General features: G+C 73.2%; 50 protein-coding genes, 3 pseudogenes and 1 riboswitch. Of the genes and pseudogenes, 22 read left to right on the plus strand and 31 right to left on the minus strand.

Annotated elements, in window-relative coordinates; translation table 11 throughout:
- Window positions 1–161 precede the first annotated feature (161 nt).
- Window positions 162–1,007 carry a spermidine synthase gene (locus R2S09_RS20435; RefSeq protein ID WP_306185631.1) on the plus strand — a complete coding sequence of 282 codons (846 nt, stop codon included), beginning with the start codon at window positions 162–164 and terminating at the stop codon, window positions 1,005–1,007.
- Window positions 1,008–1,044: 37 nt separating this feature from the next.
- Here R2S09_RS20435 and R2S09_RS20440 read toward each other — a convergent pair whose 3' ends face one another.
- Window positions 1,045–2,088, minus strand: a complete 1,044-nt coding sequence (locus R2S09_RS20440) for a hypothetical protein (protein ID WP_306185629.1) — start codon at window positions 2,086–2,088, stop codon at window positions 1,045–1,047.
- Between the two features lie 141 nt (window positions 2,089–2,229).
- Here R2S09_RS20440 and R2S09_RS20445 point away from each other — a divergent pair, with 141 nt between their 5' ends.
- From R2S09_RS20445 to R2S09_RS20455, 3 genes are all read left to right on the plus strand, one after another.
- Entirely contained in the window at window positions 2,230–2,667 is a 438-nt protein-coding gene (locus R2S09_RS20445) for a DUF4442 domain-containing protein (RefSeq protein ID WP_306185719.1), read from the plus strand.
- A gap of 353 nt (window positions 2,668–3,020) precedes the next feature.
- Window positions 3,021–4,262 (plus strand): hypothetical protein, encoded by a 1,242-nt coding sequence (locus tag R2S09_RS20450; RefSeq protein ID WP_399144260.1) that lies wholly within the window; start codon window positions 3,021–3,023, stop codon window positions 4,260–4,262.
- A 67-nt stretch (window positions 4,263–4,329) separates the two neighbouring features.
- The gene (locus R2S09_RS20455; protein WP_306185627.1) at window positions 4,330–4,980 is read left to right on the plus strand and encodes a DedA family protein; all 651 of its coding nucleotides are present in this window, start codon (window positions 4,330–4,332) and stop codon (window positions 4,978–4,980) included.
- A 47-nt stretch (window positions 4,981–5,027) separates the two neighbouring features.
- Here R2S09_RS20455 and R2S09_RS20460 read toward each other — a convergent pair whose 3' ends face one another.
- Window positions 5,028–5,555, minus strand: a complete 528-nt coding sequence (locus tag R2S09_RS20460; protein WP_316742499.1) for a gamma carbonic anhydrase family protein — start codon at window positions 5,553–5,555, stop codon at window positions 5,028–5,030.
- Window positions 5,556–5,661: 106 nt separating this feature from the next.
- Between R2S09_RS20460 and R2S09_RS20465 the strand changes: the two genes are divergently transcribed.
- Window positions 5,662–6,453 (plus strand): acyltransferase, encoded by a 792-nt coding sequence (locus tag R2S09_RS20465; RefSeq protein ID WP_316742500.1) that lies wholly within the window; start codon window positions 5,662–5,664, stop codon window positions 6,451–6,453.
- A 29-nt stretch (window positions 6,454–6,482) separates the two neighbouring features.
- Here the strand turns inward: R2S09_RS20465 and R2S09_RS20470 are convergent, their stop codons facing one another.
- On the minus strand, window positions 6,483–7,340 hold the full coding sequence (locus R2S09_RS20470) for a DMT family transporter (RefSeq protein ID WP_316742501.1): 858 nt from the start codon (window positions 7,338–7,340) through the stop codon (window positions 6,483–6,485).
- Between the two features lie 93 nt (window positions 7,341–7,433).
- On the opposite strand from R2S09_RS20470, the gene R2S09_RS20475 reads away from it, so the two are divergent.
- On the plus strand, window positions 7,434–8,006 hold the full coding sequence (locus R2S09_RS20475) for an XRE family transcriptional regulator (RefSeq protein WP_316742502.1): 573 nt from the start codon (window positions 7,434–7,436) through the stop codon (window positions 8,004–8,006).
- A 43-nt stretch (window positions 8,007–8,049) separates the two neighbouring features.
- Window positions 8,050–8,604: a YbaK/EbsC family protein gene (locus R2S09_RS20480; protein ID WP_306185617.1), complete on the plus strand. Its 555-nt coding sequence runs from the start codon at window positions 8,050–8,052 to the stop codon at window positions 8,602–8,604.
- A 31-nt stretch (window positions 8,605–8,635) separates the two neighbouring features.
- Here R2S09_RS20480 and R2S09_RS20485 read toward each other — a convergent pair whose 3' ends face one another.
- The gene (locus R2S09_RS20485; RefSeq protein WP_316742503.1) at window positions 8,636–9,718 is read right to left on the minus strand and encodes a cation diffusion facilitator family transporter; all 1,083 of its coding nucleotides are present in this window, start codon (window positions 9,716–9,718) and stop codon (window positions 8,636–8,638) included.
- Window positions 9,719–9,780: 62 nt separating this feature from the next.
- Between R2S09_RS20485 and R2S09_RS20490 the strand changes: the two genes are divergently transcribed.
- The gene (locus R2S09_RS20490) at window positions 9,781–10,140 is read left to right on the plus strand and encodes a metalloregulator ArsR/SmtB family transcription factor (RefSeq protein ID WP_306185613.1); all 360 of its coding nucleotides are present in this window, start codon (window positions 9,781–9,783) and stop codon (window positions 10,138–10,140) included.
- A 71-nt stretch (window positions 10,141–10,211) separates the two neighbouring features.
- On the opposite strand, the gene R2S09_RS20495 is transcribed toward R2S09_RS20490, so the two are convergent.
- The 3 genes from R2S09_RS20495 to R2S09_RS20505 form a co-directional block, all read right to left on the minus strand.
- The gene (locus R2S09_RS20495; RefSeq protein WP_306185611.1) at window positions 10,212–11,435 is read right to left on the minus strand and encodes a 4-hydroxybenzoate 3-monooxygenase; all 1,224 of its coding nucleotides are present in this window, start codon (window positions 11,433–11,435) and stop codon (window positions 10,212–10,214) included.
- A gap of 96 nt (window positions 11,436–11,531) precedes the next feature.
- Window positions 11,532–13,169 (minus strand): APC family permease, encoded by a 1,638-nt coding sequence (locus R2S09_RS20500; RefSeq protein ID WP_306185609.1) that lies wholly within the window; start codon window positions 13,167–13,169, stop codon window positions 11,532–11,534.
- Window positions 13,170–13,372: 203 nt separating this feature from the next.
- Window positions 13,373–13,780, minus strand: a complete 408-nt coding sequence (locus R2S09_RS20505) for a CoA-binding protein (RefSeq protein WP_306185607.1) — start codon at window positions 13,778–13,780, stop codon at window positions 13,373–13,375.
- Between the two features lie 144 nt (window positions 13,781–13,924).
- On the opposite strand from R2S09_RS20505, the gene R2S09_RS20510 reads away from it, so the two are divergent.
- The 5 genes from R2S09_RS20510 to R2S09_RS20530 all read left to right on the plus strand — a co-directional run bounded on the left by R2S09_RS20510 (window position 13,925) and on the right by R2S09_RS20530 (window position 20,401).
- Entirely contained in the window at window positions 13,925–14,656 is a 732-nt protein-coding gene (locus R2S09_RS20510) for a hypothetical protein (RefSeq protein ID WP_316742505.1), read from the plus strand.
- Window positions 14,653–15,201 carry a histidine phosphatase family protein gene (locus tag R2S09_RS20515; RefSeq protein ID WP_306185604.1) on the plus strand — a complete coding sequence of 183 codons (549 nt, stop codon included), beginning with the start codon at window positions 14,653–14,655 and terminating at the stop codon, window positions 15,199–15,201. Before R2S09_RS20510 ends, R2S09_RS20515 begins: the two co-directional genes overlap by 4 nt.
- Window positions 15,202–15,511: 310 nt before the next feature.
- Window positions 15,512–16,138 (plus strand): YigZ family protein, encoded by a 627-nt coding sequence (locus R2S09_RS20520; protein WP_306185602.1) that lies wholly within the window; start codon window positions 15,512–15,514, stop codon window positions 16,136–16,138.
- A gap of 106 nt (window positions 16,139–16,244) precedes the next feature.
- Window positions 16,245–17,408, plus strand: a complete 1,164-nt coding sequence (locus R2S09_RS20525) for an exonuclease SbcCD subunit D (RefSeq protein ID WP_306185600.1) — start codon at window positions 16,245–16,247, stop codon at window positions 17,406–17,408.
- On the plus strand, window positions 17,405–20,401 hold the full coding sequence (locus R2S09_RS20530; protein WP_316742506.1) for an SMC family ATPase: 2,997 nt from the start codon (window positions 17,405–17,407) through the stop codon (window positions 20,399–20,401). Before R2S09_RS20525 ends, R2S09_RS20530 begins: the two co-directional genes overlap by 4 nt.
- A gap of 36 nt (window positions 20,402–20,437) precedes the next feature.
- On the opposite strand, the gene R2S09_RS20535 is transcribed toward R2S09_RS20530, so the two are convergent.
- A complete protein-coding gene (locus tag R2S09_RS20535) occupies window positions 20,438–20,884 on the minus strand; it encodes an Lrp/AsnC family transcriptional regulator (RefSeq protein ID WP_306185597.1) in 447 nt (148 codons plus the stop codon).
- A gap of 123 nt (window positions 20,885–21,007) precedes the next feature.
- Here R2S09_RS20535 and R2S09_RS20540 point away from each other — a divergent pair, with 123 nt between their 5' ends.
- On the plus strand, window positions 21,008–21,508 hold the full coding sequence (locus tag R2S09_RS20540) for a rhodanese-like domain-containing protein (protein ID WP_316742507.1): 501 nt from the start codon (window positions 21,008–21,010) through the stop codon (window positions 21,506–21,508).
- Window positions 21,509–21,630: 122 nt separating this feature from the next.
- Here R2S09_RS20540 and R2S09_RS20545 read toward each other — a convergent pair whose 3' ends face one another.
- Both R2S09_RS20545 and R2S09_RS20550 read right to left on the minus strand, forming a co-directional pair.
- The gene (locus R2S09_RS20545; protein WP_316742509.1) at window positions 21,631–23,322 is read right to left on the minus strand and encodes a DUF885 domain-containing protein; all 1,692 of its coding nucleotides are present in this window, start codon (window positions 23,320–23,322) and stop codon (window positions 21,631–21,633) included.
- Window positions 23,323–23,355: 33 nt separating this feature from the next.
- Window positions 23,356–23,862 carry an Lrp/AsnC family transcriptional regulator gene (locus R2S09_RS20550; RefSeq protein WP_316742511.1) on the minus strand — a complete coding sequence of 169 codons (507 nt, stop codon included), beginning with the start codon at window positions 23,860–23,862 and terminating at the stop codon, window positions 23,356–23,358.
- Between the two features lie 59 nt (window positions 23,863–23,921).
- Here R2S09_RS20550 and R2S09_RS20555 point away from each other — a divergent pair, with 59 nt between their 5' ends.
- Complete coding sequence (locus tag R2S09_RS20555; RefSeq protein ID WP_316742512.1) at window positions 23,922–25,145, plus strand: PLP-dependent transferase; 1,224 nt, start codon at window positions 23,922–23,924, stop codon at window positions 25,143–25,145.
- A 175-nt stretch (window positions 25,146–25,320) separates the two neighbouring features.
- On the opposite strand, the gene R2S09_RS20560 is transcribed toward R2S09_RS20555, so the two are convergent.
- The 3 genes from R2S09_RS20560 to R2S09_RS20570 form a co-directional block, all read right to left on the minus strand.
- A complete protein-coding gene (locus R2S09_RS20560) occupies window positions 25,321–26,760 on the minus strand; it encodes a GNAT family N-acetyltransferase (RefSeq protein ID WP_316742514.1) in 1,440 nt (479 codons plus the stop codon).
- A 589-nt stretch (window positions 26,761–27,349) separates the two neighbouring features.
- Window positions 27,350–28,933 carry an alkaline phosphatase D family protein gene (locus R2S09_RS20565; protein WP_316742516.1) on the minus strand — a complete coding sequence of 528 codons (1,584 nt, stop codon included), beginning with the start codon at window positions 28,931–28,933 and terminating at the stop codon, window positions 27,350–27,352.
- Between the two features lie 145 nt (window positions 28,934–29,078).
- Window positions 29,079–30,542 carry a PLP-dependent aminotransferase family protein gene (locus R2S09_RS20570; RefSeq protein WP_316742517.1) on the minus strand — a complete coding sequence of 488 codons (1,464 nt, stop codon included), beginning with the start codon at window positions 30,540–30,542 and terminating at the stop codon, window positions 29,079–29,081.
- Between the two features lie 47 nt (window positions 30,543–30,589).
- Between R2S09_RS20570 and R2S09_RS20575 the strand changes: the two are divergent.
- Window positions 30,590–31,426, plus strand: a pseudogene (locus R2S09_RS20575) (EamA family transporter); the annotation flags it as partial.
- Window positions 31,427–31,471: 45 nt separating this feature from the next.
- Here R2S09_RS20575 and R2S09_RS20580 read toward each other — a convergent pair.
- Complete coding sequence (locus tag R2S09_RS20580; RefSeq protein ID WP_316742519.1) at window positions 31,472–32,302, minus strand: alpha/beta fold hydrolase; 831 nt, start codon at window positions 32,300–32,302, stop codon at window positions 31,472–31,474.
- Between the two features lie 183 nt (window positions 32,303–32,485).
- On the opposite strand from R2S09_RS20580, the pseudogene R2S09_RS20585 reads away from it, so the two are divergent.
- Window positions 32,486–32,674 (plus strand): annotated as a pseudogene (locus R2S09_RS20585) (sigma factor); the annotation flags it as partial.
- A gap of 360 nt (window positions 32,675–33,034) precedes the next feature.
- Window positions 33,035–33,796, plus strand: a complete 762-nt coding sequence (locus R2S09_RS20590) for a GntR family transcriptional regulator (protein ID WP_306185581.1) — start codon at window positions 33,035–33,037, stop codon at window positions 33,794–33,796.
- 61 nt (window positions 33,797–33,857) lie between these two features.
- Here the strand turns inward: R2S09_RS20590 and R2S09_RS20595 are convergent, their stop codons facing one another.
- Complete coding sequence (locus R2S09_RS20595) at window positions 33,858–35,057, minus strand: ROK family transcriptional regulator (RefSeq protein WP_316742521.1); 1,200 nt, start codon at window positions 35,055–35,057, stop codon at window positions 33,858–33,860.
- Window positions 35,058–35,429: 372 nt separating this feature from the next.
- Here R2S09_RS20595 and R2S09_RS20600 point away from each other — a divergent pair, with 372 nt between their 5' ends.
- Window positions 35,430–35,873 (plus strand): hypothetical protein, encoded by a 444-nt coding sequence (locus R2S09_RS20600; RefSeq protein WP_306185577.1) that lies wholly within the window; start codon window positions 35,430–35,432, stop codon window positions 35,871–35,873.
- A 41-nt stretch (window positions 35,874–35,914) separates the two neighbouring features.
- Here R2S09_RS20600 and mug read toward each other — a convergent pair whose 3' ends face one another.
- The 9 genes from mug to R2S09_RS20645 all read right to left on the minus strand — a co-directional run bounded on the left by mug (window position 35,915) and on the right by R2S09_RS20645 (window position 46,592).
- Window positions 35,915–36,463, minus strand: coding sequence for a G/U mismatch-specific DNA glycosylase (gene mug / locus R2S09_RS20605; RefSeq protein ID WP_316742616.1), 549 nt, complete (start codon window positions 36,461–36,463; stop codon window positions 35,915–35,917).
- Window positions 36,460–37,902, minus strand: a complete 1,443-nt coding sequence (purB, locus tag R2S09_RS20610; protein WP_316742523.1) for an adenylosuccinate lyase — start codon at window positions 37,900–37,902, stop codon at window positions 36,460–36,462. The genes mug and purB overlap by 4 nt, the downstream gene beginning before the upstream one ends.
- A gap of 59 nt (window positions 37,903–37,961) precedes the next feature.
- Entirely contained in the window at window positions 37,962–38,771 is an 810-nt protein-coding gene (locus tag R2S09_RS20615) for an SGNH/GDSL hydrolase family protein (protein ID WP_306185573.1), read from the minus strand.
- 124 nt (window positions 38,772–38,895) lie between these two features.
- Window positions 38,896–39,909 carry a hemolysin family protein gene (locus tag R2S09_RS20620; protein WP_316742525.1) on the minus strand — a complete coding sequence of 338 codons (1,014 nt, stop codon included), beginning with the start codon at window positions 39,907–39,909 and terminating at the stop codon, window positions 38,896–38,898.
- Window positions 39,906–41,276, minus strand: a complete 1,371-nt coding sequence (locus R2S09_RS20625) for a hemolysin family protein (protein ID WP_306185570.1) — start codon at window positions 41,274–41,276, stop codon at window positions 39,906–39,908. Before R2S09_RS20625 ends, R2S09_RS20620 begins: the two co-directional genes overlap by 4 nt.
- Before the next feature lie 159 nt (window positions 41,277–41,435).
- Window positions 41,436–41,861: a GNAT family N-acetyltransferase gene (locus R2S09_RS20630; protein WP_306185568.1), complete on the minus strand. Its 426-nt coding sequence runs from the start codon at window positions 41,859–41,861 to the stop codon at window positions 41,436–41,438.
- Window positions 41,862–42,197: 336 nt separating this feature from the next.
- The gene (locus R2S09_RS20635; RefSeq protein WP_316742527.1) at window positions 42,198–43,088 is read right to left on the minus strand and encodes an LLM class F420-dependent oxidoreductase; all 891 of its coding nucleotides are present in this window, start codon (window positions 43,086–43,088) and stop codon (window positions 42,198–42,200) included.
- Window positions 43,089–43,134: 46 nt separating this feature from the next.
- On the minus strand, window positions 43,135–45,702 hold the full coding sequence (locus R2S09_RS20640; RefSeq protein ID WP_316742528.1) for an ABC transporter permease: 2,568 nt from the start codon (window positions 45,700–45,702) through the stop codon (window positions 43,135–43,137).
- A gap of 5 nt (window positions 45,703–45,707) precedes the next feature.
- Complete coding sequence (locus R2S09_RS20645) at window positions 45,708–46,592, minus strand: ABC transporter ATP-binding protein (protein WP_372337652.1); 885 nt, start codon at window positions 46,590–46,592, stop codon at window positions 45,708–45,710.
- A 679-nt stretch (window positions 46,593–47,271) separates the two neighbouring features.
- Between R2S09_RS20645 and R2S09_RS20650 the strand changes: the two are divergent.
- Window positions 47,272–47,373, plus strand: a pseudogene (locus R2S09_RS20650) (fic family toxin-antitoxin system, toxin component); the annotation flags it as partial.
- Window positions 47,374–47,398: 25 nt separating this feature from the next.
- On the opposite strand, the gene R2S09_RS20655 reads toward R2S09_RS20650, so the two are convergent.
- The 4 genes from R2S09_RS20655 to bioB all read right to left on the minus strand — a co-directional run bounded on the left by R2S09_RS20655 (window position 47,399) and on the right by bioB (window position 51,422).
- Window positions 47,399–48,100 (minus strand): class I SAM-dependent methyltransferase, encoded by a 702-nt coding sequence (locus R2S09_RS20655; protein ID WP_316742529.1) that lies wholly within the window; start codon window positions 48,098–48,100, stop codon window positions 47,399–47,401.
- Window positions 48,101–48,240: 140 nt separating this feature from the next.
- Window positions 48,241–48,969, minus strand: a complete 729-nt coding sequence (gene bioD / locus R2S09_RS20660; RefSeq protein WP_316742531.1) for a dethiobiotin synthase — start codon at window positions 48,967–48,969, stop codon at window positions 48,241–48,243.
- 1 nt (window position 48,970) lies between these two features.
- Window positions 48,971–50,269, minus strand: a complete 1,299-nt coding sequence (locus R2S09_RS20665) for an adenosylmethionine--8-amino-7-oxononanoate transaminase (protein ID WP_306185560.1) — start codon at window positions 50,267–50,269, stop codon at window positions 48,971–48,973.
- On the minus strand, window positions 50,262–51,422 hold the full coding sequence (gene bioB, locus R2S09_RS20670) for a biotin synthase BioB (RefSeq protein WP_316742532.1): 1,161 nt from the start codon (window positions 51,420–51,422) through the stop codon (window positions 50,262–50,264). The genes R2S09_RS20665 and bioB overlap by 8 nt, the downstream gene beginning before the upstream one ends.
- 147 nt (window positions 51,423–51,569) lie before the next feature.
- On the opposite strand from bioB, the gene R2S09_RS20675 reads away from it, so the two are divergent.
- Window positions 51,570–52,697, plus strand: a complete 1,128-nt coding sequence (locus tag R2S09_RS20675) for an 8-amino-7-oxononanoate synthase (RefSeq protein WP_316742534.1) — start codon at window positions 51,570–51,572, stop codon at window positions 52,695–52,697.
- Window positions 52,698–52,735: 38 nt separating this feature from the next.
- Here the strand turns inward: R2S09_RS20675 and R2S09_RS20680 are convergent, their stop codons facing one another.
- Window positions 52,736–52,966, minus strand: a complete 231-nt coding sequence (locus tag R2S09_RS20680; RefSeq protein WP_316742535.1) for a DUF397 domain-containing protein — start codon at window positions 52,964–52,966, stop codon at window positions 52,736–52,738.
- Between the two features lie 32 nt (window positions 52,967–52,998).
- A complete protein-coding gene (locus tag R2S09_RS20685) occupies window positions 52,999–53,859 on the minus strand; it encodes a helix-turn-helix transcriptional regulator (protein ID WP_306185553.1) in 861 nt (286 codons plus the stop codon).
- 239 nt (window positions 53,860–54,098) lie between these two features.
- Here R2S09_RS20685 and R2S09_RS20690 point away from each other — a divergent pair, with 239 nt between their 5' ends.
- Window positions 54,099–54,557, plus strand: a complete 459-nt coding sequence (locus tag R2S09_RS20690; RefSeq protein WP_316742536.1) for an ATP-binding protein — start codon at window positions 54,099–54,101, stop codon at window positions 54,555–54,557.
- 108 nt (window positions 54,558–54,665) lie between these two features.
- Here R2S09_RS20690 and R2S09_RS20695 read toward each other — a convergent pair whose 3' ends face one another.
- Complete coding sequence (locus R2S09_RS20695; protein WP_306185549.1) at window positions 54,666–55,139, minus strand: C40 family peptidase; 474 nt, start codon at window positions 55,137–55,139, stop codon at window positions 54,666–54,668.
- A 3-nt stretch (window positions 55,140–55,142) separates the two neighbouring features.
- Window positions 55,143–55,357: riboswitch (cyclic di-AMP (ydaO/yuaA leader) on the minus strand.
- Window positions 55,358–55,532: the final 175 nt, after the last annotated feature.

Here is a 55,532-nt window from a genome sequence, read left to right on the forward strand (position 1 = left end):
GGGGGCCGGGGGCCCGGCGGGGGGGTGACGGGGGGGGTGCCCCCCCCGCTGGGGGGGGGGGCGGGGCGCGCCCGCCCCCCCCCCGGCGAGGTCACCTGCCGGTCCGTACGTCCGGTGCCGCGGCGGCGCGCACCGGACGTACGGACCGGCACAATGGACCCGTGACCGAGTCCATACCCGTGACCCGCGCCGTCGATCACGGGACCGCCAAGCTGATGCCCGACATCGACCGCGAACGGGCCTGGCTGCTCACCGTGGACGGGGCGCCGCAGTCGTACGTCGACCTGGACGAGCCCACGCACCTGGAGTTCGAGTACGCGCGCCGGCTCGGGCACGTCCTGGACACCGTCGCGGAACCGGGCCGCCCGCTGGACGTCCTGCACCTGGGCGGCGGTGCGCTCACCCTGCCCCGCTACGTGGCCGCGACCCGCCCCGGATCCCGCCAGGAGGTCGTCGAGGCCGACCGGGCCCTGCTGGAGCTGGTCGTCAGCCACCTCCCGCTGCCGGACGACGCGGGGACGGGGCTGCACACCGCCGACGCCCGCGCCTGGCTGGAAGCAGCCCGGGCCGATTCCGCGGACGTGCTGATCGCCGACGTCTTCGGCGGCTCCCGGGTCCCGGCCCACCTCACGACCCTCGCCTACGCCCGTGAGGCCGAGCGGGTGCTGCGCGCCGACGGCATCTACCTCGCGAACCTCGCCGACGCGGCGCCCTTCGCCTTCCTGCGCTCCCAACTCGCCACGTTCGCCACGCTGTTCGAGGAGCTGGTGGTGATCGCGGAGCCCGGCGTGCTGCGCGGCCGGCGTTTCGGCAACGCGGTGCTGATCGCCGCGCACCGCCCCGTCGACACGGCCGCCCTGGCCCGGCTCACCGCCGCCGACGTCTTCCCCGCCCGCGTCGAACACGGCGCCGCCCTGCGGGAGTTCATCGGCACGGCCGCCGCCGTCGGGGACGAGGACGCCGTACCCTCACCCGAGCCTCCGGGCGGGACGTTCAGCGTCGGCTGACCCGTTCGTCCCGCCCGCCTACCGCGCCCGTGCCCGGTCAGCCGGTCGGGTCCCCGTGCAGCCGGACCGTGCTGAGGATCTTCAGGATGGTGGCGTTGGAGAGCTCGTCCTTGACGCCCTTGGCGGCGTAGAGGGTCCAGGAGGTGAAGTCGCCCTGCGAGTTCTTGAAGGCGAAGCTGGTCGCCTTGCCGTCGCTGTCGCACTTGTGCGTCTTCGGCACGCCCACGGTGAACGAGATGGCGACGCTGCCCTTCAGGCCGGACTTGGTGGTGTAGGGCTTGGCCTTGCCGATCCGCAGGTACTTCTTGGCGGCGTCGCTCTGGTCGGTGTAGCCGCCGAAGGCGAACGCGGCGGCGTCCCCGCGGGCGATGCTGGCGGTGTCCTTGCCGCCGTTCTCACCCTTGGTGCCACTGGACGCCAGGGAACTGGTCTCCTTGTTGCCGTCCTTGTCGTCGTCGGACGTGCACCAGTTCTCCTTCAGGAAGGCGGGCGCGGAGAACACGATGTAGGGAGAGCCGTCGCCCTTCTTCTTGTCCTCGAAGCCGCTGACCACACCGGGGGAGTCGACCTTCCAGTCGGGCGGGACGTCGAAGGCCGTGCCGTGCTTGGGGTTGAGGACGACCTTCCAGCCGGGGATCACCGGCTTCTCGGTCTGAGTGCCGCGCGGGTTGTCGCCCGTCGTGGTGTCGGACGGGCTCGCGCCGCCCGATGCCGAGGCCGACGCGGACCGGCTCGCCTTGCCGTCGGTCTTGCCGCCGTCCGCCTTGTCGTCCTTGTCGCGGCCGAGGACCAGGAACCCGGTCACACCGGCCGCCACCACCACGGCCGTCGCGGCGATGATCGCGACGAGCTTGGTCCGGTTGGCGCCGCCGCCACCGCCGCCCGTGCCGGTCGGCGGCTGCGGCCCGCCCACGGGGGCGGGGGCGCCCCACTGCGGCTGCTGCTGCGGCGGCTGGGGGTAGGGGTTGGGCTGTTGGTACCCGGGCTGCTGATAGGGATTCGGCTGCTGGTAACCCGGCTGCTGGTACGGGTTGTTCTGCGGGTTCTGCTCGCCCCCGGGCGGCTGCTGTCCTGGCCACATGAGCAGCAACCCTATGGTGCCGGGGACACGATTCGGTCACCGGGCCTTGTCAGGGACGTACCAGATCGGCGGACGCGCACCGGGATCACTCTGGTCAGGTCTGCTACTCGTAAGTAACATGATGCCATGAGCGCAGATCAGATGTCGATCGGCGAGTTGCTCGCCGCCACGGTGCCGATGGTTCGGACCCTGAACCTCGAGTACCTGGAGACCACTCCGGAGCGGGCCGTGCTGTCCCTGCCGGACCAGGGCGAGTACCGCAACCACGTCGGCGGACCGCACGCCGGGGCGATGTTCACGCTCGGCGAGTCGGCCAGCGGGGCGGTCGTCCTCGCCGCCTTCGGCGACCAGCTCTCGCGGGCGGTGCCGCTGCCGGTCAACGCTCAGATCGCGTTCAAGAAGATCGCCCTCGGTCCGGTCAAGGCCACCGCGACCCTCGGCCGCCCCGCCGCCGAGGTCGTCGCCGAACTCGACGAGGGCCGGCGCCCCGAGTTCCCGGTGGCCGTGCGGATCCAGCGTGAGGACGGCGCCGTCACCAGCGAGATGACGGTCGTCTGGACCCTCCGGCCGAACGGCTGAGCGGGGCTGCACCGCCGCCGGCGTCCGCTCCGGTCCCTCATCCGGCGGGGTGAGGGCCGGAGTTGGCGGTTTCGTGTGTCATCGGGCCCCGGCCGTCCACAGGTCGGGGTGCCTGGGGAATTTTCGAATGCGGGTGCGGATACTCGCGGTAACTCCCCTGGCATTTCCGGGCATTGCCACTTCGGCCTTTCGAACTCCTTGTTTCCCGTGAGTAGCGTGTGCGAAAGTGAGCCTCCCCTGCGGGAAAGGCGATGACCGGCCTCCCTTTCCCGGTCAGGTGCGCACCCCTCCGGCACCCGCGTCCCCTGGACGCGTTCCGTGTGCCGTCCTGCGGCCTGAAAGGAAAAGGTCCAGTGCAAGCCCCCCACCCCCCACGCCCTCCCTATCCGCCCCACCCCGGTGTGACCGCGGCCGAGTCCGACCGCCGTCTCGTCGCCCGGCTGCGGGACCCCGACGGTGGCCACCACGCCGTCGCGCTGCTGCTCGCCCGGCACTGGCGGGCGACCTACGACTACGCCGCCATCTGCCTTGCGGCGCCGGGTGATTCGGCGGCCATGGTGGCCACCGCCGCCTTCCGGCAGGTGCTGCGCCGGCTGACCGGAGGCGCGGTCGGCGGCGCCCTGCGCCCGCAACTCCTCGTCGCCGCCCGGGAAACCGTCCGGGAATGGGCCGCCGACGAGGCGGCGCGCGCCGTACTGCCGGAACTGAGCAGACCTTCAGGAGGTCGCGGTCTTCGTGCGGTGAAGTCCATGACGTCCGAAAAGCGGCTGCTGGCGGAAAGGGCTTTCCAGGCCCTTCCCGGCGCTTTCCAGTGCCTGTTGTGGCACACCGAGGTCGAGGCCGAACCCATAACCATACCGTCGGGTCTGCTGGCGATGGACGCCGACTGCGCGGCGGGCACGCTGGAACAGGCACGGGAGCAATTCCGGGCGGGCTGCGTGCGCGCACACCGGGAACTCGCGCCGAGCGGTGAATGCCGCTACTACAACCGGCTTCTCGACGTTCCCCTGCGCCGTGGCGGGACGCTGCTGCCCGATGTCCGGCAGCACCTCCGCGCCTGCCGGCACTGCCGGCACGCGGCCGAACAACTCGGTCACTTCGACGGCGGCCTGCACGTCCTGATCGCCGAGGCCGTGCTCGGCTGGGGCGCCCGCCGCTATCTGGACTCCCGGCCGGCCCGCGCCGCGGCCGCCGCGGCCGGCCCGGCCGCGGCGGCCCCGGGGGCCCACCGCGCGTCCGGGCCGGCCGGCCTCGCGCGCGCCGGACGTCGAGGCATCGCCGGTGTGGCGGGCGCCGGCGGCGGCCCGTTCTCCGGACGCACGCCCCCATGGCGCGGGCACGGACATGGACACGGGAACCGGCACCGCACGGCCCTGGCCGTGGCCGTCGGACTCGCCTCGCTCGTCCTGCTCGCCACCGTCCTGGCGGCCAAGGGCTGGACGGCCGACCGGGCCGTCCCCGTCCCCCGGGTCACCTGGGGAGCGCCCGGCGATCCCGCCCGCACGGTCACGGTCGCCCCCGGCACCCCGTCCGCGTCCGCTTCGGAGAACTCCGGGCGAACCATGGCACACCACCCTTGCGGGCCGGACCGGTAGGCTTCCCGGGGGCGCTCTTCGCGGCGCGCCCGGGAACACGCGGACGCGAAACGGGGAGGAACCGGCGGTGCACGTCCAGGAGTGGCTCGACTCGGTGCCCGCAGGTGCCGTCTACGCCGTGGTGGCCCTGGTCATCGGGCTGGAGAGCCTGGGCATCCCCCTGCCCGGCGAGATCGTCCTGGTCTCGGCGGCCCTGATGTCCTCGCAGCACACCGGTGTCAACCCCGTCGTGCTGGGCGCTTGTGCCACCGCCGGCGCGGTCGTCGGCGACTCCATCGGCTACGCCATCGGCCGCAAGGGCGGCAGACCGCTGCTCGCCTGGCTGGGGAGGAGGTTCCCCAAGCACTTCAGCGACGGACATGTCGCCACGGCCGAACGCTCCTTCGAGAAGTGGGGCATGTGGGCCGTGTTCTTCGGCCGTTTCGTCGCCCTGCTGCGCATCTTCGCCGGCCCGCTCGCGGGCGTGCTGCGGATGCCGTACTGGAAGTTCCTCACCGCCAACGTGCTCGGCGGCATCTGCTGGGCGGGCGGCACGACGGCCGTCATCTACTACGTCGGTGTCGTCGCCGAGTCCTGGCTGAAGAAGTTCTCCTGGCTCGGCCTGGTGGTGGCCGTGCTCATCGGGCTGGGGTCGATGCTGGTGCTCAGGCGCAAGGCGCAGAAGGCGCGGGGTGCCGCGCAGGAGGCCGAGGCCGAGACCGTGGGCGCCGCCGAATAGGCCTCGAGCAGGCCGGTTGTGCACCACCGCGCAGAGCTGTCCGTCCGCTACCGGTGCACGTCCCGGTGGGCCTTCGCCAGTTCCGCGTACATCGTGCCGTTGAGCGTGAGGCCCTGGCGCTCCTCCTCCGTCAGCTCCCGCCGCACCTTCGCCGGCACCCCTGCCACCAGCGAACCCGGCGGCACCACCATGCCCTGCGGCACCAGGGCCTGAGCGGCGACGAGTGATCCCGCTCCGACGACCGCGCCGTTCAGCACGGTCGCCCCCATGCCGATCAGGCAGTCGTCCTCCACCGTCGCCCCGTGGACGACCGCGTTGTGGCCGACGGACACCCGCTCGCCGATGGTCACCGGGAAACCGGGGTCCGCGTGCAGGGTGCAGTTGTCCTGGATGTTGCTCCGCGCGCCGACGAAGATCCGCTCGACGTCGCCCCGGACCACCGCGCCGTACCAGATGCTCGCCCCGGCCTCCACCGTCACGTCTCCGATCAGCGAGGACGTGGGCGCGACGAACGCCTCCCCGTCGATCTTCGGCTCCTTGCCACCGATGCCCGTGATCAGCGCCCTGTGCGTCATCGCCCTCTCCTTGTCGTCGACACCCCGCACCGTACGTCATCCGGTGGGGTGAAGATCACAGGCGTCCGGTCTCATGGGGGCGGCACGGCCTGAGTACGGTGAGCGGGTGCCCAAGCGCAAGAACACGTTCTCATCATGGCGGCGCCGCCTCGCGCAGCGCGCCGTCCACGCGGGCTGGGCCTGGGTGCAGCGCACGGGCTCCGTCACGGCGGAACACCCCGGGCGCTTCCGCTTCGGCGCGATGGGAACAGGTACCAGGCTGGCCTTCCCGCTCGGCACGGTCTTCGGTGAACCGTGGATCCATCTCGGTGCGCACTGCATCGTCGGCGAGCAGGTCACGCTGACGGCCGGTCTGATGCCCGACCTCGACCTCGGGCCGGACCCGATCCTGCGCATCGGCGACGGAGTCGTCCTCGGCCGCGGCAGCCATGTCATCGCCGACACGACGGTCACCATCGGCAGCGACTGCTACTTCGGGCCGTACGTCTACGTCACCTCCACCAACCACTCCTACGACGACCCGCACCAGCCCATCGGCAAGCAGTGGCCGCGGATGGAGCCGGTGGAGATCGGGCCCGGGTGCTGGATCGGCACCGGGGCGGTGGTCCTGCCCGGGGCGCGGATCGGGCGGAACGTGGTGGTCGCGGCCGGTGCGGTGGTGCGCGGCGAGGTGCCCGACCACGCCGTGGTCGCGGGGGCGCCCGCCCGGGTCGTACGCCGGTGGACGCCCGCCGGCGGCTGGCAGCCCCCGCTGCGGACACCGGCACCGGTGCCGATACCGGACGGTGTCACCCCGGAGCAGCTGGTGGCGCTGGCGGACCTGGACCCGGAGAGCGTGGCCGGGCTCGCGCAACTGGGCGGTGCGGAGGACTCCGGTTCCTCGGCGGCGCGCTCCTAGGGGACTCCCAGGGGCTCCTAGAGGGCGTCTCACCCCGTCGCCAGCAGCAGCGTCCCCACCAGCGCCAGACCCGCTCCCGCCGCCTGGACGGCCCGCAGCCTTTCACTGAGGAAGCCGCGGGCGGCCAGCGCGGTCACCACCGGGTACAGGGAGGCGAGCACGGCGGCCACGGTGACCGGGCCGTGCTGGGCGGCGACCGAGTACGTGCCGTTGGCGGCCACGTCCGCGAGTCCGACGAAGGCGAGGGCCGGCAGGGCACCCCAGGGGAATCCGGCCTCCGGCAGCACGGCCCCGCCCCGGCGGGCGGAGAGGTACAGCGCGGCCCCGCCCGCGGCCACGTTGGTCACCCGCTGCACGAACAGCGCGAGGAAGAGCCCGGTGACCGTGGTCGACGCCTCGGCGATCAGCGCGAACACCGTGCCGAAGCCGAGGGCGGCGACGAGCGTCAGCCAGATCGTCCGCCGCTGCACGGCCGCGCCCCCCATCTGCGGCCCGCCCGCGAGGATCACACCGGTGACGGCGACCGCGATGCCCGCGGCCTGGAGCAGTCCCGGCCGCTCGCCGAGCACCAGGCCGACCCCGATGGGGACGGCCACGCTCAGGGTGGCGAGCGGCGAGACCACGCCCATCGGGCCGAGCGCCAGCGCCTTGTAGAAGGAGAGCATCGCCACCGGCCCGACCAGGCCCGCGGCGAAGGCGAACCACAGCCGCGGCCCGGCCTCGCTCCAGCCGCCGGTGGCGACCACGATCGCGCCCAGCACCGCCGCCGCGATCGTCTGGGAGACCACGACCACCGTCAGCGCCGGGTTGCGCCGCGTGAGCAGTCCGCCGCCGAAGTCGGCCAGGCCCCACAGGAGGCTGGTGGCCAGGGCGAAGAATGCTGTCACGGGACGCCTCGCAGTACAGTTCGGTGAACGATCGGGTGCACCCCACCGTAGTTCAGTGAAGTGAACTCTGTCATCAAGAATATTGGACGGAATGTGTCGGACCTCGAACTACTGACCCAGTCCCTGGCGCGCAACGTCAAGCGCTGGCGCACCGAGCGCGGCTTCACGCTGGACACGCTCGCCGCCCGAGCGGGAGTCAGCCGCGGCATGCTCATCCAGATCGAGCAGGCCCGCACCAATCCCAGCCTCGGCACCGTCGTCAAGATCGGTGACGCGCTCGGCGTCAGCATCACCACCCTGCTCGACTACGAGCAGGGTCCGAAGGTCCGCGTCGTCCCCGCCGAGCAGGCCGTCCGGCTCTGGCACACCGACGCCGGCAGCTACAACCGGCTGCTGGCGGGCGTCGAGGCGCCGGGCCCGCTGGAGATGTGGGAGTGGCGCCTGATGCCGGGGGAGCGCAGCGCCTCCGACCCGCACCCGGGCGGAACGGTCGAACTGGTCCACGTCACGGCGGGGGAACTGACGCTCACCGTGGACGGGGTGGAGTACCGCGTGCCCGAGGGCGCGAGCGCGTCCTTCGAGGCCAACACGCCGCACACATATGCCAACGAGGGTGCCGTGCCCATGGAGATGGTGATGGCGGTGTCGGTGCCGCCCGTGCGCTGAGACGCTCCGGCGGCGCGCGCCGGGCGGCTGTTACCGTGCGGTCATGCGCGCACCCATCGGAGACTTCGACCGGGCCGTCCCCGCGCCCGACTGCCTCGGCGAACTCGTCCGCCCCGTCGCCGACGCCCTGCGCCACTGGCGCGGCAGCGTCCCCGCCGACCAGATCGTCTACGTCGAGACCGACCCGCGGTGGGCCGACACCGCGGTCTTCGTCGAGCACTACGGCCAGGACCTGCTGGAGCGGTCCGCGAACTGCGTGGTGGTGGCGGGCAAGCGCGGCGGTGAGAGCCGGCTGGCCGCGTGTGTGGCCCTGTCGACGACGCGCGTCGACGTCAACGGCGTCGTACGCCGCCAACTCGACGCCCGCAAGGCCTCGTTCGCGCCGATGGACGTGGCCACGGGGGAGACCGGCATGGAGTACGGCGGCATCACCCCGATCGGGCTGCCCGAGAGCTGGCCGGTACTGGTCGACTCCGCCGTCGTCGACCTCCCGTACGTCCTGGTCGGCAGCGGCCGCCGCCGCGGCAAGCTCCTCGTCCCGGGCAAGGCCTTCGCGGAACTCCCGGGCGCGGTGGTGCTGGACGGTCTGGGCACCTGACGTCTGAACAGGGGGCCCGAGCCACGCCTGCTCAGGGCGACGCGTGGTGGGCGAGGGTGAGGTGGGGGTCGGATTCGCCCGGGGAGGGGGCGGGGTCGGCGTGGACCAGGGCCGCGGTGAGCCCCGGGACGGTGTGCAGCAGGGCGTGTTCGGCGTCGACGGCGACCGCGTGGGCCTGGCGCAGGGTCGCCTCGCCGTCCACCACCACCGCGACCTCCGCCCGCAGCCGGTGACCGATCCAGCGCAGCCGCAGCTCGCCCACGGCGTGCACCCCGGGCACCTGGCGCAGGGCCCCCTCGGCCCGGTCCACGAGGGCCGGGTCGACGGCGTCCATCATCCGCCGGAACACTTCGCGCGCCGCGTCGCGCAGCACCAGCGCGATCGCCGCCGTGATCGCCAGCCCCACGATCGGGTCGGCCGACTGCCACCCCAGGGCCGCGCCGCCCGCGCCCAGCAGCACGGCGAGCGAGGTGAAGCCGTCCGTACGGGCGTGCAGTCCGTCGGCGACGAGTGCGGCCGAACCGATCGCCCGGCCCACCCGGATCCGGTACCGGGCCACCCACTCGTTGCCCGCGAACCCGACCAGGGCCGCCACGGCCACCGCCGGGAGATGCTGCACGGGACGCGGATCGACGAGCCGTTCGACCGCCGCCCACGCCGCGAACACCGCAGACGCCGCGATCGTCAGCACGATCACCAGACCGGCCAGGTCCTCGGCGCGCCCGTAACCGTAGGTGAAGCGGCGGGTCGCGGCCCTGCGGCCCAGCACGAAGGCGATGCCCAGCGGCACGGCGGTCAGGGCGTCCGCCGCGTTGTGCACCGTGTCGCCGAGCAGGGCGACCGAGCCGGACCCCACCACCACCAGCGCCTGGACGAGCGCGGTCGCCCCCAGTACGGCCAGCGAGACCCACAGGGCCCGCATGCCGCGCGCCGAGGACTCCAGCGCGGAGTCGAGCTTGTCCGCGGTCTCGTGGGAGTGGGGCGTCAGGACGTGCCGCACGCGGTGCCGGAGGGACGCCGGCGCGTGGGAGTGGGGGTGCGGGTGCGCATGATCACGGCTGTGGTCGTGGCCGTGGCTGTGACCGTGGTCGTGGGGGTGGTGCCGGTCGCTCACGTCGTTCCCCTTCCGGTGCGCGGGAGGTGGACGCCGGGCGCCCACGACGCCATTATGTGCGTATGAGCGCACGCATGCACCTATCACCTGCGCACCATGTGCACCCGCGCACCCCGGGCGAGGAGCAGATCGCGCTCGCCGCCGAACTGCTCGCCCTGCTCGGCGACCGCACCCGGCTCACCCTGCTGCACGCACTGACCTCGGGCGAGGCCGACGTCACCACGCTCACCGAGGCGTGCGGCGCCGCCCGCCCCGCCGTCAGCCAGCACCTGGCCCGGCTGCGGCTGGCCGGGCTCGTGGCCACCCGCAAGGAGGGCCGCCGGGTGATCTACTCCCTGCACGACGGCCATCTGCGCCGTCTGGTCGCCGAGGCGCTGAACGTGGCCGACCACCGGCTCGGCGACCGGCCGCTCCACGACTGACCCGCGTGCCTCGCGGCCCGCGTGCCTCGCGACCGGTGACGGTGACCGGCGCTCGGCCCCGGGGTCCGTCCTCAGAAGTGGCCGGCCGTGCCGAGGTACTGCTCGGCGAAGGCGGCCGCCGCGGCCGGCGAGGTGAACAGCCGGCGCAGCCGGGCGAGTGTGGTGCCCGCCTGGAACGGATCGCCCGACGCGGTGCCGTGGTAGACGTCGGAGAGCCACTGGGAGAATTCCTGGTAGTCCCACACGCGCCGCAGGCACGCCGCCGAGTAGCCGGCCAGGCCGCCCTCGTCGCCCCGGGTGATGTACGCGGCGAGCGCGTCACCGAGCAGGAAGGCGTCGTGCAGGGCGAGGTTCATGCCTTTCGCCGCGATGGGCGCCGTCAGATGCGCCGCGTCACCGGCCAGGAACAGCCGGCCGGAGGCCATCGGTTCCACGACGTAGTCGTGCATGTCGAGCACCCGCTGCTCCAGCAGCCGGCCCTCCATGAGCGGCGGGGCGTCCGCCGCGGCGAGCCGCTGCCGCAGCTCGGCCCAGACGCGCTCGTGCGGCCAGTTCTGCGGGTCGTCGCCGGGCGGGCACTGAAGGTAGTAGCGGGTCACGTCCGCGCTGCGGGGCATGTGCCCGGCGAAGCCGCGCGGGTGGACGCCGAAGAGCACGCGGTCGGAGGACGGCGGGGCCTCGGCGAGCAGCGCCAGCCAGCCGATGCCGTAGTCGTGCCGGGCGATCCGGGCCCGCTCCGGGACGAGCGCGGACCGGCTCACCCCGCGGGCTCCGTCGCATCCGGCGACGAAGTCGCAGTGGATCACCCGTCGTAGTCCCGTCTCGGGGCAGAGGTACGACACCGACGGCCGGTCCGTGTCGGTGTCGTGCAGCGTCACGTCCCGCACGCCGAAGCGGATGCCGCCGCCCCGGACGTCGGCGTACTCGCGCACCAGGTCCGTCACGAGCAGCGGTTGCGGGTACACGAAGTGGTGATGGCCCGTCAGGTCCGTGTACGGGAAGCGGTGGCCGGCGCCGTCGAAGCGGAACTCGCAGGTGGTGTGCCGTCCGGCCCGTTCCAGCAGGTTCGCGGCCAGGCCATGGCGTTCCAGAGCGCGTACGGCCCACTCCTCCAGGACCCCGGCACGGGGCCGCTGTTCGATGAACCGACGGGACTCGGTCTCCAGGACAAGGCAGTCGACGGAGGCGGCCCGCAGGATGTTGCCGACGGTGAGCCCCGCCGGTCCGGCGCCGACGATGACGACCGGAAAGCGTTCGCGGGAAGGGGAGTCGGTGTGGGGGGAGGACTGAGTCACCCGGGCATTATGACGGTGTCCCGTCAGGCGCGCCCCGGTGGTGGGGGTGCGGCCGACGGGACACCGTACGGGAGCGGGACCGGCGTGTGACCGTGGTCAGTGCGCGGGTGCGTCGGTGACCACGACCTCCTCGATGCTGCGCTCGATCTCCTCGGACCGGGACGCGGTGGCCTTCGCCCAGTAGTAGACGCCCAGCGAGAACGCCGCGACGACGGCCATGTCCCACCACAGCCCGATGTGGCCCTGGCCGCCGAAGCCGCCCTGCCACGAGATCAGGCCCATGCCGAGCAGATAGCCGGGCAGCCACTGGGCGGCCTTGAAGTCCAGCCGGGGCGCGTCGGGGAGCTGCTTGTTGGTGGCGTACCAGGCGTAGCCGCCGAGCAGCACGTAGCCGAGGACGATCGCGATGCCGAGCCGCCAGAGCGTGTCCCAGCCGGCCCAGTAGATGATGAGGTTGGCGACCACGAAGGACAGCGGCGAGATCACCTTGCCCGCGGGCAGGCGGTAGGGCCGCTCGTGGTGCGGCAGCCGGTCGGCGAACACGCCGTAGGCCAGCGGGGCGCCCGCGTACATCAGCACGCTCGCCGAGGTGATGAAGCCGACCAGCTCCTGCCAGCTGGGGAAGGGCAGGAAGCAGACCACGCCGGTCACGAAGGAGATGGCGAGACCGAACCACGGCACACCGCGCGTGTCGATCCGCTCGAAGAGCTTGGGGGCGTAGCCGTTCTTCGCCAGCCCGTAGGAGACCCGGGAGGTGGCGGTGACGTAGATCAGGCCCGTGCCGCCGGGGGAGATGACGGCGTCGATGTAGAGCACCACGCTCAGCCAGCCGAGGCCCACCAGGGTGGCGATGCCCGCCCAGGGGCCGCTGATGCCGGGGAAGTCCAGCTTGGCCCAGCCGTGCGCGAAGGAGCCGAGCGGCAGCGCGCCGATGAACACGATCTGGAGCAGGAGGTAGATGGTCGCGCCGATGGCGACCGAGCCGAGGGTGGCGCGCGGCAGGTCACGCTTGGGGTTGCGGCTCTCGCCGGCCAGCTGGATCGCCTGCTCGAAGCCCAGCAGGGCGAAGATGATGCCGCTGGAGCTGATGGCGCCCAGCACGCCCTTGGCGCCGAACGGGGCGAAGCCCTGGACGGTGAAGTTGTGCGGGTGGAAGTTGCCCACCGCGATGATGAAGATCGTGGCAAGCGGTACGGCGATCTTCCACCAGGTGGCCGCGCTGTTGGTGTGGGCCAGCACGCGCACACCCAGGAAGTTGACCACGACGAACACGGCCATCAGTACGACGGCGACGATGAACCCGCTGGTCGTCAGGGTGCCGTCGGTGTGCTGGAGGCCCTGGGCGAAGTGCCAGTGACCGGCGTAGCCGATCATCGCCTCGACCTCGATGGGGGCCACGGTGGCCGCCTGGAGCCAGGAGAACCAGCCGAAGGACATGCCGGCCAGGCCGCCGAAGGCGTAGTGCGGGTAGCGGGCCGTGCCGCCCGCCACCGGGAACATGCCGCCGAGCTCCGCGTGCACGAGCGCCAGCAGCACGATCGCCACGGTGCCGATCAGCCAGGAGATGATCGCGGCCGGGCCGGCCATCACCACGGCCTTCTCGGCGCCGTAGAGCCAGCCGGAGCCGATGATGGAACCGACCGAGGCCCACATCAGACCGATCAGACCGACGTCACGCCGGAGACCGGTCTGGTCCCGGGTGACGTCGGCGGTTACATGGTCGAGTTTCGCCATGTCAAGGGGCCTTTCACTATCTGAACACCGAATTAACGCCCGACGGCGGCTCAGAGTAGGAATGCCGACCCCCTCCGCAGAAGATCGTCGCCCTAAATTTGACTCTTCCAAGGGTGCTTCTTTGGTGCACCCTTTACCCAGGTCAACGGCCATCGCAGAATGTTTCTATTCAATATCGAGATGTCGGAAGAGCTTGTCACAGGCTAGTTCAGGCGCGGAATTTCGATCGCCGGGCAGCGATCCATGACCATCTCCAGGCCCGCGGCCTGGGTCCGCTCGTAGGCGGCCTCGTCGACGACGCCGAGCTGGAACCACACCGCCTTGGCGCCCTTGGCGACCGCCTCGTCGGCGACCGGACCGGCCAGGTCGCTGTTGACGAAGACGTCCACCACGTCCACGTCGAAGGGGATGTCCGCGAGGGAGGCGTAGCCCTGCTCGCCGTGCACGGTCTCCGCCTTGGGGTGCACCGGGACGACCTTCTTGCCGAACCGCTGCAGCACCTGTGCCACGCGGTACGCGGCACGGTCGCGGTTGTTCGACAGGCCCACGACGGCCCAGGTGTCACCGAGTTCGGTCAGGATCTTCCGGACCGTCGCCGCATCGCCGTACACCACAGGTCTCCTCGCGTCTCGGGGAAGGTTGCCGACTGCGCCAACAGCGGCCTCGGCCCGCCGATTCCCCAGGCGGGGCGCCACGATGTCCGGAACGTGTGCCGGACGCCTGCGCGCGGCCGGTCGGGGGCCTACGCTCGGGCCGTGCTGCGCATCATCGACGCCCTGACCGGCGAGCCCATGGAGGCCGCCCCCGCTCGCCGTGGCCTGACCCGCATCGAGGTGCACGCGTCAGGCTTCGACGCCTCGGGGCTGCGGGTGCTCCTCGTCGCCGACCTGCTCGTCCGCGCCCTGGAGCTGGGCGGTACGCCGGTGTGGGCCCTGCTGACCGGCGAGCGCCAGCAGGCGGAACTGCGGGCGGCCGCCGCGGCCCTCGGCATCCGGCCCTTCGAGGACAGCCGCGGTCTGGGTGCCGCGCTGGGCGAGGCACAGGTCGTGCACGTGGCCGGTGAGGCCGACAAGACCGCACCCGAGGGCGTCCGGCTCGCCGTCGCACCCGTCGACGCGGCCGTTCCCCTCATCCCGGCGGCCGACGCCGACCCCGCCATCTGGCGCCTCGCCCTGCTCGCCCGCCGCCGCACCCTGCTCCTGCGACTCGACGCCGACACGCTCGACGAGGCCGGCCGGACCCTCGCCCACTGGCGCCGCGCGGTCGCCGACTGGGCGCGGCAGCCCTCGCGGCCCGTCCCCGACGACGTGCGCGGACGGCTGCGCGGAAGCTGGGAGGACGACCTGGACGTCACCGCGACGCTCCGGGTGCTGGAGTGGGTCGAGACCCGGCCGGACCTGGCGGACGGCGCCCGCTTCGAGACGTACGCCTACGCGGACCGCCTGCTCGGCCTGGACCTCACCCGCGACGTCGGACGCGCGCCATGAGCACGCGCGCGGGAGTCGGCCCGCTGCGCCGCCTGGTGGTCCTGCGGCACGCGAAGTCCGCCCGGCCCGAGGGCGTCACCGACCACGACCGCCCGCTCGCGCCCCGTGGCCGCCGGGACGCCCCCGCCGCGGGCCGCGCGCTCGCCGCGTCCGACTGCCTGCCGGACCTCGCGCTGTGCTCCACGGCCCTGCGGGCCCGCCGGACCTGGGAACTGGCCTCCGCCGAATGGGGCACCCCGCCGCCGGTGCGTCTCGACCCGCGGCTGTACGCCGCCGACGTCCCCACCCTGCTGGAGGCCGTGCGCGAGACGCCGCCGCAGGTGGAGACACTGCTGCTGATCGGGCACAACCCGGGCCTGGAGGAACTGGTGCTCCATCTCGCCGGGGAGGGCCTGGACGACACGTTGGAGCGGCTCCGGGTGAAGTTCCCCACCTCCGCGATCGCCGTGCTCGCCTGGCACGGCACCGGCTGGAACGCACTCGCCCCCGGCATCGCCCTGCTGACCGGGCTGACCGTGCCGCGGGGCACGAAGGGCAGGTCCTAGGGGGGTCTCCCAGGCGCCGGCTCCCGGAGCGACCAGGACGGGGGCTGGGCGCCGGAGGAGTCCCCGAGGCCCTGTCGTCACATTCCCGCCTGCCCCGCGACGCCGTGCACGCTCCGCCACTGCCTTGACGGCGTGGGAGGTGCCCCACTCGCCGCACCGGGCCCGGACCCGAGTACATCCAGTACGAGGGTCAGGGCCCGGCACTCCCCCGGCCTTCGGCCGGGGGAGCCCCCAGAGCACGCACCTGACGCCGCGAGGCCGCCCCGCGGGCGGACGACGGGAATGTGACGACAGGACCTAGGCTGGCCGGATGCAGGACGAGTACCGCACAGTCGCCCGCCCGGGCGTGCACGAGACCGAGGTCAACCGCTCCCGCTTCCTGTGCGCGCTCGCCCCGGCGGCCACCGAGCAGGAGGCCCAGGACTTCGTCGCGGCCGTCCGCAAGGAGCACGCGGACGCCACGCACAACTGCTGGGCCTACGTCATCGGAGCCGACGCCGGCATCCAGAAGGCCAGCGACGACGGGGAACCGGGCGGCACCGCCGGGGTGCCCATGCTCCAGATGCTGCTGCGCCGCGACATGCGTTACGTCGTCGCCGTCGTCACCCGCTACTACGGCGGCGTCAAGCTCGGCGCGGGCGGCCTCATCCGCGCCTACGGCGGAGCGGTCGGCGAGGCGCTGGACGCCCTCGGCACCCTGACGCGCCGGCGCTTCCGCCTCGCCACGGTGACCGTCGACCACCAGCGCGCCGGCAAGGTGCAGAACGACCTCAGGGCGACCGGGCGGGAGGTGCGGGACGTGCGCTACGGCGAGGCGGTCACGATCGAGATCGGCCTGCCGGACGCCGACGTGGACGCCTTCCGGGCATGGCTCGCGGATGTGACGGCGGGCACCGCCGGGCTCGAACTCGGCGGAGAGGCCTACGGCGATGCATGACGAAACGGGTATTTCGCCAGCAACAGGGCCGTACTTCACCGCCCATGACGGCTGATACGGGAGTAACCACCCGTGATGTCGGACCCGGCCGTTACTCTCGGGGATCATGAGGCTGCTGCACACGTCCGACTGGCACCTGGGCCGGTCCTTCCACCGGGTGAGCATGCTCGAGGCCCAGGCCGCGTTCATCGGCCACCTCGTCGCGACCGTGCGTGAGCACGACGTCGACGCGGTGGTCGTGTCGGGAGACGTGTACGACCGCGCGGTGCCCCCGCTGGCCGCCGTCGAGCTGTTCGACGACGCCCTGCACCGGCTCGCGGACCTCGGCGTGCCCACCGTGATGATCTCCGGCAACCACGACTCCGCCCGCCGGCTCGGAGTCGGCGCGGGGCTCATCGACCGCGCCGGCATCCATCTGCGTACCGAGCCCGCGGCGTGCGCCACACCGGTGGTGATGGCCGACGCCCACGGCGACGTCGCCTTCTATGGCCTGCCGTATCTGGAACCGGCCCTCGTCAAGGACCACTTCGGGGTCGATAAGGCGGAGCACGAGGCCGTGCTCGCCGCCGCCATGGACCGGGTGCGCGCCGACCTCGCCACGCGCGCGCCCGACACCCGCTCCGTCGTCCTCGCGCACGCCTTCGTGACCGGCGGCGAGGCCAGCGACAGCGAGCGGGACATCACCGTCGGCGGGGTGGCCGCCGTCCCCGCGGGTGTCTTCGACGGCGTCGACTACGCCGCCCTGGGGCATCTGCACGGCTGCCAGACCATCACCGAGCGCGTGCGCTACTCCGGGTCCCCGCTGCCGTACTCCTTCTCGGAGGCCGACCACCACAAGAGCATGTGGCTCGTCGACCTCGACGCCGACGGCAGGGTCGGCGCCGAGCGGGTCGGCTGCCCGGTCCCGCGCCCGCTGGCCCGGATCCGGGGCACGCTGGAGGAACTGCTCGCCGATCCCGGCCTCGCCCGCCACCAGGACGCCTGGGTCGAGGCCACGCTCACCGACCCGGTCCGCCCGGCCGACCCGATGGCCTGCCTCACCGAGCGCTTCCCGCACACCCTCAGCCTCGTCTTCGACCCCGAGCGTGCCCCCGACGACCCGGACGTGTCCTACGCACGCCGGCTCGCGGACCGCAGCGACCAGCAGATCGCCGAGGACTTCGTCGCCCATGTGCGCGGTGCGGGACCCGACGCGGACGAACGGGCCGTCCTGCGCGAAGCCTTCGACGCCGTACGCGCCGACGAGGCGGAACGAGAGGTGGCGCGGTGAGGCTGCACCGGCTCGACATCACCGCCTTCGGGCCGTTCGGGGGTTCCCAGAGCATCGACTTCGACGCCCTGTCGGCCGCCGGACTGTTCCTGCTGCACGGACCGACCGGGGCCGGCAAGACGTCCGTTCTGGACGCCGTGTGCTACGCCCTGTACGGCTCGGTGCCCGGCGCACGTCAGGGCAGCGGGCAGGGGATCACCCTGCGCAGCGACCACGCCGCCACGGGCACCCGTACCGAGGTCACCCTCGGTCTCACCGTCGCCGGACGCCGCCTGGAGATCACCCGGCAGCCGCCCCGGGCACGCCCGAAGCGGCGTGGCACCGGCACCACCGTCGACAAGGCGCAGACCTGGCTGCGCGAGTACGACGCGACCACGGGCGCCTGGAAGGACCTCAGCCGCTCCCACCAGGAGACAGGTGAGGAGATCACCCAGCTGCTCGGCATGAGCCGCGAACAGTTCTGCCAGGTCGTGCTGTTGCCGCAGGGCGACTTCGCCCGCTTCCTGCGCGCCGACGCCGAGGCCCGCGGCAAACTGCTCGGCCGCCTCTTCGACACCCACCGCTTCGCCGAGGTGGAAAAGCGCCTCGCCGAGCGCCGGCGCGCCACCGAGGCCCAGGTGCGCGAGGGCGATGCCGCGCTGCTGGCCGACGCCCACCGCATGCAGCAGGCGGCCGGCGACACCATGGAGCTGCCGGAGCTGGCCCCCGGCGAGCCGGGACTGGCCGAGGCCGTGCTGACCGCCGCCGCCGTCGCCCGCAGTACCGCGCGCGAGCAGCTGACCGTCGCCCACTGCCGGCTCACGGCCGCCGAGGCCGCCCACGCCGCCGCCGAGCGCGCCCTGCACGACGTACGCGAACTGGCCCGGCTGCAACACCGGTTCACCGAGGCGCGGGATCGTGCCGCACGCCTGGAGGAGCGGGCCGGGGAGCACCGCCGGACGCAGGAGCGGATGGAGCGGGGGCGCAAGGCGCAGACCGTGGCACCGGCGCTGGAGCTGCGAGAGGCCGCCGACGCCGCACACCGGCGGGCTGCCGCCGCCGGGACACACGCGCGTGCGCTGCTGCCCGAGACCTTCGCCGACGCCGGCGCGGCCGGACTGGCCGCCGCAGCGCGCCGGGCCGCCGAGGAACTGGGCGGACTGGAGTCGGCCCGCCGTGCCGAGCGGCGCCTGGCCGACCTCGTCGCCGAGCGCGCGGACGTGGACCGCCAGGAGCGCGCCGACGAGGACGTGCTCCAGGAGGCCGAGGCCTGGCTCGCCGGATGGGAGAACACCCGCGCCGGACTCCAGGCCCGTGCCGAGGCCGCCCAGGAGGCGGCCGGCCAGGCGGACCAGCTGGCCGTCCGGCGCGAGGGGGCCCAGGCCCGGCTCGGCGCGGCCAGGCTGCGCGACCAGCTCCTCCGGGACACCGACGAGGCACAGCGGCGAGTCCTCGACTCCGCCGAACGCGCCGTGCGCGCCAAGGACCACTGGCTGGACCTGAAAGAGCAGCGCCTGAACGGGATCGCCGCCGAGCTCGCCGCGAACCTCACCGACGGCGAGCCCTGCGCCGTCTGCGGTGCCACCGAACACCCCGCACCCGCGCGCCGGGTCACCGGGCACGTCGACCGCGAGGCGGAGGAGCGCGCCCTGGCCGCCCTCCAGGACGCCGAGGAGCGGCGCGCCGACCACGAGCGCCGGCTCGCCGCCCTGCGTGAGCGACTGGCCGCCGCCACCGCCGAGGCGGGCGACGCGCCCGCGGCGCAACTCGCCGAGGAGGCGGAGGCGCTGGAGCGGGAGCTCACGCGCGCACGCCAGGAGGCCTCCGGGCTGCACGCCGCCCGGGAGGAGCTGCGCCGGGCGGAGCAGGAGCACGAGCGCCGGCTCGCCGACCGCCGGCAGGCCGAGGTCAGGTCGGTCGCCCGGCTGACCCGCAAGGAGAACCTGGACCGCGAACAGACCACCCTGGAGGCCGAGCTGGCCGAAGCCAGGGGTGCCGCCGCGAGCGTCGCCGCACGGGTCGCGCAACTGGAACGCCAGGTGGCGCTCCTCACCGACGCCGCGGAGGCCGCGCGGGCCGCCGAGGAGAGCGCCGAACGCCTCAAGGACGCCGACGGGCGGCTCGCCGAGGCAGCGTTCCGGGCCGGTTTCGACACCCCGCGGGCCGCGGTCGCCGCGCTCCTCGACGACGCCGCCCACCGCGAACTCCAGCACCGCCTGGACGCATGGCACACCGAGGAGGCCGCCGTCCGCGCCGTCCTCGCCGAGGCCGACACCGTGGCCGCCGCCGGGCACGAGCCCGCCGACCCCACGGCGGCGGAGACCGCCGCGGCCACCGCGGGCCTGCGGCTGCGCGAGGCCGCATCCGCGCGGGACGCCGCCGCCCGCCGCAGCGCCGAACTCGACCGGCTGTCCGCGCGCGCGGCCACCGGCGTACGCCGCCTGGCACCCCTGCGCCGGGAGTACGACCGCGTGGCCCGGCTCGCCGCGCTCACCGCGGGGACCTCCGCCGACAACGAGCGCAAGATGCGCCTGGAGTCCTACGTCCTCGCCGCCCGGCTGGAACAGGTGGCCGCCGCCGCGACCGCACGGCTGCAGCGCATGTCGTCCGGCCGCTACACCCTGGTCCACTCCGACGACCGGGCCGGACGCGGCCGCAGCGGCCTCGGGCTGCACGTCGTCGACGCGTGGACGGGGCGTGAGCGGGACACGGCGACCCTGTCGGGCGGGGAGACGTTCTTCGCCTCGCTCGCCCTCGCCCTCGGACTCGCCGACGTCGTCACCGACGAGGCCGGCGGCGTCCGGCTGGACACCCTCTTCATCGACGAGGGCTTCGGCAGCCTGGACGACCAGACCCTGGACGAGGTCCTGGACGTCCTGGACTCCCTGCGCGAACGCGACCGCAGCGTCGGCATCGTCAGCCATGTCGCCGACCTGCGCCGCCGGATCCACGCCCAGCTGGAGGTCGTCAAGGGCCGGTCGGGCTCGACGGTGCGGCAGCGCGGAGTGGCCTGACCCTGCCCCGCCGCCCCTCTGCCGGCCCCTCGGACCTCAGCGGCCCAGAGGGCGGCGGGGCAGGGGCGAGGAGTACACGATGCTCGTGGTCACCGAGCCCAGCGCGCCGATCCTGCCGGACACCTCCTCCAGGTGGCGCATGGAGCGCGCGGCGACCTTGATGACGAAGCAGTCGTCGCCCGTCACATGGTGCGCCTCCAGGATCTCGGGGGTGGCGGCGACCAGGTCGTGGAAGGGCTTGTAGTTGCCGTTGGGGTAGCGCAGCCGGACGAAGGCCAGGATCGGCATCCCCAGCCGCTCCGGGTCGACCACGGCCGCGTATCCCTGGATGACGCCCGCCTCCTCCAGGCGGCGCACCCGTTCGGTGACCGCGCTCGGGGACATCGACACCGCCCGCGCCAGCTCGGCGAAGCCGGCCCGCCCGTCCCGCTGGAGGACGTCGAGTATGCGCCAGTCGGTGGCGTCCGGGGAAAACGCGGTCATGGGCGATGGATACCAGGGCGATCCCCGGCCGATCAAGAGGTGCGCCGTGGATCGCCCCTTCATGGAGGTGATCTTCGACCGTAGATTTCCGGGTGCCGAGACCGCCCACGGAAGGACCCCACGATGACCGCCGCGCCCGTCACCGCCGACAGCACCTTCGCCGCCCACCCGGTGCTGCGGGTCCCGCCCGCCCCTCCGGGGGAGGCCGCCGCCTACTTCCGTGCGAGCCTCGCATTCCACGCCGACGTGTCCGACGTCGCCGCCGCGCTCGCGGCCGGCGGCGACCCCGGCTTCGTCCTGCTCGACTCCCGCTCCACCGAGGCCTGGGACCAGGGGCACATTCCCCGCGCGGTGCATCTGCCGACCGCTCTGATCCCCGAGCAGGCGGAGGCGCTGCTCGACAGGTCCGTCCCGGTGGTCGCCTACTGCTGGGGCCCGGGCTGCAACGGTGGTACCCGCGCCGCCCTGGCCCTCGCCGAACTCGGCTACCGGGTCAAGGAGATGCTCGGCGGCTTCGAGTACTGGGTGCGCGAGGGCTTCGCCTACGAGACATGGCAGGGCGGCGACCGCCGGGCCGCCGACCCGCTGACCGCGCCGGCGGAGGGAGACGACTGCGGCTGCTGACGCACCGCGGACCGGGGCGGGCGGCCGAAGTCGTGTCGGCCGCTCCCGGTCGGGGCGGGCGGTCGATCTCGCGCCGAGGGTCGGGGCGGGCGGCCGGAGTCCGGTCACCCGCCCCGGCTGGTTCACAGCTGCGAGAGTTCGTCCACCAGGTCGTCCAGGCCCAGCGACCCCTGGGACAGGGCCGCCATGTGCCAGGCCTTCGCGTCGAACGCGTCGCCGTGCCGCTTCCTGGCGTTCTCGCGGCCGAGCAGCCAGGCCCGCTCGCCCAGCTTGTAGCCGATCGCCTGGCCGGGCATCGACAGATAGCGGATCAGCTCGCTCGCCACGAAGTCCCGCGGACGGCTGCTGTGCGCGCCGAAGAACTCCTGCGCCAGTTCCGGCGTCCAGCGCTCACCGGGGTGGAACGGCGAGTCCGCCGGGATGTCCAGCTCCAGGTGCATGCCGATGTCGATGATGACGCGGACCGCCCGCATCATCTGCGCGTCCAGGTAGCCCAGCCGGCGCTCCGGGTCGGTGAGGAACCCGAGTTCGTCCATCAGGCGTTCCGCGTACAGGGCCCAGCCCTCGGCGTTGGCGCTGACGATGCCCACCGTCGCCTGGTAGCGCGAGAGGTTCTCCGCCACGTGCGCCCACTGGGCGAGCTGCAGGTGGTGGCCGGGGACGCCTTCGTGGTACCAGGTCGAGACCAGGTCGTACGCCGGGAACCGGGTCTGTCCCATGGTCGGCAGCCAGGTGCGGCCCGGCCGCGAGAAGTCGGCGGACGGCGGAGTGTAGTAGGGGGCCGCGGCGCCGCCGGGCGGGGCGATGCGCGACTCCACCCGCCGCACCCGCTCGGCGAGTTCGAAGTGGGTGCCGTCCAGCGCGTCGATCGCCTCGTCCATCAGGCCCTGCAGCCAGGTGCGGACCTCGTCCACACCCTCGATGTGCGCGCCGTGGGTGTCGAGATGCGCGAGCGCCACCCACGGGGTCCCGGCGCCCGGCAGGACCTTGTCGGCCTCCTTCTTCATCTCGGCGAGCAGCCGGTGGAACTCCGACCAGCCGTACGCGTAGGCCTCGTCGAGGTCCAGGTCCGTGCCGTTGAAGTAGCGCGAGAAGCGGGCGTAGCGCTCGCGGCCGACCGTGTCCGGGGTGCCCTCGATCGTCGGCGCGTACACGTCGCGCATCCAGTCGCGCAGCTCGACGATGGCCGCGGTCGCCGCCCGGGCGGCCTCGTCGAGTTCGCCGCGCAGGGACTCGGGACCGGCGGCGGCGAAGTCCTCGAACCACCCGCGGCCCTGACCGTTCGTGTCCGACCACTCGGTGAGCTGCTCGACGAAGGTCCGGGTCGGCCGGGGGCCCGCGTACAGCTTGCGCTCCAGGCCGAGGGCCAGGGACTCGCGGTAGCCGCGCAGCGCGGCCGGTACGGCGCGCAGCCGCTCGGCGACCGCCGCCCAGTCCTCGTCGGTGTCGGTGGGGGTGATCGTGAAGACTTCGCGTACCGAGTGCACGGGGCTGTGGATGTTGCTCACCGCGCGCAGACCCTCGTCGGCGTCGTGCACGGCGAGTTCCGCGGTGAGCCGCTCGCGCAGCAGGCGCGCGCACCGGCGCTCGATGTCACTGTCCGCGCCGGGCCGGCGTTCGGCCTCGTCCAGGCGGGCCAGCGTGGTGCGCGCCAGCTCCGCCAGCGCCTCCTGGCCCGCGGGCGAGGTGTCGGGCAGCCTGCTCGAACTCTCCTTCACGCCGAGGAAGGTGCCGGTGATCGGGTCGAGGGCGATGAGTTCGTCGACGTAGGCGTCGGCGACCTGACGGGGGAGCGCGCTGTTGGTCTCTGACATGGCGACCATCCTCGTACGAGGAGGCGCCTCGCGTCAGCCCGGTTTACCGGCCTCCGGTGTCGTGTCCGCGCCCGGCGGCAGCAGGGGCCCGCAGTCCCACTGCTGGAAGATCAGCCGGGTCTCCACCCGGGCCACCTCCCGCCGTGCCGTGAACTCGTCCAGCACCAGTCGCTGCAGATCCGCCATGTCCGCGACCGCGACATGGACGAGGTAGTCGTCCGGCCCGGTCAGATGGAACACGGACAGGGACTCCGGCAGGGCCCGGATCCGCTCCACGAACGGGCCCACCAACTCCCGCCGGTGCGGCCTGACCTGCACCGACAGCAGTGCCTGAAGGCCCCGGCCCAGCTTGGCGGGGTCGAGCCGGAGGCGATGGCCGAGGATGACGCCCGAGCGGCGCAGCCGGGTCACCCGGTCCAGGCAGGTCGACGGCGCCACCCCGACCTGTGCGGCGAGATCCCGGTAGGTGATCCGGGCGTCGTTCTGCAACAGCCGCAGCAGATGGAGATCCACCGCGTCCAGTTCGACGGTATCAGCCATACGCCGAACGTTACACGGAGTTCACGGCCAGATCCTCGATCGTTGTTCACCCTTCGGCCATGGACACGCCCTTCGACTCCGCGCGCACCACCGCGTACGACGACGTACGCACCACCGCACCCAGAGCACTGGCCACCGAGGCCGTGCACGCCGGCCGGGACGACCTCGCCCGCCAGGGACTGCACGCCCCGCCGATCGACCTGTCCACCACCTATCCCTCCTACGACAGCCGGGCCGAGGCCGCCCGCATCGACGCCTTCGCCGGCGACGGCGCCGAACTCGACGGCCCGCCCGTCTACGGGCGGCTCGGCAACCCGACCGTCGCCCGCTTCGAGACCGCCCTGGCCCGGCTGGAGGGCACCGAGGCTGCGGTCGCGTTCGCCAGCGGCATGGCCGCGCTCAGCGCCGTCCTCCTCGTCCGGTCCGCCATGGGCCTGCGCCACGTCGTGGCCGTACGCCCCCTGTACGGCTGCAGCGACCACCTGCTCACCGCCGGGCTGCTGGGCACCGAGGTGACCTGGACCGACCCGGCGGGCATCGCCGACGCGCTGCGCCCGGACACCGGGCTGGTGATGGTGGAGTCCCCGGCCAACCCGACGCTGGCCGAGGTGGATCTGCGGGCCGTCGCCCACGCCTGCGGCTCGGCGCCGCTGCTGGCCGACAACACCTTCGCCACGCCCGTGCTCCAGCGCCCGGCCGAGCAGGGTGCCCGGCTGGTGCTGCACAGTGCCACCAAGTACCTCGGGGGGCACGGGGACGTCATGGCCGGCGTGGTGGCGTGCGACGAGGAACTCGCCGGGCGGCTGCGGCAGGTGCGCTTCGCCACCGGCGGTGTCCTGCACCCGCTCGCGGGGTATCTGCTGCTGCGCGGCCTGTCCACGCTGCCGGTGCGGGTGCGGGCCGCCTCCGCGACCGCCGCGGACCTGGCGGCCCGGCTGGCCGCCGACCCGCGCGTGGCCCGTGTGCACTATCCGCGCATCGGCGGCGCGATGGTCGCCTTCGAGGTGCACGGCGACCCGCACGCGGTCATCGGAGGCGTGCGTCTGATCACTCCGGCCGTCAGCCTCGGCAGCGTCGACACGCTGATCCAGCACCCGGCCTCCATCAGCCACCGCATCGTGGACGCCGAGGACCGGCGCGGCGCCGGTGTCAGCGACCGGCTGCTGCGCATGTCGGTCGGCCTGGAGGACGTCGAGGACCTGTGGGCCGACCTGGACGCGGCCCTGCAGGAACCGCGGCCGGAGTCGCCCGAGGTGAAGGGGCTGCACGAGGCGATGAGCTGACCGCACACCGTACGCCGCCCGGAGCGATGAGCTGACCGCACACCGTACGCCGCCCGGAGCGATGAGCTGACCGCACACCGTACGCCGTCCGGCGCGATGAGCCGACCGCACACCTGCACACCACCCGGCCGGGACCAGTGGTGCCGGCCGGTGGCTCGGGGTCGGGCGTGCGGGGTCAGTCGCGCAGGGCGGGGCCGTCGTACTTCTCCCGCCGGCCGGCGTACGGCAACCGGCAGGACGCCGGGGCGGTGTCCAGGCGGGCGGTGATCACCAGGGTGCCCTCCTCGATCTGGTAGTCCAGCGGCAGGCCCAGGCCGCGCATGGCGGCGACCATCCCGGTGTTCGACGCCTGCGTCACGGCGTACACGCTCGCGCAGCCCGCCTCCACGGCCATGCCCACCAGCCGGCCCAGCAGCTCGGCGCCGATGCCGCGCCGCTGCCAGTCGTCCTCGACCAGGAGCGCGACCTCGGTCTCGTCGCCGTCCCACAGCAGATGGCCGAGGCCGATGATCCGCCCCGACGCGGTCTGTGCGGCGAGCGTGCGCCCGAAGCGCGGGCTGAGCAGGTGGTTCAGATAGCGGTCGGCGTCACGGACCGGCCCGTGGTAGCGCAGGCCGAGCGTCCGCGCCGAGCATCGCTCGTGCATCTGCCGGGCGGCCCTGAGATCGCTCGTGTCGGCCCGGCGCACGGTGATCGCCTCGCCCTCGGGCAGCGTCAGCACGTCCTGGCTGCGCGGGATGCGCGGTCCGAGCCGGGAGTCCAGTTCCACCAGCGCGCGGGCCCGTGCGAACTCGGTCGGCGTGAAGGGCAGATACGGCCGCTCCACGGTGATCACTCCGCCTTCCGGCGCCCGCAGCCGCAGCACCGTGTCCTCCAGCACCCCCTCGGCCGGGACCTCCTCGGGACCCCGGTCGCCGCCCGCCGGCCGGGCCGGCAGCGAACGGATGGTGCACCGGCCCAGCAACTGCCGCAGAGCCAGCGGGAGTTCCGCCGCGTCCAGCGCGGTACGGGTGGCCAGGCCCAGGACCCGCGTCGGCGCGTCCACCAGGTCGTGCGTGTCGGCCCGCTCGATCCAGGTGTCCGCGCCGCCCGCGGACGCGACCGCCCGGGTGATCTGCGACGCCTCGGTCCGGCCCGGGGCGCGCAGCAGGAACTCGTCCACCGTGCCCTCGGCCAGCGGATGCGTCTGCAGGCTCAGGATGTCCACCTGCCGGGCGGCCAGCGCCGCACAGAGCGCGGCCAGCGACCCCGGCTCGTCCCGCACCGTCGTCCGCATCCGCCACAGCGCGCTCACCGTCGGAACCTCGTCCCGCTCCACCGCACAGGCGCCGGAGGGCCCGGCCTGCCGCCCTTCGGAGGCGAGCGGCCGGGCACCGGTATCGTCCGCCGGGGGCGCGTGCCCGTGGCGCCGTGCCCACCAGGTGTGGAACGTCGCCGTCGCGAGCAGCGCCAGCGCCGAGATCAGCAACAGGGCCGGTCCGTCGGGCCCGTGACCGATCAGGTTCGCCACGCCGTCCGCCACCGCGACGGCCGTGAACAGCGCGGCCAGTTCCACCACGTCCCGCCGCCAGTGGTGCACCGGGCGGCCATGCCTTCTCCGCGTCACATCAGACATGTCTCGAGTCATGCAACCACTGTGGAGGACAGGTGTTGCGCGATCGCGAACGCTCCGTGTCGTCCGGGTAAAGCGATGATTCGCACCTTTTGTCGCTGATTCAATTGGTGTGGTGTTCCTGCCGGCCGCCGCCGTGAGGGGACCGGCCGACGGCGCACGTCATGTCATGCGCCCACCTCCACCGGCATGAGCGCGCCGCGCAGCCGGCGGGCCTCCCTGACCGGACGCGAGGTGCCGCGCCGGTCCGCCGTGCGCGCCGGCTGGGGCAGCTCGCCCCGTGCCCCCGACTGCTCGTCGCAATCGGCCGCGACCGCCGGTAGATCCCCGGCCCGCGTATCGGTCCGGTGGGGCCGTCGGTCGCGAGATCGGCCGGCAGGACCGGCAGCGCGCGGCTGAGCAGGGCCGGGAGGCGTCCAACTGCCCGCGTGAGACCGGGAACAGCTTGGGAAAGACCGTGGGGGCGGCCACTGACAGTCACCGTGATCCGCGCAAACGCTGTTCTCGGGGCCGGTTGGAGGCCCGCTCGGGGACCGGGCCGCGCCCCGGGGGATGACGCCGGAGCGCGGCACGGACGAAGAGCCTACGGGAATTACTGCCCGACCCGGCCCGGCTGGAGCACCTGGGTGAAGAGCACGCTGCCGTCCTGCTCGCGCAGCCGGACCGTCAGCTCGCCGCTGTCGCCGTCGATGTCGACCTCGCCGAAGAACTGGTAGCCCTCGGCGGGCGAGACGTTGGACGCGGTCGGCGCCTTGACGAACACCCGGTCCGGGCCGAACGTCCCGTCGAGCGCGCTGGCCGGGAAGGCGCCCGCGTTGAGCGGACCGGAGACGAACTCCCAGAACGGCTCGAAGTCCTTGAAGGCCGCCCGTGACGGGTCGTAGTGCTGGGCCGAGGTGTGGTGGACGTCCGCCGTCAGCCACACCGTGCCGGTGATCCGGCGGTGCTTGACGAACCGCAGCAGCTCGGCGATCTGCAGCTCCCGGCCGAGCGGCGCGCCGGGGTCGTCCTGGGCGACGGCCTCGAAGTTCGGCCTGCCCTCGACGCCGTCGGGCACGACCAGGCCGAGCGGCATGTCGGCGGCGATGACCTTCCACACCGCCCGGGACCGGGTCAGCTCCCGCTTGAGCCACTCCAGTTGCTCACGGCCGAGGATGCCCTGCGGGTCGGTCGTCTGGTCGTCGGGGGAGTTGGCGTTGCGGTAGGTACGCATGTCGAGCACGAACACGTCGAGCAGCGGACCGTGGTGGTGGACCCGGTAGATCCGCCCGTCCGGGCGGCCGCTGATCGTGGAGATGGGGAAGTACTCGGAGAACGCCCGGCGGGCGCGCAGCGCCAGATCGTCGAGCTTCGTGCCGGCCGGGTAGGGGGTGCCGGTGCCGATGACCTCGCCCGGATACCAGTTGTTGCGGACCTCGTGGTCGTCCCACTGGACGATGTTCGGCACCTGCGCGTTGAACCGGCGCAGCGCCGCGTCGAGCAGGTTGTAGCGGAAGTTGCCCCGGTAGTCGGCCAGGGAGACGGCGACGTGCGACTTCTCCTCGGTGGTGACGTTGTGGTAGAGGCTGCCGTCCGGGAGCTTGGCGGTGGCCTGGATGGGGCCGTCGGCGTAGATGTTGTCGCCGCTGCACAGGAAGAAGTCCGGGTCCAGCTTCGCCATGGCGTCGAAGATCCGGTAGCCGCCGATCGACTCGTTGATGCCCCAGCCCTGACCGGCCAGGTCGCCGGACCAGACGAACCGCACGCCCTGACGGCGGCGCGCGGCCGCCGTGCGGAAGGTGCCGTACGCCGGCTCGCCGGTGCGGCGCGGGTCGTCCGGGTCGGCGAGGACCGCGCGGTAGTGGATCTGCTCGCCCGCGGGCAGCCCGTGCAACCGGGCCGTGCCCGTGAAGTCGGTGTCCGCGCCGAGCAGCGGGCCGTGCCATTTGCGCGGGGCGCGGAACGACTCGGTCGCGGAGGTCTCGACGATCATCCGGGCCGGGCGGTCCGCGCGCACCCACACCAGACCCGAGTCGGAGGTCACGTCTCCCGCCTGCACGCCCCAGTCCGCCCGGGGGCGGCCGGACAGGGCGAGCGCCGGCGCCGCGCCGAGCGCGCCGGGCAGGGTCAGGGCCGCCGACGCGGCCAGCGAGCCGCGCAGGACGCCGCGGCGGCCGGGGAACGGACGGTGGGACATGGATACGCCTCCAGGGGACGGGATCCGGCCAGTGTTCGGTGCCACACCTACTGGTGCGGTGCGGCGCGCACGGAAACCGCGAGTGAACAACCGCCCGCCACCGCAACGGAACCGCCGCACGCACGGCCGCCGGCACGGGGGACGCTCACCCGCCGACCGCCTCCCGCATCAGCCGTACGCCCTCGTAGATCCGCGCCGGCGACAGGTGCGCGTACCCCAGGACCAGCCGTACGCCGCCGCCCGCCGCCTCCGTGGCGTCCTCCACGGCCCGGCCGCCGGCACGCGCGTGCGTGTACGCCGCCAGCGTGCGCACCGCGACCCCGGCCGCGCCCGCGCGCGCGAGGAACCGGTCCTGCGGTCCGTACCGTCCCGGCAGGTCGGCGATCAGGTGCAGGCCCGCGGCGATCCCGGACAGCCGGGCACCGGGGAAGTGCTCCCGAAGGGCGGCGACGAGCGCGTCCCGGCGTTCCCGGTAGGCGCGCTGGCAGCGGCGCAGTTGCCGGTCGTAGTCGCCCCGTTCGACGAAGTGCGCGAACAACGCCTGTTCGACGGTCGGATGACCGAGGTCCATGGTCCGCTTGCGCTCGACGACGTCGTCGGCCAGCGAGTCGGGCACGATCATCCAGCCCAGCCGGAGCCCTGGGGCGAGGGACTTGCTGACCGACCCCGCGTAGACCACGTGCTCCGGGTCGAGGCCCTGGAGGGCGCCCACGGGGGCGCGGTCGTAGCGGAAGTCGCCGTCGTAGTCGTCCTCGAGGACGACCCCGTCCACCGACCGTGCCCAGTCCAGCAGTTCGGCGCGCCGGCGGGCGGAGCAGGCGATGCCGGTCGGAAACTGGTGGGCCGGCGTGGTCACCACGGCCCGTACACCGGACCGGCGCAGCGGCCCGAGGTCCGGGCCCTCGGCGTCCAGCGGAAGCGGAACGGTGCCGATGCCGGCCGACGCGTACAGGGCGCTGTGCTGGGGGCTGCCCGGGTCTTCCACGCCGACGGTGCGTATCCCGCGCGCGTGCAGCACGAAACCGAGCAGCGTCGTCGCCTGCGTCACCCCGGAGACGACCACGATCCGCTCCGGGTCCGCGACCACGCCCCGGCGGCGGGCGAGCAGTTCGGCCAGCGCGGTACGCAGCCGGGGCAGCCCGCGCGGGTCGGGATAGCCGAGGTCGTGGTGCGGGAGGTCGGCGAGCACGGAGCGGTGCGCGGCCGACCAGGCGGCCCGCGGGAACAGCGACAGGTCGGGTGTGCCCGGCACGAAGCCCACACGGGCACCGGGGGAGCGGGGGGCGAGGTCCCGCGCGCGCGGGTGCGCCGCCCGCACGGCGCCGCCCACCCATGTCCCCGCGCCCCGCCCGCTGCGCAGATAACCCTCCGTCACCAGCTGTTCGTACGCCTCCGTGATCAGCCCCCGCGACACGCCGAGGTCCGCCGCGAGGTCCCGGCTGGAGGGCAGCCGGGTGCCCGGAGCCAGCCGGCCCGAACGGACGGCCTCACGCAGTGCGGCCTGCAGCGAGCGGCCACGCGCGCGTGCCGGTGCGGACGCGGCCGGCAGCAGCAGTTCCCAGGCGGCGGAGCCGGCCGTCCCGCCCGGATTGGTCCCCGATGACGTCATGGAAATGGACCTTAAAACGGGCCGCCGTGCTCCGTAGCGTCGCCGGCATGAACGCCACCGCCTCGCGCGGCGCGCTGCTCGCCGCGCTCGCCTGTGTCCTCGTCGGAGGGTCCTTCACCGCCAACAGCGTCCTCGGCCACTACCCGTACGCCGGCGGCCAGTTCCTGCGCTACGGACTGGCCTGTCTGCTGCTCCTGCCCCTGGCCCGGCGGGGCTCGGCCGGGCGGCTGCGCCGGCTGGGCCCTCGGCAGTGGGTCCGGCTCGCGCTGCTCGCGGCGGTGGGCATGGTCGGCTTCAACCTGGCGGTGCTGGCCGCCGAGCGCACCGCGGAACCGGCGGTGCCGGGGGTCTTCGTCGGCTGTGCCCCCGTGGTCGTGGCGGTCCTCGTGCCGCTCCTGGACGGGCGGCGGCCGCGACGGGTCGTCCTGTACGGGGCGTGGCTGGTGGCCGCCGGGGCGTTCACCGTGCAGGGCTGGGGCCGCACCGACGGCACCGGCATCGCCTTCTCCGCGTGCGCGCTGGCCGGTGAGGTCGGCTTCGCGGTCCTCGCCACCCCCGTGCTGCGCCCGCTCGGGCCGCGGCTGCTGTCCGCCGTGGTGTGCGGTGTCGCGTCCCTGGAGGCGGCGGTCGCGGGGATCTGCCTCGACGGCGCCGCCTGGCTCCGGCGTCCCGGCACGGGCGAGGCCGTCGCGCTGCTGTGGCAGGCCGCGGTCGTCACCGTCGTCGGCTTCGTGTGCTGGTACATGGGCATGCAGCGGATCGGCGCCGAGCGCGCCACGCTCTTCTCCGGGCTGATCCCGGTCGCGGCCGCCTGCACCGCGCCGCTCGTCGGCACCGGCTCCTACGGGGTCGCCCAAGCCGTCGGCAGCGCCCTGGTGGGCACGGGAGTCGCCCTGGGCTCGGGGGCGTTGGAGCGTGCCGGTCGGCGGTCAGCGGCTGCCGTCGAGGAGTACGCGTGCGACGAGCGCCGGGTCGTCGTTCATCGGGACGTGTCCGCAGCCGGGCAGCCGCACCAGCCGGGCGCGCGGGATCATCCGCTTGGCGCGCACTCCCTGCCGGCGGACCAGCAGCCGGTCCTTGGTGCCCCAGGCCACGGTCACCGGTATCCCGGTGACGTCGTCGGTGAACTGGACGCCGACGCCCGCGCGCAGGGTCTGCTCGAAGCCGGTGGCCTGCGCCAGGGCGAGCGTCTCGGCGACCACGGCCTCGGGTGAACGACGGCCGGGCCGCGCGTAGATGGTGCTCGTCAGGACCGTACGCCCGGCAGTCGTCCGCGCCAGCTGTTCGACCAGCGGCAGCGGTGTGCGCCGCGCGGTGGCGCGCATCGCCCGCAGCACACCGAAGGCGTAGCGCCGCTCGGCCTGCGTCCAGAAGCCGGCCGGGGAGAGGGCCGTGACGGACCGTACGAGCTTCTCGCGGCCCAGCTCCAGGGCCAGCAGGCCGCCCAGGGAGTTGCCGGCCACATGGGGGCGGTCGATCTCCAGGGCCTCGCACAGCGCGCCCAGCGCGGCGTTCATCGTCGGCAGGTCGTGACGCAGCCCCTCGGGCAGGGCCGGAGAGGCGCCGAAACCGGGCAGGTCCACGCTGATCACGTCGCGTTCGGCCGCCAGGAGGTGGACCACCGGGTCCCAGGCCTGCCGGTGGTGACCGATGCCGTGCAGCAGGAGCAGCGGCTCGCCGCTGCCCACGCGCGCGTAGGACAGGGTCACGGTCCGCGGGCCGTGCGGGGAGGGGACCTCGAAGGAGACGGTGGCGGCCATGGGGGCTCCTCGGTGGGTGAATCGTCGGCGACGCCGGGTAGACAGCTTGTCAGCAATTGCTACCGACCGGTAGCCCCGGGAGGAGCCTTTCTCGCCGCCGTCCTGGGCGGCCCGTCGGGCAGCGTCGCCCCGCACACGGTGTCCGTCTGGACGCGGCCACGCGTGTCGGCCGGGATGGGTGCGGTGACCACCGAAACGGAGACAGACCTCTTCGAAGAGCACCGTCCCGCCCTCATGGGCGTGGCCTACCGCATGCTCGGGCGGGTGGCGGACGCGGAGGACGTGGTCCAGGAGGCCTGGCTGCGCTGGTCCGGTGCCGACCGGGCCGCGGTGCGAGAGCCACGGGCCTGCCTCGTGCGCGTGACCACGCAGGCCCGACAGCGTCCTCCAGGTGGACGTCGCCGGCGGGCACATCCATGCCGTCTACATCATCCGCAACCCGGACAAGCTCCGGCTCCTGGCCGCCGCCTGAGGCACCCGGCCGCGATCACCCACGCGGAAGCGCCCGCCCGTACGGCTGGGGCTTCGCCGTGATGTCACCGTTGCCACCCACGCACGCCTGTGCGAACGCCGTGTGAACCCTGTGCGGCGCGCCGGCCGTGCGTCGGCACCCGGCCGAGGATTGGTATTGACCAAGGGTGGGGGCGGCCCTATGGTCGCAGATAAGTACAACAACCTTTAATAAACAAGGGCGCTAAAAGCCGCCGGACCAGGGCGATCGCGGAGGACAGGGTGGGGACCACGCAGCTGGAATCGGTGCCGGAGCCGAAGTACTGGCACCTGAAGACCGTGCTCAGTGAGGCACTGGACTCCGAGTTCTCGGTCGGCGAGATCCTGCCCAACGAGCGGGAACTGGCCGCCCGCTTCGGCGTCGCCCGGGCCACGCTCCGCCAGGCCCTGGAACAGCTGGAGCTCGAGGGCCGGCTGCAGCGCCGCCGCGGTGTCGGCACGACCGTCGCGCCGCCGCGCGTGGGAGTGGCCGTCGGCACCGAGGAACAGGCCTGGCCGGGCGCGGCCGGTGACGCGTGGCACCCCGTGGACTGCGCGGAGGCGGTGCCGCCGGCGGCCGTCGCCGACGCCCTGGAGACCGGCCGCGACGAGCCCGTGCACACCGTGCGCCGCTCCCGGATGAGCCACGGCCAGCCGGTCGCGGCCGAGCTGCTGTACATCCCGGCGTCGTCGGTGCCCGATCTGACCGCGATCGACGCGCCGTCCGGCCCGGCACGCGCGCGTGCCGTGCTGCGCGAGCTGCACCACCTGGACCTGGAGGGCCAGGACCGCGCCGTCGAACTCGGCTCCGCCCGCGCGGACGACGCCAAGGAGCTGGACCGGCTGCCCGGCGCGCCCGTCCTCGTCGTCACGACGCGCTTCCTCGCCGGGGGCCGCACCGCCGCCCTCTCCGTGGCCACCTACCGCGCCGACACCTGCCGGCTGACCTTCAAGGACTCCGGCGGAGTGGAGATCGACCACGGTCCGGAGCGCCGCGCCTCGTGACCATCGCCGGCTGAGAACCGCCGCGCCGGGCGCCTTGGGGGCGGCGCTCGGCGGCGGGCCGTCACAGTGCCAAGCTCGGCGGCGGGCCGTCACGGTGCCAAGCTCGGCGGCGGGTCGTCACCGTGCCCTCCACCGCGAACAACTGCTCCTCCACGTGGTCGAGGGCGAGCCGCAGGGCGCCCGTCGCCACGGCCGCCTCGCCGAGCATCGACAGGGTGACCTCCGGCGTCCGCAGGCAGTAGCGCGCCAGCTCGCGGCGCAGCGGCTCCAGGACACCGTCCAGACCGGCCGCCCAGCCGCCGATGACCACCAGCTCCGGATCCAGCGCCAGCACCAGCGCCGCCACGTCGTGGACGAGCCGCTGGATGAAGCGGTCCACGGCCTCCAGGGCCCGCCGGTCGCCCTCGCGGGCCAGCGCGAACACCGCCGCCACCGCCCGCTCGTCCAGCGGGTGCAGGGGCTGGTCCGTGGTCGACAGCAGCGTCTCCGGGGTCTCCTCGCGGCCCAGCAGGTGCAACGCGCCGATCTCACCGGCCGCGCCGCCGAACCCGCGGTGCAGCCGGCCACCGATCAGCGAACCCGCGCCCGGGCTCAGCCCGGCCAGCACGAAGACCACGTCGTCGGACTCGGTGGCCGCGCCCTTCCAGTGCTCGGCGACCGCCGCCGCGTTGGCGTCGTTCTCGACCAGCACCGGGCACTTGAAGGAGCGGCTCAGCCGTTCGCCCAGGTGCAGCCCCGTCCACCCGGGCAGCGCGGTGCCCAGCCGTACGATGCCGCCCGCCTCGACGATCCCCGGTGTGCCGACCCCCACGGCCCGCAGGGAGCTGCGCGGGACACCGGCACGGCGCAGCAGCTCGGCGACCGCGGTGCGCAACCGCTCCAGGCGCTCGTCCGCGTCGGCCGTCTCGTCCACGTCCTTCGCCTGGGCGCCGAGCACCCGGCCGTCCAGGTCGGACAGCAGAGCGGCGACCCGGTGGGCGCCGATCTCCAGGCCGAGCAGATGCCCGGCCTCGGCCCGGAACCGGAACCGCCGTGCGGGCCGTCCCTGACGCCGGGTGGCCCCCTCCTCGGCCGCCGTCTCGACGACCAGGCCCGCACCGACGAGGTCCTCGACGACGCCCTCGACCGTCGGCCGGGACAGCCCGGTCACCCGGGTGATCTCCGTGAGCGTCGCGCAGTCCGTGGCACGCAGCGCGTGCAGCACCACCGCGGAATTGATCCTTCGCAGCAGCGAGGGATCCCCGCCGGTAAGCCGCCCCACCGTCCGTCCTCCCAGCTCGTGCGCGTGTTGGCCGGATCGTACTCGGCACGGCCCGGACCAGCGAGCGCCGGGACGCCGAGGCGCCCATGCGGGCGCGGCGCGCCTCGGCCGGCGCTCGGCCCCCGGGTTCGCACCGCCACCCGGTCCCCCGGTCGCTGGTGTCGGGCCGCGTGTGCGGGTCTGTGCTGGATCGGTCGAGGTCGCCGGGCCCGCGCGTGCGGGTGTGTGCCTTTTGGCCGTCAGGCCGTGGTCCCGGCGCGCCTTTCTGCACGTCTCTGCCGTCCGCGGTCCCGACACGCCGCCCTGGGGTGCCCGCACCGCCCGGTTCTGACGCGCCGCCAATTGTCAGTGGCGGCGGGTTTACTGGGAGCCATGGACATCGCGAAGGCTCTCGCCGTGATCGACCGTCTGTGTACCGGGGCGTTCCCCGCCGAGCAGGTCAGGACGGACGTCGGCACGGCCGGACCCGGCTACTCGATAGCCGAGTTGGAGACGAGCGACGGCTTCTGGGAGGACGACGGCACCCTGCGGGAGGAGACGGAGGAGCAGTACGAGTGCGACCGCACCGGGCTGGGGGAGCGGCTGACGGAGCGTTGGGGACAGCCCCGGGAGTTCAGCCTCTACAGCGTGCTCCACCGGACGGTGGAGGGGGAGGACCTGCCGGAGCCGTGGGCCTCGCTGAGCGGGCATGTGCCGGACGTCCGGTTGTGGAGGGCGCAGGAGGCGGGCCGGTGGATAGCCCTCGGTGTCTCCCAGTGGGACAGGGAGCTGCCGTTCCAGCTGCTCGCGGTCGTCACCGACACGGACCCGCCATGACCGCGCGGAAGGCCCCGGCCGGCCCGGAGTTCCGGTCGGCACTAGGGGGTCTCCGCCGCCGCCCGCAGTCGTGCGAACTCCTCCGCCATCGTCTCGGCGGTCCAGTGCGCGTTCAGCCCGCTCGGATTGGGCAGGACCCACACCCGTGTGGCACCGATCGTCCCTTCCTGACGCCCCACTTGGGCCTTGCGGTCGCCGAAGGCCGCCCGGTACGCGGTGACGCCGACCACGGCGAGCCACCGAGGCCGCAGCCGCGCCACCTTCAGGGCCAGCAGCCGTCCGCCCTCCCGGTACTCCTCCGCCGACAGTTCGTCGGCGCGTGCCGTGGGCCGGGCCACCACGTTCGTGATGCCGAGCCCGTACGACAGCAGTTCGTCCTGTTCCGAGGGGTTCAGCCGCCTCGGCGTGAACCCCGACCGGTGCAGCACCGGCCAGAACCGGTTCCCGGGCCGCGCGAAGTGATGTCCCGTCGCGGCCGTCATCAGACCGGGATTGATACCGCAGAACAGCACCCTCAGGCCGTCCGCGACCACGTCCGGTACCAGGCGGTCGCGGGCGGCCTCGAGGTCTGCCGGGGTGAAGCGGGTCAGAGGATGGCTCCCGGGGTGTAGGCCGCGGCCTCCGGGTGCTGCTTGACGATCTCCTCGATGCGGCCGACGACCGTGCCGACCTGTTCGGCGGCCGCGCCGGTGAAGGACAGCTTGTCGGCCATCAGGGCCTCCAGACGCGCGCGGTCGAGCGGGAGGCGGTCGTCCGTGGCCAGCTTGTCGAGCAGCTCGTTGCGCTCGGCGCCCTGCTCGCGCATCGCGAGTGCGGTGGCGACGGCGTTCTCCTTGATCGCCTCGTGGGCGACCTCGCGGCCGACACCGGCCCGCACGGCGCCCATCAGCACCTTCGTCGTCGCCAGGAACGGAAGATAGCGGTCCAGCTCCCGGGCGATCACCGCGGGGAAGGCGCCGAACTCGTCGAGCACCGTCAGGAACGTCTCCAGCAGGCCGTCCAGCGCGAAGAACGCGTCCGGGAGGGCCACTCGGCGCACCACCGAGCAGGACACGTCGCCCTCGTTCCACTGGTCGCCCGCCAGCTCGCCGGTCATCGAGGCGTAGCCGCGCAGGATCACCATCAGGCCGTTGACGCGCTCACAGGACCGCGTGTTCATCTTGTGCGGCATCGCCGACGAGCCGACCTGGCCCGGCTTGAAGCCCTCGGTGACCAGCTCGTGCCCGGCCATCAGGCGGATCGTCCTGGCCAGCGAGGAGGGGGCCGCCGCCAGCTGCACCAGCGCGGTGACGACCTCGTAGTCCAGGGAGCGCGGGTAGACCTGGCCGACGGAGGTGAAGGCCTGCGAGAAGCCCAGGTGCCGCGCGATCCGCCCCTCCAGCTCGGCGAGCTTGGCCGCGTCCCCGCCCAGCAGGTCCAGCATGTCCTGCGCGGTGCCGACCGGGCCCTTGATGCCGCGCAGCGGGTAGCGGCCCAGCAGCTCCTCGACCCGTCCGTACGCCACCAGCAGCTCGTCGGCCGCGGTGGCGAACCGCTTGCCGAGGGTGGTGGCCTGCGCCGCCACGTTGTGGGAGCGGCCGGCCATGACCAGCTCGCCGTACTCCCCGGCCAGCTTGCCCAGGCGCGCCAGCACGGCCACCGTGCGGTCGCGCATCAGCTCCAGCGAGAGCCGGATCTGCAGCTGCTCGACGTTCTCCGTCAGGTCGCGGGAGGTCATGCCCTTGTGCACGTGCTCGTGCCCGGCGAGAGCGTTGAACTCCTCGATCCGCGCCTTCACGTCGTGCCGCGTGACCTTCTCGCGCTCGGCGATGGAGGCCAGGTCGACGGTGTCGAGGACGCGCTCGTAGTCGGCGATCGCCGCGTCCGGCACCTCGATCCCGAGGTCCTTCTGGGCGCGCAGCACGGCGAGCCAGAGCTGCCGCTCCAGCCTCACCTTCTGCTCGGGCGACCAGAGCGTGGCGAGCTCGGCGGAGGCGTAGCGTCCGGCGAGGACGTTCGGGATACGGGGCTTTGCGGGCGCAGCAGTCACGTGCACCGATTCTACTGGCGATTCATGCAGGCCAGCGCCACGGGGGTGTTCGTCGGAAGCTACGAGAGCTCGGCTTCGGCCGCCGGTCGCGCCAGGCCGCCCACATAGGGCAGCAGCTCGGGCCGCTTCGGCGGGCGGCCGTCGCCGGAGGAGCGGCCGGTCAGGCGGCGGCCTATCCAGGGCAGCAGGTGCTGCCGGGCGAAGCGGGCGTCCGCGACCCGGCGGGTGATCCAGCCCGGCGGCGCGGTCGCGGGCATCGGCGTACGCCACTCGGGGTCCTCGGGCTCGTAGCCGAGCGCCTGCCACACGGCCTCCGCGACCCGGCGGTGACCCTCGGCCGTCAGGTGCAGACGGTCCACGTCCCACAGCCGCGGGTCGCCCAGCGAGGGCGCGCCGTACAGGTCGACGACCACGGCCCCGTGCTTCTCGGCGAGCTCGTCGATGCAGGCGTACAGCGCCTCCATGCGCGGCCGGAAGCGCTCCAGGACCGGTCCCTGCCGGCCGGGGCTGCGCATCAGCACCAACTGCCCGCACGACGGCGCCAGCCGTTCCACGGCCTCCGTCAGCAGGCCCCGCACCCTGCCCATGTCGCACTTGGGCCGCAGGGTGTCGTTGAGCCCGCCCACCAGCGTCACCACGTCGGCCCGCATGGCCGCCGCGACCTCGATCTGCTCGTCGACGATCTGCCTGATGAGCTTTCCGCGCACGGCGAGGTTGGCGTACCGGAAGCCGGGCGTGCGGGCGGCCATCCGTGCCGCCAGGAGGTCGGCCCAGCCCCGGTAGGAGCCGTCGGGCAGCAGGTCCGACATGCCCTCGGTGAACGAGTCGCCGACCGCGACCAGGCTGGTGTGTGTGGGTTTCGTCTGCATGGCGTGAGCGATCGTATCCCGTGATCCCACACGCATACCAAGCGGTCGGTTCAGCTACGGCCGGCCCCGCTCCGCGCCTCGCGCACTCGGAGCCGTGTCACACGGGTCGACCGAACCGCTCCCGTCACGCCGGCTGGCCGAACAGCTCCCGCAGCACGTCCTCCATCGTCACCAGGCCGGCCAGCCGGCCGTCCGCGCCCAGCACGGCCGCCAGATGCGTGCGGCTGCCCCGCATCGCGGTGAGCACGTCGTCCAGCGGCGTCCCCTCCCGGACCCGGGCGATGGGACGCATGTCCCGCAGCCGGAACGGCTCGGTGCTCGGCGAGGCGTCCAGCGCGTCCTTCACATGCAGATAGCCGATGATCCGGCGCTGCTCGTCCACCACGGGGAAGCGGGAGAACCCGGACTCGGCCGACAGCCGCTCCAGCTGCTCCGGGGTGACCCCGAGGCGCGCGTAGACGACCCGCTGCAGCGGGAGCACGACGTCGCGCACGGGCCGGCTGCCGAGCTCCAGGGCGTCGTGCAGCCGCTCCTGCGCACGGTCGTCGATGAGGCCGGCCTGGCTGGCGTCCTTGACGATCTCGGCCAGCTCCCGGTCCGTGAAGGTCGCCGAGACCTCGTTCTTGGCCTCCACCCGCAACAGCTTGAGCAGGGCGTTCGCGAACGTGTTCACCGTGAAGATCACCGGGCGCAGCGCCCGGGACAGCGCGACCAGCGGCGGGCCGAGCAGCAGCGCGCTGCGCACCGGCTCGGCGAGCGCGACGTTCTTCGGCACCATCTCGCCCAGCAGCATGTGCAGATACGTCGCCAGTGCCAGCGCGATCACGAACGACACCGCGTGCCCCGCGCTCACCGGCACGCCCACCGCGTGGAACACCGGCTCCAGCAGATGCGCGATCGCGGGCTCGGCGACCACACCGAGGACCAGCGTGCACAGGGTGATGCCGAGCTGTGCCGCCGCGAGCAGCGCGGACACGTGCTCCAGGCCCCACAGCACGCTCCTCGCCCGCCGGTCGCCCTCCTCGGCGTACGGTTCGACCTGGCTGCGGCGCACCGAGATCAGCGCGAACTCGGCCCCCACGAAGAAGGCGTTGACGACCAGGGTCGCCAGACCGATCAGAATCTGTACGGCGGTCACCGGCCGGCCCTCTTTCGGTCGCTCAGGTGCCGGTCGTGCCGCAGGGACGGCTCGGTCTCGTCGTCGAGGGGCGCGTGCAGCAGCACGCGGGCGGCGCGGCGTCCGCTCGAGTCGACCACCTCCAGCCGCCAGCCGGCGACGTGCAGCACGTCGCCGGTCTCCGGGATGCGGCCCAGCTCGGTGGCGACGAGACCGGCGAGCGTCTCGTACGGGCCCTCCGGGGCCCGCAGTCCGACGCGCGCCAGCTGGTCGACGCGGGCGGAGCCGTCGGCCGAGTACAGGCCGCGGCCCTCCGCGTCGGCGCCCGCCGGGGCGAGGTCGGGTGTCTCGTGCGGGTCGTGTTCGTCGCGGACCTCGCCGACGACCTCCTCGACGATGTCCTCCAGCGTGGCCACGCCGGCCGTGCCTCCGTACTCGTCGATGACGACCGCCATCGTGCGCCTGCCCGAGAGCCGGTCGAGGAGCCGGTCGACGGTCAGCGACTCGGGGACGAACAGCGGCTCGCGCATGATCTCCGAGACCTTCAGGCGCATCCGCCGATGGGCGGGCACGGCCAGTACGTCCTTGACGTGGGCGGTGCCCACCACCGCGTCGAGGCTGCCGCGGTAGACCGGGAAGCGGGACAGTCCGGTCGCCCGTGTCACATTCGCCACGTCCTCGCAGGTGGCCTGCGCGTCCAGGGCGACGACCTGGACGCGTGGCGTCATCACGTTCTCCGCGGTCAGGTCGGCGAGGTTGAGCGTGCGCACGAACAGCTCGGCCGTGTCGGGCTCCAGGGCGCCCTCCTTGGCGGAGTGCTGGGCCAGCGCCGCCAGCTCCTGGGGGCCGCGCGCGGAGGCGAGCTCCTCGGCGGGCTCCACACCGAGCCGGCGCACCACACGGTTCGCCGTGTTGTTGAGATGGGTGATGAAAGGGCGGAAGGCGGCGCTGAACCAGCGCTGAGGGTTGCCCACCCGCCGGGCCACCGCCAGCGGCGAGGAGATCGCCCAGTTCTTGGGCACCAGTTCGCCGACCACCATCAGGAACACCGTCGACAGTGCCGTGCCCAGCACCAGCGCCAGCGAGGTCGCCGTGGATCTCGATATGCCCAGCTTCTGGAGCGGTCCCGCGATGAGCACGGCGATCGAGGGCTCGGCGAGCATGCCGACCACCAGGTTGGTGACGGTGATGCCGAGCTGGGCCCCGGAGAGCTGGAACGTCAGGTTCCGGACGGCCTTGAGGGCACCTGGAGCGCCCCGCTCACCGCGCTCGGCCGCACGCTCCAGGGCACTGCGCTCGACCGTGGTCAGCGAGAACTCGGCGGCCACGAAGGCGCCGCAGGTCACGCACAGCAGCACGGATACGAACAGCAGGAGCACTTCGGTCATCGGGTCACCCCCCTCTCATCCTCGGGCAGGAACAGGGGGATCGCGCGGCGGTGGGGCCGCGTACTGGGAGGCTCGCCCATGGGCGGACGCTCACAACCTTTCATAGATGACCGAGTGCTCCTCCAAGGGTAAAGGATGAGCAAAGAAGCCTTGGGTGTCTCACTCCGTCAGCGGCTTCACCCAGCGTCGCCAGTGCTCCTCGGGTGCGTAGCCCGCCGCACGCCAGGCGTGGTGCGCGGTCTCGTTGCCGGTGAGCACCATCGCGTCGCCGCGCCGCCCGCCGAGCCGCACGAACCGCTCCTCGGCGGCGGCCAGCAGGGCCGAGCCGATGCCCTGCCGCCGCCGGGCAGGGTGTACCGCGAGCCGGTACAGATGGCAGCGCCAGCCGTCGAAGCCCGCGATCACCGTGCCGACCAGCTCGCCGTCCCGCTCGGCCAGCAGCAGCGCCTCGGGGTCCCGCTCGATCAGCCGCTCCACACCGTCCCGGTCGTCGCTGATGCTGGAGCCCTTCGCGGCCGCCTTCCAGAAAGCGAGCACGGCATCGAGGTCGTCGGGCACCGCGGCCCGTATCCGCAGATCACTCATGGGGCGATCCCATCACCTGCCGATGTGCGCGCCGCGGAATTCCGCCATCCGGACACCTGCGCGCGCCTACGCGGCTACACGCACCTACGCGGCGACACGCACCCACGCGGCGACACGCACCTACGCGGCTGCGCGCGCCTAAGGGGTCCTTGCACTATGCCCGCCCGGGTCGCGCGGCCTGGCACCGCACCTCGCCGCGTTGCCGGAGCGCCCAGGTAGCTCCGCTACCAGGGCGCTCCGGCGCCTTGCGATGCTCCCCCACTGCCCGAAAGGCGTGGGAGGTACCCCCAGCGCCAGACCACGCGGCCTGATCGGACGCTCATAGCGCAAGGACCCCTAAGCGCCCCGCAGCGCCTCCATCACCGGCGCGAACGCCTCCATGCACGGCTCCAGCACGGTCAGGTACGTGAAGCCGTACCGCTCGCGCTGCGCCCGCACCCGCTCGACGATCTGCTCCAGGGTGCCCACCAGCACGATGGGCAGCGCCAGCGCCTGCTCCATGGTCAGCCGCGGCAGGTGCTCCAGCAGCGGCCGGAGCACCGGCTCGGGGTCCTCGGTGACGGCCACCAGCTGGATGAGCAGATTGAGTTCGGCCGGCTCCGGGCGGGCCGCCGCGAGCTTGCGATACAGCGCCACCCGCTCGTCGAGCTCCTCGGCCGTGAGCGGCTCCAGCTGCCCGGAGGCGCTCCCCGGCACCGATCGCGCGCCCGTGAAGGCCGCGATGTCCGCGTGCTCGGCGGCCAGCCGCAGCATCCGGTCGCCATTGGCGCCGATCAGCAGCGGAATCCCGGGCTCCTGCACCGGCCGGGGCGCGTGCTCGGCGGAGCCCAGCAGTCGCTTCAGCTCCTCCACCGTGTGCCGCAGGTGATCGACGCGCTCGCCCGGCGAACCCCACGGCAGCCCGGCCGTCTCGTGCTCCGCCCGTACGTAGCCGGTGCCCAGCCCGAGTTCGAGCCGGCCGTTGGTCAGGGAGTCCGTCGTCGCCACCTCGCGGGCCAGCAGCGCCGGGTTGCAGAAGCCCGCGTTGAGCACGAACGTCCCCAGCCGGGGCCGCTCGGTGGCCTCGGCCGCCGCCACCAGGGCCGGGAAGGGCGCGGGCCAGCCGAGGTGGTCCGGCACGAGGAGCACGTCGTAGCCGAGCTGCTCGGCCCGACGGCACTTGGCGCGCCACTCCCCGGCGGGCGCGAGGCTGAGCAGGTTGACACCGAAACGGAACGGACTCGTCATGAACTCTCCTCCGCTGCGGGCGACTTGAGCGCCTGCGGCGATTCCATCACTCGTGCGCGATCGCCGTCAGCACATTCATCCGGGACGCGCGCAGCGCCGGCAGCAGCGCCGCCACGATCCCCACGACGGCCGAGCCGATCACGACCGCCACGATCGTGCTCCACGGGATCGCCAGCGCGGTCATCCCCTGAAGGGCCAGGACCCGCTGGATGCACACGCCCCACACCAGGCCCAGCCCCAGCCCCAGGACCGCGCCGAACACCGCGATCACCACCGACTCCAGCCGGATCATCCGCCGCAGCTGCCGCCGGGCCAGCCCGATCGCCCGCAGCAGCCCGATCTCCCGCGTGCGCTCCACCACCGACAGCGCGAGCGTGTTGACCACGCCGAGCACCGCGATGACGATGGCCAGCCCGAGCAGCGCGTAGACGAGATAGAGCAGCACCGCGATCTGGTCGTGCACCAGCTTCTTGTAGTCCGCCTGGTCACGGACCTGCACGTTCGGATACGGGGCGAGGTTCCGCTCCAGCCGGGAGCGCAGCTGGCCGGCGCTGGTGCCGGGGGCGGCGTTCACGAACACGGCCGCGTCCTCGGTGCCGGGCACGTACTTCTCCAGCGTGCCGATGCCGACGTACAGCCCGCCCTGCAGGCCGAACCCCTCGGCCTGGTCCTGGTCGGTCAGGGCCGCCACGGTCAGCTCGCCCCGGCGCCCGCCCTGGAACTCGGCGGGCAGCACGCTGCCCACCCGTACGCCGTGCCTCCGGGCGAAGTCGACGTCCATGGCCAGGTGCCCGTCGGCCAGCGCCGCCGCGGTGTTCCCCGCCCGGTACGTGATGTGGGCGACCGCGTCCAGTTGCCGGTCGAAACCGGAGGCCGCCGTCTCCACCCGCTTGCCGTCCGGCAGCCGTACCGCGATCGCCGCCAGCCGCTGCCGTACGACCGTGCCCGCGCCCGGCGTGTGGCGCACCGTCTCCGTGATCTCCTGCGGGAAGGGCAGGAAGCTGCGGTTCTGCACGATGTAGTCGGCACCGAGCGTCTTGTCGATCTGGTTGTCGAAGGAGCGCGTCATGGAGGCGCTGGCCACCGACATCCCGCCGACCAGGGCCAGCCCCACCATCAGCGCGGCGGCGGTCGCGCCGGTCCGCCGGGGATTGCGCAGGGCGTTGCGCTGGCTCATCCGCCCGACCGCCCCGAACACCGCCGGGAAGGCCCCGCCCAGCACCCGGATCAGCGGGCGCACCAGCAGCGGCCCGGCGACCACGGTCGCGATCAGCGTGAGGACGACGCCGACTCCCAGCAGCGAGGCGGCGGTCGCCGTTCTGCTCGCGGCGGCGCAGCCCGCGAGCGCCGCCGCGCCGGCCGCCCCCACGGCCGCGCCCACCAACGCGCGCACCCGCAGTGGCCGCCCCACCCCGGCCACCTCGGCGTCCACCAGGGCCGCCATCGGGGAGACGGCCGCGGCGCGGCGGGCCGGGAGGTAGGCCGCCACGAACGTGACGCCGACGCCGACGACGTAGGCCGCGACCGGGGTCACCCACCCGATGACCATCTCGGTCGTCCTCAGGTTCATGCCGAAGACGCCCAGGAGCCGGATGAGACCGGCCGCGAGGCCGATACCGGCCGCCAGCCCCAGCGTGGAGGCCGCCACACCGAGCAGCACCGCCTCGGTCAGCACCGACCGCCGCACCTGCCGCCGGTCCGCGCCCAGGGCGCGCAGCAGGCCCAGTTCCCGGGTGCGCTGGGCGATCAGCATCGAGAAGGTGTTGACGATCAGGAAGATCCCGACGAGGACCGCGATCCCGGCGAAGCCGACCATCACATACTTGATGATCTTGAGGAACTCGCCGAGGCTCGCGGCGGCGGACTTGGCCTGCTCACCGGCGGTCTTCACGTCGTACGCCCCGCTGCCGACCACCGCGGCCACGCGCTGCTTGAGCTGGTCGTCGGTGACGCCCGCGGCGGCGTCGACGGAGATGCTGGTCGCACGGGAGGCGGAGCCGAGCAGCTTGGTCTGCGCGGTCGGGGTGTCGAGGAACAGCAGCGCCGCGCCCGGGTTGGTGGTGGTGAACGTGGCGATGCCGACCACCCGGACCCGGAACGTGCCGGGCTGGGCCTGCACCGTCAGCACATCCCCGATCCGCACGTGCTTGTGCCGGGCGGTGTCGGCGTCCAGGAGTGCCTCGCCGTCCCCGTGCGGGGGGTGACCGGAGGTCAGCTCGACCGGGCTGCGGCCGGTGACCTCCCAGTTGCGGGCGATGGTGGGCGCGCCGGTGGTCGGGCCCACCGGTTCGTTCCTGCTGTCGACCACCACCACGTTCTCCACGGTCGCGTCCACCTGGGTCGCCGCGACGCCCGGCACCTGGGCCACCCGCCGGGCGAGTGCGGCGGGCACGGTCTGCACCACGCCCGTGCGCACCGGCGACCTCAGGTCCTGCTTCGGCGCCACCGTGACATCGGCGGCCGTCGCGGCGAACAACCGGTCGAAGGTGCGGCTGACGGTGTCGGAGAAGATCAGGCTGCCCGCGACGAAGGCCACGGACAGCACGACCGCCAGCGCCGAGAGCAGCAGCCGCCCCTTGTGCGCGAGGAAGCTGCGCAGTGTCGCCTTGAGCACCTGGGTCAGGCCTCCCCGACGGCGGTGCCGTCCGCGCCGCGCAGCGGGTCGCCGAGGGCCGGACCCGCCGCCCGGGTGGCGCCCCCGGCGAACAGGCGCATGCGCTCCAGGACGGCTTCCGCCGTCGGGTGCTCCCGCTCGTCCACGATGCGTCCGTCCGCGAGGTAGAGCACCAGGTCGGAGTGGGCGGCGGCCCCGGGGTCGTGGGTCACCATGACGACGGTCTGGCCGAGGTTGTCGACGGCGTCCCGCAGGAAGCCGAGCACCTCCAGGCCGGCGCGCGAGTCGAGATTGCCGGTGGGCTCGTCCGCGAAGATCAGTTCGGGCCGGGAGGCGAGCGCCCGCGCGCAGGCGACGCGCTGCTGCTGGCCTCCGGAGAGCTGGGAGGGCCGGTGGGTGAGCCGGTTCCTGAGCCCGAGTGTGTCGATGACCTGGTCCAGCCATGCAGCGTCTGGGCTGCGGCCCGCGATGTCCATCGGCAGGGTGATGTTCTCCAGCGCGTTGAGCGTGGGGATCAGGTTGAACGACTGGAACATGAACCCGATCCGGTCCCGGCGCAGCCGGGTCAGCTCGCGGTCCCTGAGCCCCGTGATCTCGGTGTCGCCGATCCACACGCGCCCGGCCGAGACGGTGTCGAGACCCGCCAGGCAGTGCATCAGCGTGGACTTCCCGGAGCCGGAGGGGCCCATGACCGCGGTGAAACGGCCGCGGGCGATGTCGACGTCCACCGCGTCCAGCGCGAGCACGGCGGTCTCGCCCGAGCCGTACGCCTTCGTCAGACCGCGGGCGCGGGCCGCGGTCCCGCCGGACGGCGCCCGACCCGGCACCGGAGCAGGTGTGGACACGGCGCCCTCCTCGGTGGTCCGTGGACCCAGAACGTGCTGATTCATGACTGCTTTGTCCCCGTCGAGCGTAGTGTGACCGGGCGCGCAGCCGGTATCCCCCGTTGGGCCGAGCCGATCTCCACCCCCGGCTCCACCCTGGGGTGGGCTCCCCGATTCCGATGTAAGGGGCACCGCCGGTCAGGGGCTCCCACCGTCCCGGGGCAGCGCCTTGCGGGTGCCAGCGGTTCGGCGCCCACGCGAAGGCGGGGCAAAGGCAAAGCTGAACGTGAGAGCGGGTGCGGCCCACGAGTGTCTCTGGCCTTCGGTACGGGCGTGAACCGCTATCGCACACTTGATCGGCACTTCACTTGTCAGGGGTGGGTGAGGGCGTCCCGGAGCTGGCGGCCCGGGGGTCGCTGTTAAGGTCGCCTTGTCCGACAACATGGTTGGCGGGCCTACCGCCGGACGGGTGGAAGGTGAAGCCTGTGGAGACCTTGTCAGACCGCCCTCATGGGCGGCAGAGGTCGATGAAGCAGGAACCCGAGGGAGCACTGCAGAGCGGTGCAGACCGGAATCGTCTGCGTCTACGCGGGCGAGGGCGTCAAATCGAAGAGCTGGTCCGCCAGTGAACCGGGGAGGTCGGCCTCTACTTCCGTGGAGGCCGCCGACTTCATGGTCTTGGACGGTTCGCCCGGAGGAACCCGGAGCGATCCGTGTGGGGCGCCGTGCGCACAGGTGCGGGGGCGTCACCTCGCCCGAGCAGGTGCGCGACCTGGCGCGGCTGGTCAAGGGCGGCCAGGCGTCGGTGCAGGACATGGCGCGGGAGCTGCGCCAGTGGAGCCTGTGAGCGGGCCGCAGGAACAGCAGTTCGTTCAGTGGCCGGAGGCCGACGCGTCCGCCGGCGGCCGCCAGGCGGTGCCCAGCGAGCAGTACGAGCTGGGCAGGACCGGCCCGGTCTCCGGCATCATCACCCTCCGGTAGGGACCGAGTTCGAACCCCGCCTCCCGCAGGGCGGCGACCGGGTCGCGGGAGAGATGGCAGCCACCGCTCAGCAGCGGCCACACGGTGCGGTCCAGGACGCGCTGGGCGAGCGCCATCGCCGGGCCGCCGCCCGTGCCGTGCTCGAAGAACCGCACCTCGCCGCCCGGCCGCAGGACCCGACGCGCCTCGGCGAGGGCGCGCGGCAGATCGCGCACACTGCACAGCACCAGCGAGAGCACCACCGCGTCGAAGCCCTCGCTCTTGACCGGCAGCGCCTCCGCGCAGCCCGGCACCACGTCGACCGGGACCTCGGTGTGCAGAGCAGCCGCCACGGCCTTCTGCCGCAGCAGGCGCTCCGGCTCGATCGCGACGACCTCCGAGACGGTGCCCGGGTAGTGGGCGAAGTTCAGCCCGTTGCCCGCGCCGATCTCGATCACCCGTCCGGCCAGCCCCGCGAGCAGCCGCTCGCGGACCCCGGCCATGCCCATTCTGGTCTCGGCGGCCACGCTGATCCGCGTGTAGCAGCGGGCGAACAGCGGATGGTGCACGGGATCCCGCGCCACCTTGCCGGAGGCGGTGGACCGCAGCGGCATGACGACCTCCCGGACGCGACGGGCCTACGGGGAGTTTCCCCCGTACTCCTCCGTACGACTCCACCGCACGCACCCGCGTGCCCGCAAGGGCCGTCACCCACCTGCCCGCACGAGCCTCACGGGCCCGCCGCGCACGCGCGTCAGGCGAACGGCGCCGGTGCCTCCCGCTGCGTGAACGCCGCCGCGTCCCACCGGCCGTTCAGGCGGGGCGCCAGCCACCCCGGGGCGGCCGCCCGGAAGTCGGCGGGGGCGAGGGCCCCGGCGCCGTCGGGCAGGGCGCCGAGCAGCGGGGCACCGGCCACATACGGCAGATCGCCCACGTTGCAGCGCGAGGCGAGGTCGGGCTCGGCGGGCCAGCTGCCGATCACCACCCCCAGCGGGTCGAGGCCCCGGCCGCGCAGTTCCCGGGCCGTCAGCTCGGTGGTGTTCAGCGTGCCCAGATGGGCCGAGGCGACGACCAGGACGGGCGCCCGCAGCAGCTGCGCCGCGTCCGCGAGCGTGCCGCCCGCCTCGTCGAACCGTACGAGCAGACCGCCCGCCCCCTCGACCAGTACCAGGTCGTGCTCGGTGGCCAGCTTGGCTGCGGTCTCGGCGACCTCCTGCGGACGCACCGGCGCCCGCCCGGCCCGGCGCGCGGCCGTTCCGGGCGCCAACGGCTCGGGATAGCGGGCGATCTCACTCGCCGTCACCGGTCCGGCGAGCCGGACGACCTCCGCCGCGTCCCCGCGCTCGTCCGGGCCCACACCGGTCTGCGCCGCCTTGAGCACGGCCACGGACCGGCCGGACGCGACGGCGGCCGCGGCGACCGCCGCCGTCGTGACCGTCTTGCCGACCTCCGTGCCCGTACCCGTGATCACCAGTACCGGCATCTCATCCCTCCCGTGCCGCGGCGCAGACCGCGCGGGCGATCCGTGCCACGTCCTCGTCGCCCGTGACGTACGGCGGCATCGTGTACACCAGGTCCCGGAACGGCCGCAGCCACACGCCCTCGCGGACGGCGGCCCGGGTCGCCGCCGCCATGTCCACCGCGTGGTCGAGCTGGACGACCCCGATGGCGCCGAGGACCCGAACGTCCTTCACCCCGTCGAGCTCGGCCGCCTCGGCCAGGCCCAACCGCAGTCCCGTCCCGATCCGTTCGACCTCCGCGCGCCAGTCCTGGCCGAGCAGCAGGTCGATCGAGGCGCAGGCCACGGCCGCCGCCAGCGGGTTGCCCATGAACGTCGGACCGTGCGCCAGCACCGGCACCTCGCCCCGGGAGATCCCGTCGGCCACCCGCGCGGTGCACAGCGTCGCCGCCATCGTCAGATAGCCGCCGGTCAGCGCCTTGCCCACACACATCACATCCGGTGTCACGGCCGCGTGCTCCGCCGCGAACAGCGCGCCGGTGCGGCCGAACCCGGTCGCGATCTCGTCGAACACCAGCAGCACGTCGTGCGCGTCGCACGCCTCGCGCAGCACCCGCAGATAGGCGGGGGAGTGGAACCGCATCCCGCCCGCGCCCTGCACCACCGGTTCGACGATCACGGCCGCCAGTTCACCGGCGTGGCGTTCGATCAGCTCGTGCAGACGGGCGGCGTACGCCTCCTCGTACTCGGCCGGTGGCGCCTCGGCGAACACCTGACGCGGCAGCACGCCGGTCCACAGCTCGTGCATCCCGCCCTCGGGGTCGCACACGGACATCGGCTGCCAGGTGTCGCCGTGGTAGCCGCCCCGCCAGGTCAGCAGCCGCCGCTTGGCCGGGCGGCCCAGCGAGCGCCAGTACTGCAGGCACATCTTGACCGCGACCTCGACCGAGACCGAGCCGGAGTCGGCGAGAAAGACATGTTCCAGACCGTCGGGCGACATGTCGACAAGGAGCTTCGCGAGCCGGACGGCGGGCTCGTGGGTGAGCCCGCCGAACATCACATGGCTCATCCGGCCCAGCTGGGCACGGGCGGCCTCGTTGAGCACCGGGTGGTTGTAGCCGTGGATCGCGGCCCACCAGGACGACATGCCGTCCACGACTTCGTCTTCGGTTCCGTCGGCGAGCCTCAGCTTCAGACGGACCCCGCTCGCCGACTCCACGACGAGCGGTTCCTGACGGCCGGGCATCGGGCCGTACGGGTGCCACACGTGCCGCCGGTCGAGCTCCAGCAGCTCGGACACGCTCCGGTCGGGCAGATCAGGCATTGGGGGCGAGGTCCGTTCCGGCGCCCCGGCGGCGTACGGCGACCAGATCCGTGCGGGGCTCGTTCACAGAGGGGGCCGCGTCGGCGGCGGTGCCGCACACGCCGCCCTCGTGGCAGCCACCGGGGGCGCCGTCGTGGCAGCCGCCGGACGCCCGGTGCTCCGGCAGCGTCACCTGGTCGGCGCCCTCCACCTCGAACCCGGCGTCCGCGATCATCTCCAGGTCGGCCTTGCCGGCCTGGCCCTCGCTGGTCAGGTAGTCACCGAGGAAGATCGAGTTGGCCAGGTGCAGCGCGAGCGGCTGCATCGTGCGCAGATGGACCTCGCGGCCACCGGCGATCCGGACCTCCACGTCCGGGCAGACGAACCGGACCATGGCGAGGATCCGCAGACAGCGCTGCGGGGTGAGGTTCCACTCCTCGGCCAGCGGGGTGCCCTCGAACGGGATGAGGAAGTTCACCGGCACCGAGTCCGGGTCCAGCTCGCGCAGCGAGAACACCACGTCGACCAGGTCCTCGTCGCTCTCGCCCATGCCGGCGATGAGCCCGGAGCAGGCGGACAGCCCGGCCGCGTGCGCCTTGGTCACCGTGTCCACCCGGTCGGCGTAGGTGTGGGTGGTGGTGATGTCGCCGTAGGTCGCCTCGGAGGTGTTGAGGTTGTGGTTGTAGGCGTCGGCCCCGGCCTCGCGCAGCCGGTCGGCCTGGCCGTCGGAGAGCAGCCCGAGACAGGCGCACACCTCGACGCCCTCGTTCTGGTCCTTGATGGCCTTGATGGTCTCCGAGACCCGGTCCACGTCACGGTCGGTCGGGCCGCGACCGCTGGCCACCAGGCACACCCGCTTGGCGCCGCCGGCCAGCCCGGCCGCCGCGGCCCGCGAGGCCTCGTCCGGCTTGAGCCAGGTGTACTTGAGGATGTCCGCCTTCGAGCCGAGCCGCTGGGAGCAGTAGGAGCAGTCCTCGGGGCACAGGCCCGACTTGAGGTTGACCAGATAGTTGAGTTTCACCCGTCGGCCGAACCAGTGGCGGCGCACCTTTCCGGCCGCCGTCACCACATCGAGCAGGTCGTCGTCGGAGGTGGCCAGCACGGCCAGAGCTTCCTCGCGGGTCGGCAGCTCGCGCCGAAGCCCCTTGTCCAGCAGCGTGTTCAGCAGGTCCATGAGAGCTGATCCTGTCCTAAGGGACTGCCCCCGGCCAAGGAGAGTTTGCACAACTACCGACGGTTCGACGTGTGGGTATTGCCACACGATGCCCGGCTGGTCGTCCGGCTAGTGTCTGTGCACTGCCTACAAAAGCGCGGAGGAACCATGGCGTTCGGCTGGATCGACGAGCAGGCGGACGCACGCCGCCGGGCCGGACTCGTACGGACCCTGCGTCCCCGCCCGGCCGACTCGCCGCTGCTGGACCTGGCGAGCAACGACTACCTGGGGCTGGCCCGCCACCCCGAGGTGACCGACGCGGCCGCCGTGGCGGCGCGCACCTGGGGCGGCGGCTCCACCGGCTCCCGGCTCGTCACCGGCACCACCGAGCTGCACACGGAACTGGAGCGCGAGCTGGCGGACTTCTGCGGCTTCGAGGCGGCGCTCGTGTTCTCCTCCGGATACGCCGCCAACCTCGCCGCGGTCGCCGCGCTCGCGCCGCACGGCTCGCTGATCGTCTCCGACGCGGGCAACCACGCCTCGCTCATCGACGGCTGCCGGCTGGCCCGCGCCACCACACAGGTCGTCGCGCACGCCGACCCGGAGGCCGTGCGCAAGGCGCTCGGCACCCACGCCGGCGAGGCGGTCCTCGTCTCCGACACGGTGTTCTCCGTCGACGGCGACGCGGCCCCGCTGGCCGAGTTCGCGGCGGCCTGCCGGGAGCACGGCGCGGGGCTGGTCGTCGATGACGCCCACGGCCTGGGCGTCCTCGGCCCCGGCGGCCGCGGCGCCCCGCACGCCGCAGGGCTCGCGGGCGCCGACGACCTGGTGGTGACGGCCACGCTGTCCAAGTCGCTCGGCAGCCAGGGCGGGGCCGTGCTCGGACCTGCCCGGGTGATCGAACACCTGATCAACGCGGCCCGGACGTTCATCTTCGACACGGGCCTGGCCCCCGCCGCGGCCGGGGCGGCCCTCGCCGCCCTGAGACTGCTGCGCCGCGAGCCGGAGCGGGCGGTGCGGGCGCGCACGGTGGCGACCGAACTGCACGCACGCCTGACCGCCGCGGGGCTCGAGGCGGTGCGCCCGGACGCCGCGGTGGTCTCCGTGCGGGCGCCCTCCCCGGAGAGCGCCGTGCGCTGGGCGGCCGACTGCCGTGCGGCGGGCCTGGCCGTGGGCTGCTTCCGTCCTCCTTCCGTGCCCGACGGCATCTCACGGCTCCGGCTGACCGCCCGTGCCGACCTCTTTGGGGCTCAGATCGAACGCGCTGTACGGGTGATCGGCGAAACGCGGCCATGAGTCGGCGTGACACGGCCGTGCGCCACCGGATACGGACCTCAGATGCGGTGCACCGCGGCCGTGAAGTCCGCCCAGCTCTCGGGGGAGAAGAGCAGTGCGGGTCCGGTCGGGTCCTTGGAGTCGCGCACGGCGAGCAGTCCGGCGCACGGCCCTGAGGCCGGCCGGGCCGTCTCGACGCAGTTGTTGGCTCCCGTGCTGTAGCTGCTGCGCAGCCACCGCACACCGTGCAGATCGGTAGGGGAAGGTACGTGCCGCAGCAAAGCGGACATGGTGCCTCCTTACGCGGTTGCGTGCCGTGCCGTCACTTGTCGTGGTGTATCGCGGCGATGAACTCCAACGAGTCCTCGATCGAAAGCGCGTGGTACCGAAGGGAGTTGAAGGCCTCGGTGTAGGCCTCTAGGTCTTCTTTCCGTTCGAGATGGAGGCTACTCGTCAAGTGGTCGAGAACAACGACGTCCAGATCAGAAGTGTTCGAAAATGAAAAGATTACGAAAGGACCGGTGATGCCGATATGCGCTCCGGCGGCGAACGGCATTACCTGGAGCCGGACTTGGGGAAGCCGGGCCGCCCTGGTCAGGCGTTCCAGCTGCCGCGCCATCACCTCCGGCCCGCCCACCTCCCGGCGCAGCACCGCCTCGTCGAGCACGGCGTGCAGCTCCAGCGGCGGATCGGCCCGCAGCACGTCCTGCCGGGCCAGCCGCACCTCCACCAGGGCGTCCAGCCGGTCGTCGTCGAGTCCGTCCACGGCGGCCCGGGTCACCGCGCGGGCGTACTCCGGGGTCTGCAACAGCCCCGGGACCACCGAGGTCTCCAGGGTGCGCATCGCGGTGGCCTGGGACTCCAGGCTGATGAAGTCCCGGTACGTCGGCGGCAGTACGCCTCGATAGGCGTGCCACCAGTGCTGCCGTTCGTCGCCGTCGTCGGAGCCCGCCAGCACCATGAGCAAGTCGCGCAGCTGGGAGTCGCGGACCGCGTAGGCGTCCAGCAGTAACCGCACATCGGCCGGTTTGACCCCGCTCGCGCCGGTCTCGATCCGGCTCACCTTCGACTGGTGCCAGCCCACCAGTCGGGCCGCCTCACCACTGGTGAGGCCCGCACCGGCGCGCAGCGCGCGCAGTTCGGCGCCCAGCTTGCGGCGGCGCACCGCGGGACCGTGCTGCATCGACTGCTCCTCACTCCTTCTGGGCTCCTCGGTGACAGCCTCCGGAAACCCGGGCCGAATCCGCTCTGCCGTCGCACAGTTCACCGCTTCGAGCGACAGATATATGCATATCTTGGTGGATCGCCACCCGTGACCGGCCCGGTGGTGGCAGTCTGACGGCGAAGCACCAGTCCGGGACCGTACTCGAACCATCCGCTCCGTGTCGGACCGCGGTCCCGCGGGAAAGGGACGACGTCGCCATGGCAGACCATCTGGAAGCATCCGTCACTCTGCCGAGCGATCCCGCCTCGGTCTCCGCCGCCCGGACCTATGCGGTGGGCACCCTGGCGGAGTGGGGCCTGCCGTCGGACACGGATGCCGCCGAGACCGTACGGCTCATCGTCTCCGAACTCGCCACCAACGCCGTCCAGCACACCCTCGGGCAGTCACCCACCTTCACGGTGGACCTGGTCCTGGAACGTGACGAACAGCTGCGCATCGGGGTGACCGACAGCCACCCGCGCTTCCCCAGACGACTGCCGGCCGCCGTCCAGCAGGACAACGGCCGGGGGATGGTGATCATCCGCTGGCTCACCGCGGAGTGCGGCGGCAGCCTCACCGTGCGGCCCACTCGCGAGGGCGGCAAGACGGTCTGGATCGAGCTCCCGTGGACCTTCGAGGACCGCCCCGTGACGACGGCGGGCCGACGGGAATCCTAGGCATGGGCCGGACCGGGCCGGCGGGAGCCGGCCGGCGTGGCTGACGGGGTGCGCAGCAGCCCGGGGCGGTGGCGGCGGCCCAACGGCCGCGCCACCGCCCCGGGCTCGTCAGCTGACCCGGCCGTACCAGACGCTCCGGGTCCAGATCTTCTGCAGCCGCACCACGTCCCCGGTCTTCGGGGCGTGCCAGATCTTGCCCCCGCCGGCGTAGATGCCGACGTGGTAGACGTAGGAGCCCGAGTGGAAGAACACCAGGTCCCCGGCCCTGCGGCTGTGTGAGGAGATGTGGCGGGTCTTGTTGTACTGCTGGGCGGCCGTGCGCGGCAGCCTCTTGCCCGCCTTCTTGAACGAGTACAGCGTGAGCCCGGAGCAGTCGAACCTGCGCGGACCGGTCGCTCCCCACTGGTAGGGGGAGCCCTTCTTGGACGCCGCGATCTTGAGCGCCTTCGTCGCCAGGGCCGCGGCCGAGGCGTCCGGCGCGAAGCCCGGTACCACGATCGAGCCACCCACGGCGGCGATGGTCAGGGCCGAGGCCGTGCCGGCCCGGGCCATGAACGACGGGACACGATTGAGCGCAGTCATGCGCAACCCTTCGTCAGCCGCCTGTGAAGGATGACCTGTCGGATTCGGGCTGGCGAAGTAGCCCGGCCGCGTCGGACGCGGCTTCACCCCAAGGGCTGCTCGGCCCGGCCATGGCGTGACCGAACCGGCGACCCGTCGTGCTCGGGTCCTCCACTCCTGCCGATCCACTGCCGTCGACCGGTCGTCCGGGCGGCGGCAGGACTCGGCGTCCGCCCGGACCGCCCCGCCGCTGCGGCGGGGGCTTGTCGTCAGACAGGGATCTTGGCTCACGGATGTCCGAAAATCCCAATGAAACCGGGGATTTGTGTTGTTACTCACCACTCATCCGTTCGGGTGGACACCCATACCTTCGAACGTCTGTCGCTTTCCGGGGCGAGGCCCGGACCAGCGCCG

Origin of the sequence: Streptomyces sp. MK7 (assembly GCF_032658145.1) — a bacterium.
Taxonomy (GTDB): domain Bacteria; phylum Actinomycetota; class Actinomycetes; order Streptomycetales; family Streptomycetaceae; genus Streptomyces; species Streptomyces spiralis.

What these genes read in the sequence shown, in the direction of transcription:
- R2S09_RS20440 (WP_306185629.1), bottom strand. Translation starts at nt 2,088, where the DNA reads ATGTGGCCAGGACAGCAGCCGCCCGGGGGCGAGCAGAACCCGCAGAAC.
- R2S09_RS20445 (WP_306185719.1), top strand. Translation starts at nt 2,230, where the DNA reads ATGTCGATCGGCGAGTTGCTCGCCGCCACGGTGCCGATGGTTCGGACC.
- R2S09_RS20460 (WP_316742499.1), bottom strand. Translation starts at nt 5,555, where the DNA reads ATGACGCACAGGGCGCTGATCACGGGCATCGGTGGCAAGGAGCCGAAG.
- R2S09_RS20480 (WP_306185617.1), top strand. Translation starts at nt 8,050, where the DNA reads ATGCGCGCACCCATCGGAGACTTCGACCGGGCCGTCCCCGCGCCCGAC.
- R2S09_RS20490 (WP_306185613.1), top strand. Translation starts at nt 9,781, where the DNA reads ATGAGCGCACGCATGCACCTATCACCTGCGCACCATGTGCACCCGCGC.
- R2S09_RS20500 (WP_306185609.1), bottom strand. Translation starts at nt 13,169, where the DNA reads ATGGCGAAACTCGACCATGTAACCGCCGACGTCACCCGGGACCAGACC.
- R2S09_RS20515 (WP_306185604.1), top strand. Translation starts at nt 14,653, where the DNA reads ATGAGCACGCGCGCGGGAGTCGGCCCGCTGCGCCGCCTGGTGGTCCTG.
- R2S09_RS20520 (WP_306185602.1), top strand. Translation starts at nt 15,512, where the DNA reads ATGCAGGACGAGTACCGCACAGTCGCCCGCCCGGGCGTGCACGAGACC.
- R2S09_RS20525 (WP_306185600.1), top strand. Translation starts at nt 16,245, where the DNA reads ATGAGGCTGCTGCACACGTCCGACTGGCACCTGGGCCGGTCCTTCCAC.
- R2S09_RS20535 (WP_306185597.1), bottom strand. Translation starts at nt 20,884, where the DNA reads ATGACCGCGTTTTCCCCGGACGCCACCGACTGGCGCATACTCGACGTC.
- R2S09_RS20540 (WP_316742507.1), top strand. Translation starts at nt 21,008, where the DNA reads ATGACCGCCGCGCCCGTCACCGCCGACAGCACCTTCGCCGCCCACCCG.
- R2S09_RS20545 (WP_316742509.1), bottom strand. Translation starts at nt 23,322, where the DNA reads ATGTCAGAGACCAACAGCGCGCTCCCCCGTCAGGTCGCCGACGCCTAC.
- R2S09_RS20550 (WP_316742511.1), bottom strand. Translation starts at nt 23,862, where the DNA reads ATGGCTGATACCGTCGAACTGGACGCGGTGGATCTCCATCTGCTGCGG.
- R2S09_RS20555 (WP_316742512.1), top strand. Translation starts at nt 23,922, where the DNA reads ATGGACACGCCCTTCGACTCCGCGCGCACCACCGCGTACGACGACGTA.
- R2S09_RS20560 (WP_316742514.1), bottom strand. Translation starts at nt 26,760, where the DNA reads ATGTCTGATGTGACGCGGAGAAGGCATGGCCGCCCGGTGCACCACTGG.
- R2S09_RS20565 (WP_316742516.1), bottom strand. Translation starts at nt 28,933, where the DNA reads ATGTCCCACCGTCCGTTCCCCGGCCGCCGCGGCGTCCTGCGCGGCTCG.
- R2S09_RS20570 (WP_316742517.1), bottom strand. Translation starts at nt 30,542, where the DNA reads ATGACGTCATCGGGGACCAATCCGGGCGGGACGGCCGGCTCCGCCGCC.
- R2S09_RS20580 (WP_316742519.1), bottom strand. Translation starts at nt 32,302, where the DNA reads ATGGCCGCCACCGTCTCCTTCGAGGTCCCCTCCCCGCACGGCCCGCGG.
- R2S09_RS20600 (WP_306185577.1), top strand. Translation starts at nt 35,430, where the DNA reads ATGGACATCGCGAAGGCTCTCGCCGTGATCGACCGTCTGTGTACCGGG.
- R2S09_RS20615 (WP_306185573.1), bottom strand. Translation starts at nt 38,771, where the DNA reads ATGCAGACGAAACCCACACACACCAGCCTGGTCGCGGTCGGCGACTCG.
- R2S09_RS20625 (WP_306185570.1), bottom strand. Translation starts at nt 41,276, where the DNA reads ATGACCGAAGTGCTCCTGCTGTTCGTATCCGTGCTGCTGTGCGTGACC.
- R2S09_RS20630 (WP_306185568.1), bottom strand. Translation starts at nt 41,861, where the DNA reads ATGAGTGATCTGCGGATACGGGCCGCGGTGCCCGACGACCTCGATGCC.
- R2S09_RS20635 (WP_316742527.1), bottom strand. Translation starts at nt 43,088, where the DNA reads ATGACGAGTCCGTTCCGTTTCGGTGTCAACCTGCTCAGCCTCGCGCCC.
- R2S09_RS20645 (WP_372337652.1), bottom strand. Translation starts at nt 46,592, where the DNA reads ATGAATCAGCACGTTCTGGGTCCACGGACCACCGAGGAGGGCGCCGTG.
- R2S09_RS20655 (WP_316742529.1), bottom strand. Translation starts at nt 48,100, where the DNA reads ATGCCGCTGCGGTCCACCGCCTCCGGCAAGGTGGCGCGGGATCCCGTG.
- bioD (WP_316742531.1), bottom strand. Translation starts at nt 48,969, where the DNA reads ATGCCGGTACTGGTGATCACGGGTACGGGCACGGAGGTCGGCAAGACG.
- R2S09_RS20665 (WP_306185560.1), bottom strand. Translation starts at nt 50,269, where the DNA reads ATGCCTGATCTGCCCGACCGGAGCGTGTCCGAGCTGCTGGAGCTCGAC.
- bioB (WP_316742532.1), bottom strand. Translation starts at nt 51,422, where the DNA reads ATGGACCTGCTGAACACGCTGCTGGACAAGGGGCTTCGGCGCGAGCTG.
- R2S09_RS20675 (WP_316742534.1), top strand. Translation starts at nt 51,570, where the DNA reads ATGGCGTTCGGCTGGATCGACGAGCAGGCGGACGCACGCCGCCGGGCC.
- R2S09_RS20680 (WP_316742535.1), bottom strand. Translation starts at nt 52,966, where the DNA reads ATGTCCGCTTTGCTGCGGCACGTACCTTCCCCTACCGATCTGCACGGT.
- R2S09_RS20685 (WP_306185553.1), bottom strand. Translation starts at nt 53,859, where the DNA reads ATGCAGCACGGTCCCGCGGTGCGCCGCCGCAAGCTGGGCGCCGAACTG.
- R2S09_RS20690 (WP_316742536.1), top strand. Translation starts at nt 54,099, where the DNA reads ATGGCAGACCATCTGGAAGCATCCGTCACTCTGCCGAGCGATCCCGCC.
- R2S09_RS20695 (WP_306185549.1), bottom strand. Translation starts at nt 55,139, where the DNA reads ATGACTGCGCTCAATCGTGTCCCGTCGTTCATGGCCCGGGCCGGCACG.